A 42,350-nucleotide genomic window follows, 5' to 3' on the forward strand; every position below is an offset into this window, starting at 1 on the left:
TCGTGGTGGCCGTCCTCGCCTCCTTCGTCGCCTTCCTCGACGGCACCGTCGTCAACGTCGCCCTGCCCGCCATCACCCGCGAGCTCGGCGGCGGGCTCGCGGTGCAGCAGTGGGTGGTCGACGGGTACCTGATCACGCTCGGCGCGCTGATCCTCGTGGCCGGCTCGCTCGCCGACCGCATCGGCCGGGCCCGCAGCATGACCATCGGCCTGATCGGCTTCGGCGTCACCTCGCTGCTGTGCGCGCTGGCCCCCACCGCCGAGGTCCTCATCGTGGCGCGGATGCTCCAGGGTGCCGCCGGCGCGATCCTCGTGCCCAGCTCGCTCGCCCTCATCATCGCGACCGTCCACGGCGCCGCGCAGGCTCGGACCATCGGTGCGTGGACGGCCTGGACCGGCACGGCGACGATCGCCGGGCCCGTGCTCGGCGGCCTGCTGGTGGACGCGGGCTCGTGGCGGTACGTCTTCGCGCTCAACCTGCTGCCGATCGCGGTGACGCTGGTCCTGCTGCGCAGGCTCGGCGCGGTCGACTCGGGGACCCGGGTGCCGATCGACGGCGTCGGCGCGGTGCTCGGGGTGATCGGCCTGGGAGGGCCGGTGTTCGCGCTGATCGAGCAGGAGCGACTCGGGATCCAGCATCCGCTCGTGCTGACCGCCCTGATCGGGGGAGTCGCCGCCCTCGTCGCGTTCGTCGTGTGGGAGCGGCGAGCGGCGCATCCGATGCTGCCGCTGTCGCTCTTCGCGTCGCGGAACTTCACCGTCGGCAACGTCTCGACGGCGTTCGTCTACGGAGCGCTCTCCTTCGGCTTCTTCGCGCTGGGCCTGTTCCTGCAGCAGACCCTGGGCTTCTCGGCGACCCTGGCCGGGCTCGCGACGCTCCCGCCGACGATCCTGCTGCTCCTGCTCTCGCAGGTCTCCGGGTCGCTGTCGGCGCGGTTCGGTCCGCGGCTCTTCATGGGCGTCGGACCGCTGATCGCCGCGGCCGGGTTCCTCCTGCTCTCCTTCGTCGACGAGGGCGCCGACTACGCCACGCAGCTGCTGCCGGGCATCCTCCTGTTCGGCTTCGGCCTCGCGGTGACGGTCGCTCCGCTGACCTCGACGATCCTCGGCGCGGTGGAGGACGGGCACAGCGGAGTCGGCTCCGCTGTGAACAACGCCGTCTCGCGCATCGCGGGGCTGGTCGCCATCGCCGCGACCTCGCTCGTGGTCGGCGACTCGCTCGACGTCGAGGGCTTCTCCCGTGCCGCCGTCGCGACCTCCGCCCTCCTGGTGGCCGGGGGCGTCGTCTCCCTCCTCGGCATCCGCAACCCGGCTCCCGCCGACCGCTGACGACTGCTCGGGGAGCGTCTCCGACCCCCGTCCGGGGTGCGGCGCTCCGTGTTCACGCGGTGTCCGCCGATCCTTCGACGGAACGTGGATGAAATAGTTGTCGCTACATGGAATACTGATCGACGTCGATGCGCTTGCATACATCGGACGGGGACGCTCTCCCCGCGACGACCGTCACACTCGAGGAGAAACCATGACCGACACCGTCACCATCCCCGGCTACAAGGCCGGCACCTGGGTCATCGACCCCACCCACAGCGAGGTCGCGTTCAGCGTCCGCCACCTGATGATCAGCAAGGTCAAGGGCAAGTTCGAGCGCTTCACCGCCACGTTCACCACCGGCGAGAACCCGCTCGACTCCAAGGTCGAGGCCACCGCCGAGGTCGCCTCCGTCAACACCAACGAGCCCAACCGCGACGGCCACCTCCGCACCGGCGACTTCTTCGAGGCCGAGAAGTACCCGGAGATCCACTTCGTCTCGACCGCCGTCCGCCCGAACGGCGACGACTTCCTCGTCGACGGCGAGCTCACCATCAAGGGCACCACCAAGCCCGTCACCTTCGAGGTGGAGTTCGGCGGCTTCGGCACCGACCCCTACGGCAACTACAAGGCCGGCCTCACCGCCAAGGCCACCATCGACCGCACCGACTTCGGTCTGACCTACAACGCGGCCCTCGAGACCGGTGGCGTGCTCATCGGCGAGAAGGTCACCATCACCCTCGACCTGCAGGCCGCCCACCAGGCGTAGTCCGAGCCGATCGACCGGAGCCGTCCCTCCCCCCGGGGAGCGGACGGCTCCGTCGTTCCCGGAGCCGGTCCGGGATCAGAGGATGCCGAGCTCCGTCAGCTGCTCGGAGATGCCCGCGCCGTCGGGCGCGAAGACCCAGGTCGTGCCGCTGGTCAGGGAGCGGTCCTCGGCCTTGGAGCGGCCTCCCGCGAGCACCGCCTCGCCGGTGGAGAGCTGGCGGATCGCGATCGCCGCGACCTTGTCGGGGTGCTCGTCCGCGAAGTCGGAGTAGATCTCCTCGTCGTGCTGCCCGTCGTCGCCGACCAGCAGCCAGCGCACGTCCGGGAACTCGGCCGCGAGTCGGCGGAGGTTCATCTCCTTGTGCTGCTTGCCGCTGCGGAACCAGCGGTCGTGCGTCGGGCCCCAGTCGGTAAGGAGGAGCGCTCCGGCCGGGTACAGGTGCCGCGACAGGAAGCGGGTGAGCGCCGGGGCGACGTTCCACGCGCCGGTGGAGAGGTAGATGACCGGGGAGCCCTCGTACTGCCGGGCGAAGCGGTCGAGGAAGACCGCCATGCCGGGCGTGGGCATCCGGGCGTGCTCGTCGAGCACGAAGGTGTTCCAGGCGGCGACAAAGGGGCGGGGGAGCGCGGTGACCATCACCGTGTCGTCCACGTCCGACACGACTCCGAGCCGCGACTCCGGACGCACGATGAAGACGGGCGCCTCGACGGGCTTCGAGCCCGCGGTCGAGAAGGTGATGGTGTGCCAGCCGGGCTCGAGCGTGATCGGGAGGTCCGCGTCGACGACTCCGCCGCGGTCGGCCGTCACTTGGTGGGTCTGCCCGTCTGCTTCGACGGTCACGACGGCCCCGCTCACGAAGACGCTGGTGAAGCTCCGCCAGCCGCGCACGCCCTCGACGGGGCGGACCTCCTCGACCCCGGGAGGGGTCGGCCGCGTGTAGAGGACGCGGGCCAGGACGCGCAGCTGCGTCGTCGAGCCGTAGCCGGTGTAGGGGATGACCCTCGGGACGTAGCCCTTGCGCTTCACGCGCCTCATCCGGAAGGAGTGGAGTCGGTCCTCGAGGCGGGCGGCGCGGTGCATGACCTCCGCCTTGCCTGCGCTCAGGGGCTTGCTCTCGGGCGTCAGCGGCATCCGCCCAGTCTGTCAGACCGGATGCCGGACCGCGGATCGCGCTCTCACGCGATCGTCAGGCTCCGGTGGGCTCGATCAGCTCGGGGCCGTTCGCCGAGACGGAGCCCACGGCTGCACCGACGCCGTGCACCTCGAGCTCCTCGGACAGCTCGGCCGCGCCCTCGGCGGCCGCGCGCAGCAGCTCGCCGTCCCCGGGGGACGCCGGGTCCAGCCAGTCCTCGATCAGCTCCGGCTGCAGCAGCACGGGCATCCGCTCGTGCACCTCGGCGAGCGGCCCGGCGGAGGGGCGGGTGAGGACCGTCGCCGAGAGCAGCCACGGAGAGCCCGGCTGGGCCGAGCGCCACCACTCGTAGAGACCGGCGAACAGGAGGAGCGAGCCCTCGCCCGGCGAGACGTAGACGGGTGCCTTCGCCCCGTCCGCGCCGACCCGCCACTCGTACCAGCCCGAGGCGGGCACGATCGCGCGCCGGGAGGCGTAGGACTCGCGGAACGACGGCTTCTCGGCGACGGACTCGATCCGCGCGTTGAACAGCGGCGGCCCCGCGGACGGGTCGGCGGCGGAGCGGGGCACCAGGCCCCAGCGGGCTCCGGCGAGCCGACGCCGCGGCGGGCTGCCCTCCTCGACCCCCTTCATCGACTCCGCGACGACGGCGATCCGCTGGGTCGGCGCGATGTTCCAGGACGGCTCCGGCAGGTCGGCGCCCGGCTCGTCGATGTCGAAGAGCGCCACCAGGTCGGCGGTGGTCTGCGAGAGGACGAAGCGTCCGCACATGGTTTCTCCCGGGTGGATCGGACCCGCGGAGCCGTCGCCCTTCCGGGGGCGCGAAACACGAGGGACTTTCGATGAGACGACCCCGACCGGCGGTCGCCGTGCGTACGATTGTAGGAACCACGACCGAAGGAGCCCGCCGTGCCTCTTGGAAACCTCGTCGATCGACCGTTCGGTGAATCGTCCCAGGTCCGCAACGAGCCGGTGCAGGTGCGCAGCGCCGCCCGTCTCGCCTCGCTGCTCGACGCGGCGGCCGCCGTCGTCGACGAGGTCGGCTTCGACCGCCTGACCACGGCGATGGTCGCCGAGCGCGCGGGAGCCGCGATCGGCACGGTCTACCGCTACTTCCCGGACCGCATCGCCGTCCTCCAGGCGCTGCGCGAGCGAGCCCTCGAGCGCTTCCGCCGCCGCGTCATCACCGAGATCCGCGACACCCACCCGGGCAACTGGTGGGGCGCGGTCGACTGCGCCATCGACGCCTTCTGCGAGATGCACCGCAACGAGCCGGGCTTCCGCTCCATCCGCTTCGTCGACACGATCCACGCCCCCGAGGTCGCGGGCGAGGCGTTCGAGGCCGGCTTCTTCGCCCGCCGCTTCGCCGAGATCCTCGCGTCCGAGTACGGCCTCCCGGGCGGCGCGCAGCTGTCCTTCCGCCTCGAGGTGACCATCGAGGTCGCGGACGCGCTGCTCACGCGCGCGTTCCTCATCGACCCCAACGGCGACCAGCGCTTCATCGACGAGAGCCGCTCGCTGCTGCGCCACTACATGACCTCGCACTACGGAGCCGTCGAGGAGTCCTGACCGGCTAGGACTGTCAAGGCCCTAGTCGCTCCCGGAACATCCCGCAACACTTCGCGGTCCGGGTTTGCAGGCGGCTGCTAATGGTGTTTTCCTTGCCGCCTGGCCCCGTTCGGGGCCGCGGGCCGTGCAACGGCCGGACGCGCGGAGCGAGAGCGGGCACAGTCGTGGACCAGGGACAGATCGGCGCGCACACCGCCGGACGGCGGGCGGCCTCGTGATCGAGTTCCGCAACGTCAGCAAGCAGTACCCGGACGGCACGCGGGCGGTCGACGACTTCTCGCTCGTGCTGCCCTCCCGGCAGACGACCGTCTTCGTCGGCTCCTCGGGCTGCGGGAAGACCACGATCCTCCGCATGATCAACCGGATGATCGAGCCGACCTCCGGCACCATCGAGATCGACGGCGAGGACATCTCGTCCCTGCCCGCCGTTGCGCTCCGCCGCCGCATCGGCTACGTGATGCAGAACTCCGGCCTCCTGCCGCACCGCAAGGTCATCGACAACATCGCGACCGTGCCGCGGCTGAACGGGGTCGCCAAGAAGCAGGCGCACGCCCGCGCGCTCGAGCTGATGGACACGGTCGGACTGGACCGTGCGCTCGCCGCCCGGTACCCCAGCCAGCTCTCCGGCGGCCAGCAGCAGCGCGTCGGCGTGGCGCGCGGCCTCGCGGTCGACCCGAACATCCTGCTGATGGACGAGCCGTTCGGCGCGGTCGACCCTCTCGTGCGCGCCGACCTGCAGCGCGAGACCCTGCGACTCCAGGACGAGCTCGACAAGACCGTGGTCTTCGTCACCCACGACATCGACGAGGCGTTCCTGCTCGGCGACCAGGTCGTCATCCTCGAGAAGGGCGGCCGGATCGCGCAGAAGGGCTCGCCCGCCGAGATCCTGGCGAACCCCGCGAGCGAGTTCGTCGCCGGCTTCGTCGGTGCGGACCGCGGCAAGCGCTCGCTCCGGATCGAGGAGCGCGACGGCGCCCGCATCGTGGTCGACGGCGACGGGCGTCCGACCGGAGTGCTGCGCGCGCAGGACGGCCCCGCCGCGTGAACTGGGTCGTCAACAACACGGACGCGATCGTCGCGAACCTGCTGGCGCACCTGGCCCTGTCGGTCCCGCCGATCCTGCTCAGCTTCCTCGTCTCGCTGCCGTTCGGCTGGTTCGCGAACCGCTACCGCTGGAGCCGCGGCACCCTGCTGACAGGGCTCGGCGTGCTCTACGCCATCCCCTCGCTGGCCATGTTCATCCTGCTGCCGGTCCTGCTGGGCATCCCGCTCCGCTCGACCGCCAACGTGATCACGGGCCTCACCCTCTACGGCGTCGCGCTGATGGTCCGCACCACCTCGGACGCACTGGGCGCGGTGTCGGACGACGTCCGCCAGTCGGCGACCGCGATGGGCTACTCCGGCTGGGCGCGCTTCTGGCGGGTCGAGTTCCCGCTGGCCGGCCCGGTCCTGCTCTCGGGCCTGCGCGTGGTCACGGTCAGCACGGTCAGCCTGGTGACGGTCGGCGCGGTGCTCGGGATCCAGAGCCTCGGCCTGCTCTTCACCGACGGCTTCCAGCGCGGCATCACCGGTGAGATCGTCACGGGCATCGTCCTCACGATCGTCCTCGCGCTGGTGCTCGACGGACTGCTGGTGCTGATCGGCCGTCTCCTCATGCCCTGGACGGCTCTGGACCGCACGCGCCGCTCGCGCAGACCGGTCGCGGTCGAGAGGGCGGTGACGTCGTGAACCTCATCGCCGAGGCCTTCGCCTGGATCGCCGACCCCGCGCATTGGACCGGGGTCTACGCGATCCCGACCCGTGTCGCCCAGCACGTCGGCATCAGCCTGCTGGTGCTCGTGATCGCGGCCGCGATCGCGATCCCGATCGGCTACCTGATCGGGCACACCGGGCGCGGCAAGGGCATCGCCGTGCCGGTCGCAGGCGGACTGCGCGCCCTGCCGACGCTGGGCGTGCTCGTCCTCGCGGCGATGAGCCTGGGGCTCGGCCTCGGCGCTCCGGTGATCGCCCTCGTCGTGCTCGCGATCCCGTCGGTGCTCGCCGGCGCGTACTCCGGGCTCGAGGCGGTCGACCGCCGCACGGTCGACGCGGCGCGCTCGATGGGCATGACCGAGTGGCAGATCCTGACGAAGGTCGAGATCCCGCTGGGGCTGCCGCTGCTGATCGGCGGGCTCCGCTCGGCGGCGCTGCAGATCATCGCGACCGCCACGCTCGCCGACTACATCGGCGCCGGCGGCCTCGGGCAGTACATCTTCCGCGGAGTGAAGTCGGGGGACTACCCGCAGATGCTCGCCGGCTCGATCCTGGTGATCGTGCTGACGCTCCTCAGCGAGGTCCTGTTCGCCCTCCTCCAGCGGCTCGCCGTGCCGCGCGGAGTCGTGCTCGGCCTGGCCGGCACCGCCGGCCGCACAGGTTCCCGCGCCTCGTCGCCCCGACGACGCGCGGTGATGGGAATCCCCATCGAAGAAGGGAAATAGCAATGTTCACAGCACATTTCACGAAGGGCCGTGTCGCGCTCAGCGCACTCGCGGTCGGTGCCGTCGTGGCACTGGCAGGGTGTTCCTCGAGCGATCCGCTCGATGAGGGATCGGGTGCGACTGCGGGCAGCGAGACCATCGTGGTCGGCTCGCAGGACTACTACTCGAACGAGATCCTCGCCGAGATCTACGCGCAGGCGCTGGAGAACGACGGCTTCACCGTCGACCGCCAGCTGCGCATCGGCCAGCGCGAGATCTACCTGCCCGAGATCGAGAGCGGATCCATCGACGTCTTCCCGGAGTACGACGGCAGCCTCCTGCAGGCGCTCGAGCCCGACGCGACGGCCACCACCGCCGACGACGTGTACTCCGCGCTCGGCGACGCGCTGCCCGACGGCCTCCGCGCCCTCGACGCCGCCGAGGCCAGCGACCAGAACTCGTACACCGTCACCCAGGCCTTCGCCGACAAGTGGGACCTGACCGACATCGCGTCGCTCAAGAACGTCACCGACCCGATCGTGGTCGGCGGCAACTCCGAGCTGCAGACGCGCCCCTACGGGCCCGACACCCTGCAGTCGAAGTACGGCATCACGACCACCTTCCAGGCGATCGAGGACAGCGGCGGATCGACCACCGTCGACGCGCTCACCAGCGACCAGATCCAGCTGGCGAACGTCTACACGGCCGACCCGAACATCCAGAAGAACGACCTCGTCGCTCTCGAGGACCCGGACGGACTGTTCGTGGCCGACAACGTCGTGCCGATCGTCTCGAGCAAGATCACGGACGACGCGGCCGAGGTGCTGAACGCGGTCAGCGCGAAGCTCACGGCGGACGACCTCGTCGCCCTCAACTCCGAGAGCGTCAACGAGCAGAAGTCCGCGTCCGCGATCGCGGGCGAGTGGCTGAAGTCGGCGGGTCTCGTCGACTGATCCTCCCCGGATCCACGCCCGGAGGCGCGTCACTCGTCGAGGTGACGCGCCTCCGCTCTGTTCAGGAGCTTCTTCCCGAGGAGCACGAGCAGGGCGAAGACGACGATGACGCCCACGAAGACGTAGCCGGCGCCGTGCAGGCTCTCCGAGAGCTCCCGGTAGCTGCCGGCCGCGGCCGCGCCGACGCCGACGTAGGCGGACGACCAGAGCACGCACGCCGGGATCGTCCAGGCCATGAAGGTCCGGTAGCGCATCCCGCTCATCCCCACCGTCAGCGGGATCAGCGAGTGCAGCACCGGCAGGAATCGCGAGAGGAACACGGCGAACCCGCCGCGCCGCGCGAGGTAGCGCTCGGCCTTCAGCCAGTTCTTCTCGCCGAGCCGGCGTCCCAGGCGCGACGCGCGGATCCGCGGCCCGAACCAGCGGCCGAGGTAGAAGCCGACGGACTCGCCGCAGAGGGCGCCGATGACGACCGTGACGGCCAGCGCCGCGAACTGCAGCGGGCTGGTCACGCCGGTCGCGCTGACGATCACGATCGTGTCGCCGGGGACGACGAGGCCCGCCAGGATCGTGGTCTCGAAGAAGATCGCGAGTCCGGCGAGGAGCGTCCGCCAGACCGGGGGGACGCTGACGACGAAGTCCAGGATCCCGGTGAGGGTGTCGTTCACCGGGCGCCCCCGCCCGCCGGGGACTCGATCAAGGGCTGGGGCCGACGGCGGCTCCGGATGCTCGGCATGGCTCGATCGTAGGGGCGCACGGCTGGGCGGCGGCAGGGCTGCGCCCGGGAGGCCGGTGGACGCCGAGCGGTCAGGGGACGGCGACGAGCGCGGAGGCCGCCGGGCCGGTGCCGTTCGCCGTGACCGCCTGAACCGAGAGGGTGTAGCTGCGGCCCGGGACCAGCTTCGTGAAGGTCTGCGAGCGCTTGGTCGCGGCGACCACGGCGCTCCAGGCTCCGGCTCCGCTCGTGTCGGACCCGTCGCGCGACACCCGGTAGCCGGTGACCGCTGAGCCACCGGTCCCCGCGGGGGGCGACCACGCGAGCGTCGCCGTGCCGTCCGAACCCGCCGTGGCGGTGACGGCGGTCGGAGCGCCGGGGAGCCCGGCGGCGACGAGGGTCGCCGTCAGCGTGGTGCTGCTCCCGGGAGTGACGACGCTGTGCGAGGCGGCGCCGCCGTCCGACCAGGACGAGAACCGGTAGGCCGTGCCCGACGCGTCGGTCTGGTCCGGGACCTCCAGCTGGAGGGCCGAGCCCGCCCACGAGACTACGGTCGTGCCTCCGGCGACCTCGGTGCCGTTGACGACGACCGTCCGGCCGGCGGGAGCGGTGGCCAGGGTGACGGACACCTTCTGCGGGGAGAACGTCCGAGTCGCCGTCGTCGACACTCCGCTCGAGTCCGTCGCGGTGACGCTGATCAGGAGGTCGCTGTCCGCGGCGGCGGCGAGGTCCTCCGGGCCGGGGGCGACGAAGGAGAGGTCGTTCCCCGTCAGCGGCCCGAGGAAGGGATGCGTGTGCTGAGCGTGGCGGCGCTGGACGGTCCAGGTGAGCGCCGAGGCGGGCAGGACGCCGTCCTCGGCGTCGGTCGCCGTGGCGCGGAGGCCGTAGCTCCGGCCCGTGACGAACATCCCTCCGTCGGCGGGTGCGGTGATGCTCACCGTCGGGGCACTGTCGCCCGAGGTGATCCTCGTCGTCGCGGGGGCGGAGACGGCTCCCTTCGGATCGCGGACGCGGAGGGACGCGGTCCAGCTGCCGGCGGCGTAGCTGTGGGTGAAGGTCGGGCCGGTCGTGATGCGGTCGGGGGTGCCGTCGCCGAACGACCACAGGTAGGTCAGGGCACCGCCCTCCGGGTCGCTGCTGCCCGAGCCGTTCAGCCGCGCGGCGAGAGGAGCCGCGCCGGAGGAGGGGGCGGCGGTGAGGGCCGCGGTCGGAGCGCGGTTCGCCGCGGCGGTGTAGGCGAGGCGCCGGACCTCGCCGCCGTTCGCGTAGCTGGTGTAGAAGAGGTCCTGGGTCCCGCGCGAGGGACCGAAGGCCATGGCGACGGCGCTGCTGCCGCCGAGGCCGGTCACGAGGTCGCCGGCCGCGCCGGTGCGCCCGAGGGTCCGGATCTTCCCGCACACGTAGTCGCCGAAGAGGTACGCGCCGTCGTAGGCGGCCGGCCAGACGCCGCGGGGGACGTAGGCGCCGCCCGTGATCGAGGCGCAGCCGCTGCTGTGCGCGTAGTCGTGGACCGGGTCGGTGAGCCCGGCGGGCGCCGCGGCTCCGCAGTTCGAGGCCGAGCCGGTCTTCGCGCAGTGGCCCTCACGGGTGTTCCAGCCGTAGTCGGCGCCGGCGACGCCCTGGTCGATCTCCTCCCAGGCGTCCTGGCCCACGTCGTTGATGCGGAAGACGGTGCCGGTCGCGTTCGGGTCGAAGGCCATCCGGAACGGATTGCGCAGGCCGCTCGCGAAGGTCTCGCGGCAGCGCAGGCCCTCGGCGGCCGGGGCGAGCCGGCAGGAGGCGGTCCCGGTGCCCAGGTAGGGGTTGCCGGCCGGGACGCCGCCGGTGAGGGTGATCCGGAGGATCTTGCCGTTCAGGATGTTCGGGTCGCGGGCGGCGTCGTTCCGGCCGCCGCAGCCGCTGCCGCCCGGCGAGCCGACTCCGCCGCGGTAGTCGCAGCCGCCGTCGCCGACGCTGACGTAGAGCAGGCCGTCCTTCCCGATGGCGAGGTCGCCGCCGTTGTGGTTGCTCGCGGGGGAGTAGATGCCGTCGAGGAGGACGCGCTCGGAGGCCGGGTCGATGCGGTCGTCGGTGCCGAGCTGGAACGAGGAGACGCGGTTGCGCGGGGCTCCCGCGGGGTTCACCGTGCCGCCGGCGTTGGTCGGGCAGGAGGAGTCGGAGCCCTTCGCGGTGTAGTAGACGACGACGGTGCGCGAGCCCGGTGCCGGGTCGACCGCGAGGCCGAGCACGCCGCGCTCGCCGTTGGCGCAGACCTTCGAGCGCAGGTCGAGGGCCGGGGTGGCGATAAGGCTGCCTCCGCGGATCACCCGGATCGCTCCGGTCTGCGAGGAGACGAGGGTGCGCCCGTCGGTCGTGAAGGCGAGGGCGGTCGGCGCGGGGACGGCCGCCACCCGGGAGTCGGTGAAGCCGGCGGGCACGACGGGAGCGGCGGACGCCGGACCCGCGGGCCCGGCGACGAGCGCGGCGGCCGTGATCGCCAGGACGGTGAGCAGGGCGAGACCGCGGGGGCGGATCCTCGAGCGGGGCATCGGTGACTCCGAGACGGTCGGCGCTGCTGAGCGAGCGGCGGTCTGCGGCGGTGCAGAGGGCGCTGTCGGCGATGACGCGGGGCCAGGATAGGCGCGCGCGGCGGAGGGGCCGTGTCCCCCTTCAGGGTCAACACTGGGGGCTCCGGGCGCGGTGTCCCCGGGCCGCTCACGTCGAGCGGGGCTGCAGTGCGGCGGCCCGCCGGTTCACTCCAGAGCGGGCAGGACCACCGCGCGGACCGCCTCCGAGAACCGGGCGTAGCCGGCCTCGTCGAAGTGCAGGCCGTCGTCGACGAAGAGGGAGGGGTCGACAGAGCCGTCGGGGGTGACGAGCGCGTCGGCGGTGGGGACGAAGGTGACGCGGTCGTCCGTCTCGGCGTAGGCGCTGACCGCGGTGTTGGCGGCGCGGACCTCGGCGCCGACGGAGGCGCGGGCGGGCGTCTCCGCGATCTCGACGTAGAACAGCTCGGCGTCGGGGGCGACCTCCTCCACGCGCTGGAGGTACTCGACGACGGCGCCGGCGGTCTGGGCGCCGGTGCGCGAGCCCTCCTCGCCGCTGATGTCGTTCGCTCCCACGTACACGATCACGGCGCGGGGATCGAAGGGGACGACCATGCGGTCCAGCCACGCGAGGTGATCGGCGACGGTCGTGCCGCCGATCCCGATGTTGTAGGTCTCGAGCGGACGCAGGTCCTCCTTGGAGGTCGTCCAGCGGCCGATCGTGGAGCTGCCCGTGAGGACGATGCTGTGCTGCGGGAACCCGGCGGCGAAGCGCTTCTCGAGACCGGCGACGCGCTCGGCCATGTCGACGGAGGAGGTCGGGCCGGGGTCGGGGGAGCTCGCGGCCGGAGCGCCCGCGCCTCCGCTCCGCGAGGCGAGCGAGAGGGCGATGCCCGCGCCGGCGAGGACCAGCGCGAGCACCAGCAGCGCGACCAGGAGGCGGAGGCGGATGCGGCGGGGGCCGGGGGCGGAGCCGGAGGGCGTCGCTCGAGTCATGGCTCGATCCTCGGGCATCGGCGGGGGCGCGTCGTCCACGAGGAGGCCGTCCGAGGACCCGCGCACCCGGTGGCCGTCTCTCCGTCACCGGATCGCCGTGATCGAATACGCGCAGAACATCACAGAGGATGCACAGCCGTGCGACACTTGCACATCGCCATCGCCATCGTCGCCGCCGGCCGACTTCCGATGGACGATCACGACGAGGACTCATGGCACGCGCACGCATCACCTGGGTGGACACGGCGAAGGGCATCGCGATCATCCTGGTCGCCCTGGCCCACTCCGTGCAGTGGACCACGACGGCCGGGATCGCCCCCGACTCGTGGAACGAGATCAACCTCCTCCTCATCACCTTCCGGATGCCGCTGTTCTTCCTCGCCTCGGGGCTGTTCGCCGGCTCCGTGCTCACCCGGTCGTGGCCGGAGCTCTGGCGTTCGCGGCTGAGCCTGCTGGTCTGGGCCTTCCTGCTCTGGTCCGTGGTGCGGTTCCTCTTCTTCCTGGTGGTGCCCAACCCGGGCGGCACCGACGAGTCCGACCCGCTCGCGCTGCTCCTCCAGCCGGTGATGCCGCACAACGGGCTCTGGTTCCTCTACGCGCTCACGATCTTCTTCGTGGCCGCCAAGCTCGCGCAGGGCCGGATCGACTGGCGGGTGCAGATCGGCATCGCGACCGCGATCGCCGTGGTCTGGTACGCCGTCCGCTCCAGCACCTCCGAGGGCACCGGGAACATCGCCTGGGACGGCATGGCCCGCTACCTGATGTTCTTCCTGCTCGGCCTCTACCTGCGGAACGCGGTGATCGCGTTCGTGGAGCGCCGCGGGATCCTCAGCGGAGTCGGCTTCGGCGTGCTGTTCCTCGTGCTCGCCGGCGTGATCCTCGCCGTCCGCGCCCGCTTCCCGCTGCTGACGATCGGGCTGGTCCTGGTGAGCGTGCTGGCGGTCCTCGCCGGGCTCGTGGTCGCCCGCTTCCTCTCGAACCGGCGCGGCGCGGGCTGGATCACCTTCATCGGCCGCAACACGCTCCCGGTGTACGTGGTGCACGTCCTCTTCGTCTCGCTCGCCACGAGCGCCCTGCTGCTCTTCGACGGAGAGCGCTGGCTCGACGTCATCGGGCCGGTCGTGCCGCTCCTGGTCTGCGGGATCGGCGTCGCGGCGGCGCTGGGCTACTGGCGCCTCACCCGCGACCTGCCCGTGCTGAAGTACGGCTTCCAGGCGCCCGCCTGGTTCTCCGGCTCCCGCTCACGCGTCGACGCCGGCTGACCGCGGGGCGCCCGCCGACGGCACATCGGCATCGGCTCCGGGAGTCTCTTCACCGGGCGAGTCCGTCGATGGCGTCGCGCAGTGAACGGATTCCCAGAGCCGATCTCGCGGATGTGCGCCTGGGAATCCGCTGAAGGCCCGTGAGAGGAAGTCTCAGCGCTCCGTCGCCCGCCTGATCGCTCGGCGTCGAGAGGCCGGCGGCGGCGCGTCCGACGGAGGCGAGCCCCGCTCGGCAGTCGCCGCGCGGGGGACTCCCTCGACGTCGAGAGGGACTGTCTCGACGTCGAGCGACCGGTCGGCGGGAGCGCTCGGAGGGGCGTCCGGGGCCACCCCGGAAAGGGTGCCGCCAGGAGCTCGCGGAAGGCCGCACATCCGCCCCAGTACTGGGATCGAAGGCCGTCGGACCCCTTCCGCCGACCTACTCTCGGAGCTGTGAACGAACTCCTGGACCCGCTCCTGCTGTCGAGATGGCAGTTCGGTCTGACGACGATCTACCACTTCCTGTTCGTGCCGCTCACGATCGGCATGGCGCTCACCGTCGCGATCTTCCAGACCTGCTGGGTGCGCACCGGGAAGGTGCACTACCTGCAGATGACGAAGTTCTTCGGGAAGCTCTTCCTGATCAACTTCGCGATGGGCGTCGTGACCGGGATCGTCCAGGAGTTCCAGTTCGGGATGAACTGGAGCGACTACTCCCGCTTCGTCGGCGACGTCTTCGGGGCCCCGCTGGCGTTCGAGGGCCTGCTCGCCTTCTTCCTCGAGGCGACCTTCATCGGCCTCTGGATCTTCGGCTGGGACAAGCTGCCCGAGAAGCTGCACCTGGCCACCATCTGGCTGACCACGCTCGGCACCACGCTCTCGGCCTACTTCATCATCGCCGCGAACGCGTTCATGCAGAACCCGGTCGGCTTCCGCATCAACGAGACCAAGGGCCGCGCGGAGCTCACCGACATCTGGGCGCTCCTCACCAACAAGGTCGCTCTCGCCGCGTTCCCGCACACGATCTTCGCCTGCTTCATGGTCTCGGCCGCCGTCATCATCAGCGTCGCGGCCTACCACCTCTCGCGGAACCAGCACCTCGAGACCATGCGCCCCGCGCTGAGGTTCGGCGCCTGGATGATGCTCGTCAGCGGCGGCCTGACCCTGTTCACCGGCGACTCGCTCGGCCTCGCGATGGTCGACACGCAGCCGATGAAGATGGCGGCCGCGGAGGCGCTCTACAGGACCTCCACGGGCGTCGACGCCTCCTTCTCCGTCTTCACCTGGGGCACGCCGGACGGCTCGAGCGAGCTGTTCTCGATCCGCATCCCCTACCTGCTCTCCTTCCTCTCGACGCACACCTTCACCGGCACGGTCGAAGGCATCAACGACCTCCAGGCGCAGTACACCCAGGTCTACGGACCCGGCGACTACACGCCGATCATCTGGGTCACCTACTGGTCGTTCCGCTGGATGATGGCCCTCGGCGTCCTGGCCATCGGCATCGCCGCGGCCGGCCTCTGGTTCACCCGGAAGGGCCGCGAGCCGAAGCAGTGGATGTGGAAGGTCGCGATCTGGGCCGCCCCGCTGCCGTTGATGGCGATGATCGTGGGCTGGGTCTTCACCGAGATGGGCCGCCAGCCGTGGCTCGTGTTCGGACTGCTGAAGACCGCCGACGGAGTCTCGCCCGGAGTGAGCGGCCTCGAGGTCCTGACCTCGCTGCTCGCCTTCACCGCGATCTACGGCACGCTCGCCGTGGTCGAGTTCCGCCTGATCAAGCGGGCCGCGCAGGCCGGTCCCGACGACGCTCCCGAGGTCGACGAGGAGAGCGGTCGCCCGCAGCTCGTCGGCACCGTCTACTAGGAGGCACCCCTCATGGATCTCGCCGTTCTCTGGTTCTGGATCGTCGCGTTCTTCTTCATCGGCTACTTCGTCCTCGACGGGTTCGACTTCGGCGTCGGCATGTCGCTCCCTTTCCTCGGGCGCGACGACACCGACCGCCGCGTGCTGATCAACACGATCGGCCCGGTGTGGGACCTGAACGAGACGTGGGTGATCGTCGCCGGCGCCGCCCTGTTCGCCGCGTTCCCGGAGTGGTACGCCACGCTCTTCAGCGGGTTCTACCTGCCGCTTCTGCTCATCCTGCTCGCGCTGATCGCCCGCGGCGTCTCGTTCGAGTACCGGCACCAGCGTCCGGAGGCGCAGTGGAAGCGGCGCTTCGACACGATGATCGTCGTCGGCTCCGCGGTGCCCGCCTTCCTCTGGGGCGTGGCCTTCGCGAACATCGTGCAGGGCGTCCCGATGGACGCCGACCACAACTTCACCGGCACCGTCCTGGACCTGCTGAACCCCTACGCGCTCCTGGGCGGAGCGACGACCCTCCTGCTCTTCTTCACGCACGGAGTCGTCTTCGTCGCCCTGAAGACGGAGGGGGAGATCCGCGAGCGTGCGCGCCGCCTGGCGACCCGCGCGGGGCTGCTCACCGTGGTCGTCGCCGCGGTCTTCCTGGCCTGGACCAACCTCGGCCAGGGGAGCACCGCCTCCTGGGCGCTCTCGGCGGGCGCGGCCGCGACCCTCGTCGGCGGCTGGCTCGCCGTCACACGGGGCCGGGAGGGACGCGCCTTCGCGCTGCTGGCCGGCACCATCGCGCTCGCCGTGCTCGCCCTCTTCGCGACGCTGTTCCCCGCGGTGATGCCGGCCTCGAACGTCCCCGCCTACGGGCTGACGATCGAGAACGCCTCCAGCACGCCCTATACGCTGGCGGTCATGAGTTGGACCGCCCTGGTGTTCGTGCCGCTCATCGTCGGCTACCAGGCCTGGACCTACTGGATCTTCCGCAAGCGCATCAGCCGCGCGCACATCCCGGTCGACGCCCACTGACGTGAAGCCCCTCGATCCGCGCCTGCTCCGCTACGCCCGGGCGGCCCGCGTGTTCCTCCTGCTCGGCGGGGTGCTCGCGCTGGCGAGGACCCTGGCGATCGTCGCCTTCGCGTGGCTCGTGGCGCAGCTGGTGGCCGGTGCGGTCGACGGGAGGAGCGCCGACGATCTCGCGCCGCTGCTGGCCGCCCTGCTCGCGGTCGTCGCGGCGCGGGCGGCTCTCGCCTGGGCGACCGAGGTGAACGCGGTGCGCGGAGGAGCAGGAGCGAAGGCGCAGCTGCGGCAGGCGGTCCTCGCCGCACTGGTCGAGCTCGGCCCGGCGGGCCGCTCCGAAGGGGGCTCGGGCGGGGTCGTCGCGCTGCTGGGTGGCGGACTGGACTCCCTCGACGGCTACTTCGCCCGCTACCTCCCGCAGCTGATCGCCACCGCGGTGGCGACGCCGCTCCTGACGCTCGTGGTCTTCCTCGCCGATCCGCTCAGCGCGGTGTTCCTGGTGGTGACCCTGCCGCTCATCCCGGTGTTCATGGTGCTGATCGGCTGGGCGACCCAGGCCGTGCAGGCGCGGCAGTGGGAGCGGCTGCAGGCCCTCGCGTCCGGCTTCGTCGACACCGTCGGCGGCCTCGCGACGCTCAAGATCTTCGGGCGGGCCGAGCGGCAGGCGACGCGGATCCGCGCGCTGACCGAGGACTACCGCGTGCACACGATGAAGGTGCTGCGAGTGACCTTCGTCAGCGGCTTCGTGCTGGAGCTCGCCGGCTCGCTCTCGGTCGCACTGGTCGCCGTCTCGATCGGGCTGCGGCTCGTCGACGGCTCGCTGGGGCTGGCCGTCGGGCTGTTCGTCCTGGTGCTGGCGCCGGACGTGTTCCTGCCGGTGCGCCAGGTCGGTGCCGAGTTCCATGCGGCGGCCGACGGGGTGCAGGCGGCGGACCGCGCCTTCGCCGTCCTCGAGTGCGCGGCGGCCCTGCCCCCTCGCGGGAAGGCTCCGGCGGCGACGGGGGCGCTCGAGCTGCGGGGTCTCGCGGTCGACGACGGACGCGGGCGGACGCTCGCTCCTGTCGACGCGGTGCTCCCCGTCGGGTCGATCACCGCGGTGACCGGGCCCAGCGGGTCCGGGAAGTCGACGCTGCTCGCCGCGCTCGCGGGCTTCGTGCCCTTCTCGGGCACGCTGCTGCTCGGCGGGTCGCCGGTCGCGGATCTGCGGTCGACGCTCGCCTGGGCGGGCCAGCGGCCCGACCTGCTCCCGGGGAGCGTCGCCTCCGCCGTCGGGCTCGGAGCACTCTCGCCGGACCCCGAGCGCGTGCGGCGGGCCCTGGCGATCGCCGCGGTCGACGTGGACCCCGAGCGTCGGCTCGACGCCGAGGGGACGGGCCTCTCGGGCGGGCAGAGCGCCCGTGTCGCCGTCGCCCGCGCTGTGCACCGCCTGCTCGAGCGCGGGTGCGCGGTGCTGGCCCTGGACGAGCCGACCGCCGCCCTCGACGAGGAGTCCGAGCGGGCGCTGCTCGCCGGACTCCGGACGCTGGCGGAGAGCGGGACGATCGTCGTCGTCGCCAGCCACCGGCCGGCGACCGTCGCGGCGGCCGACGCCGTGATCGCCCTGGCGCCGGCGGGGGCGGTCGCGAGGTGAACCGCTCCGACGTCCTCCGCGCCGCGATGCCCGGGCCGCGCCGCTTCCTGCCGGGTCTGTCCTTCGGGCTGCTCTCCTCCTCGGCCGTCGTGGCGCTGCTGGCCTGCTCGGCCTGGCTGATCGTCCGCGCGGCCGAGCAGCCGCCGATCCTGTTCCTCTCCATGGCCGTCGTGGGCGTGCGGGCGTTCGCGCTGGCGCGGGCCTTCTTCCGCTACCTCGAGCGGCTGACCGGCCACGACGCCGCCTTCCGCGCGCTCGCGGAGCTCCGGGCGGGCGTCTACGAGCGCCTGGTGCCGGTCGCGCCGGACGGGCTGGGCCGCGTGCGCCGCGGCGACCTGGTCTCCCGGGTGGTGGCGGACGTCGACGCCCAGCAGGACGTGCCGCTGCGCGTCGTGCAGCCGCTGGTCGTCGCGGCGCTGGTCGCTGCGGTCTCCGTGGTCGGCGTCTGGCTGCTGCTGCCGGCGATGGGCGCCGTGCTGCTGGCGCTGCTCGTCCTCGCCTTCGCCGGCGGGGCTCTGGGCGCCGGCCGGCTCTCCGCGCAGGCGGACCGCGAGCTGGCGCCGCTGCGCGGGGAGCTCGCCGAGCGCCTCAACCTGCTGGTCACCCGCCTCGACGTGCTCATCGCCTTCGATGCGGCGAGCGACGCTCTGGCGGACGTGGCACGCGCGGAGGAGTCGCTCGCCCGGGCGGCGCGTCGACGGGCGGCCTCCACCGGACTGGCCGCGGCCGTCCTCGCCCTCTGCTCGGGCGGTGCGGTCTGGGCGGGCCTCGTGCTCGGGATCCCGGTGATCGGCGACCTCGGCGGTCCGGCGCTGGGAGTCGTCGCGCTCGTGCCGCTCGCGGTGTTCGAGGTCGCCGCCGCCGCGCCGCTCGCTGTGCAGGCGGCGCGAACCGCGCTCTCGAGCGCTCAGCGCCTGGCCGATCTGGACGCCGAGGCGGCGTCGCCGGCGCTCGCGACCGACGCGGACGTGGACCCGGACGCCCCGGCTCCCCGGGGCGCCGGCATCGTCCTGCGCGACCTGTCGGTGAGCTGGCCCGGCGCGCACACGCCCGCGCTGCGGGGCGTCTCGCTCGACCTGCCGGAGGGTGCGCGCGTCCTCGTCACCGGCGGCAGCGGCTCCGGGAAGACGACGCTCGCGCACGCTCTGGTGCGCTTCCTCGACCACTCCGGCAGCTACCTCCTGGGCGGGGTCGAGGCGCGGACGCTGCCGCAGGCGGAGGTGCGGAAGCGGGTCGGACTCGTGGAGCAGCAGCCGTACCTCTTCGACGACACGATCCGGCAGAACCTCCTCTTCGCGCGGCCCGAGGCCGATGGCGCCGTGCTCGAGGCGGTGCTCGAGCGGGTCGGGCTCGGGCCCTGGGTCGCTGCACGCGGCGGGCTCGACGCGCGGGTGGGGGAGCGGGGCTCGCTCGTCTCGGGCGGCCAGGCTCAGCGGATCGCCCTCGCACGCGCACTCCTGGCCGATTTCCGCGTCCTGGTGCTGGACGAGCCGACGGCGTCGGTGGACGCTCCCGTGGCCGACGCCCTGCTCGGGGATCTGCTCCGCGCCGCCGAGGGGCGGACGGTGGTCCTGATCGCGCACCGGGTCGATCCGGGCCTGGAGTTCGACACGCGGATCCGGGTGGCGGACGGCACGGTTGCTCAGGAGTACCGGGCCGCCTGAGCAGGCGTCCGGCTCCGCGGGGCGGTCGGTCTGAGCGGCCGTTCAGCCGTGCTCCGTCCGGACCGAGGCCCGCGCCAGGGAGGCCGCGCGCGCCAGGCGCCCGCCCTCCGCCTCCCAGCGGTCGAGGACCGCGTCCGCCCGGGTCCGCGCCGCACCGCGCAGCCCGGCCAGGAGCGGAGCGACGACGTCGCGGGCCAGCGGGTCGCTCAGCTCGTCCACGCGGGAGTCGCGGACGAAGCCCTCGAGCCGGGTGAGGTCGGAGCCGCGCAGCCACTCGGCTCGGGACTGCAGCAGCACGACGGCCGCCAGCCGCGGCTCGAACACCGCCTGCTCCCACAGCTCGGAGGAGAGGGCGGTCACGTCGTCGTGCTCGAGCGAGCGGAACTTCCTCAGCGCGTCGCGGACGGTGCCGCGGACCGCCCCGACCGAGGCGCCCGTCGAGTCGAGCCCTGATCCCAGGCGCTCGCGCACGTCCTGCGCGCGCCAGACGTCGCCCTCGTACTCCAGGGCCGAGCGGATGAAGTCGCCGGGGTCGCTCACCCCTCCATCATGCGTCGCGCGTCAGCCCCTGCTGGCCCAGACGGCCCGTCCGATGCCGTCGTACTCGACGAGGCGGCCGTCGTCCTGCAGCACGAGGCGGTAGGGCGCGACGACGCCGCTCTGGCCGATGCCGAAGGAGATCCTCGGGAACCGCAGCCAGAGGATCCGGGAGTCGGCCACGTCGAGCCGGCCCTCGGAGCTCATCGAGAAGGCGGCGCCGGAGGCGGAGGAGGTGTTCGTCGCCCAGTCCGCGCCGTTCGGCCCGTAGACGACGAAGTTGCCGTCGCGCTGCATCTCGGCCCGCCACTGCCCGCTCGCCGAGGTCAGCCGCGTGCCCGCGACGACGAGGCCGCTCGGGGAGAGCGAGTCGCGCACGACGAGCGCAGCACTGCTCCAGAGGACGCCGGAGTCGTCCGCGATCCGGAGATCGCCCTCGCGGAGGACCATCGTGGCGCCCGGCTCGCCGGACGTGTCCGAGGCCCAGACGGGCGCGCCGTCCGCGGTGTAGACCACGGCGTTCCCGTCGTCCTGCATCCGGAGGACGTTGCCCCGGCCGCGGGTGCCGCTCGCCCAGAGAGCCCCGCCCTGCCCGTAGACGACGAGGTTGCCGTCCGCCTGCATCACCGCCGTGGTGCCTCCCGGGGTGGCGAGCCGGTTCCCCGCGTAGAGGGTGCTGCCGCGGCGGAGGGTGTCGGTGCGCGGCTCGTCGATCCGGCCGCCGATGCTGCTGGCCCACGCGGCCGAGCCGCTGCGGCGGTAGATGACGAGATTGCCGTCGTCCTGCATCCGCAGCTCGCCGCCGGGGTCGGCCACCGTGCCGCTCGCCCAGACCGGGCGCCCGTCCGCGGCGTACACGACGAGGTTGCCGTCGTCCTGCATCCGCAGGCTGTCGCCGCGCCCCTGCGTGCCCGAGGCCCAGGTGGGACGGCCGCCGGCGGCGTAGACCACGGCGTTGCCGTCGGTCTGCATCACGAGGGAGGAGGCGCCGTCGGGGGACACCAGGCGCTCGCCGCGCGCGAGCTGCTCGCCGGCACGGAGGACCGCGGCGGAGGCGACGGCGGAGGACGCCGAGGGCGGGGCCTCGACCGCGGCGGCGGGCAGCGAGCCCAGCAGGAGCGCGCCCGTGGCGGCGAGCGCCGAGAGGGAGGCGGTCAGGGAGCGGCCGGAGGGGAGGTGCGTCATCGCAGGGGTCCTGTCGGGGAGGGCGGCGGGGTCGGGGGAATCGTCCCACGGCGGGGGAGACGACGACGCCCCCCGGTCCGGGGACCAGGGGGCGTCGTGGCGGAGGGGCGTCAGCCGCGGCTGGCCCAGACCGCGCGGCGGCTGTCGTACTCGACGAGGTTGCCGTCGTCCTGCATGACGAGCTTGTAGGGGCCGACCGACGCGGCGGGCGGGACGACCGACCATCCGCTCGTCGTCTCGGTGCCCACGGCGATCTGCCCGCTGGTGTCGAGGGCGAAGAAGCCGCCTGCGCGGGTGGTCTTCGACGCCCAGATCGGGCCGTTCTTGCCGTAGACGACGAAGTTGCCGTCCGCCTGCATCACCGCTCGGTAGACGCCGTTCGCGGAGCGGAGGAAGCTGCCCGCCTCGAGCGAGTTCGCCGCGTAGAGGGTGGTCGAGGGGAAGGCGGCCTGGCTGGTCCAGATCACGTCGTCGGACGGGTTCACGATGATCAGCGAGCCGGCGTTGTTGATGCCCAGGCGGAGGTCCTTGCCGCGCGTGCCCGAGAACCACTTGACGGAGCCGTCGGAGCCGTAGACGACGGCGTTGCCGTCCTTCTGCATGGTGATGCGGTTGCCGGAGCCGCCGGTGCCGGTGCCCCAGACGGCGCCCTGGGGGCCGTAGCCGACGAAGTTGCCGTCGTTCTGCATGACGGCGCTGAAGCGGCCGTCGGCGGAGGTGAGCTGGTGGACGGGGCGGAGGGTCTGCTCCGTGAACAGCGTGTCGGTCACCGGCTCGGCGATGACGCGGCGGACGCTGCTCGCCCAGGCGGGCGAGCTGTTCTCGCGGTAGACGACGAGGTTGCCGTCGGGCTGCATGATCACCGAGGCGCCCGCTTCGTTGATCGTGTTCGTGCTCCACACGGGGCCGCCCTTGGCGGAGTAGACGACCATGTTGCCGTCGGTCTGCATGACCAGGTGGTCGCCGCGGCCCTGGGTGTTCGTCGCGAAGGTGGGGCGGCCCTGCGGGTCGTAGACCACCGCGTTGCCGTCGGTCTGCATCCGGAACGAGTAGCCGTTCGTGCCCGAGACGATCCGCTGTCCGGCGGCCAGCTCCTCGCCGCCGACGAGGGCGTTGTAGTAGCTGACGGCCGCGCGGGCGGTCTGCTGGGCGGCCTCGGGCGACTCGCTCGCGGGAGCGAGGCCGGTCGGCGCCTCCTCGGAGGAGGACAGGGGCTTCTGCGGGTTCTCCGCGGCGAGCGCCGGTCCGTCCGCCCAGGCGGTCGCCAGCCGCAGACCGTGCAGGGCGTTGGCCGTCCAGACCTCACGGCCCTCGAGCGACTCCGGCTCGGCCGGGGCCTCGATCACGTCCACGCCGAGCGCGCCGGCGAGCACCGAGACGGTGCGAGCCGTCACGCTGCGCACGCGGGTGCTCGTCGCCGGAGGGACGACCAGCGCGTCGCCCAGCCACCACAGGATCGCGCTGCTCGCTCCGTCGATGACGGCGCCCTCGGCGTCGAGCAGCACGGCCTCGTCCGCTCCCGCGGCGTGCGCGCGCGTCCGCAGGAGGGCGAGACGTGCGATGTCCGGCCCCTTCCAGGACGGTGTCCGGCGCGGATCCACGGGGCTCGTCCACAGCACCACCGAGCGGGTCGTCGGCGGGGCGGGTCGCAGCCGGAGCCGCAGGGCGCCTCCCGAGAGCTCGACGCGCGGGAAGGACCGGCCCTCGCGGGGCAGGGCGGCGATCGCGGCGTGGAGGAAAGGCTCGACGTCCGGGTGCCCGCCCGCCGAAGCGACGGAGGCGGCGAACCGCTCGCGGTGCAGGTCGAGCCCGCGGACGCGTCCCTCGTCCACCAGCCAGGAGTCGGCCGCGTCCAGGGAGGTGCCGGGCGGCTCGGGAACACTCGTCAGGGCCCGCCCGTCCCACTCCCGAACCTGCTCGCCGTCCACGACCGCCTACGCTAGCCCAGTGGTCTCGGAGGATCGGCACGTCCGCTCGATCGAGCTGCCCTGGGTCGATCCGGAGCTCGCGCACCACGCCCTGTTCGCCACGGCCGAGGCGTCGTTCTGGCTGGACTCGGGCCTCGGAGCGACGAGCGGCCGCTCCTACCTCGGCGCGTGCGCCCGCGGGGACGTGCTCCTCGTCGAGGCCGGCGGCGACGTGGCGGCGGCGCTCGCCGCGGTCGACGACGAGGCCCCGGCGGGCGACCGCGCGCTCGGCCGCTACGGCTGGATCTCCTACGAGGCGGGAGCAGCCTCCGTCTCCCTGCCCTCGGCGCCGACCGGCCCCGCGGATCCGCCGGCCCTCGCCCTGCTCCGGGGCGACCCCGTGCTCGAGTTCGACCACGGGGCCCGGACCGTCCGCCTGGTCGCCACGGGAGACGTGCAGGAGCTCACCGCGCGCCTGCTCGAGCTCGTCGGGGCGCCCGCACCCGCGGACCCCGCGGATCCCGAGCCCGCCGGCGTCCCGGTCCGCCGCCACTCCGCCGCCGAGTACACGGCGCTGATCGGCCGCTGCCAGGAGGCCATCCGCGCGGGGGACGCCTACCAGCTCTGCCTCACCGACGAGATCGTCGTCGAGGGCCGGTTCGATCCGGTCGAGGCGTACCGTCGCCTCCGCCGCTCCAGCCCGAGCCATCACGGCGGGCTGATCCGCCTCGGCCCGCTCGCGCTCGTCAGCGCCTCGCCCGAGCGGTTCCTCACCGGCGGGGCCGATGGACGCGTCGCCACGCATCCCATCAAGGGCACGCGCCCCCGGGGCTGGGACGCCGACGAGGACCGCGCGCTCCGGGACGAGCTCGTGTCGAGCGTGAAGGAGCGGGCCGAGAACGTGATGATCGTGGACCTCGTCCGCAACGACCTCGCCCGGATCGCCGCCCCCGGCTCCGTCGTCGTCGACCGCCTGCTCGAGGTGGAGAGCTACCCGCACGTCCACCAGCTGGTCAGCGAGGTCTCGGCCCGCCGCGCGCCGGGCGTCGGGATCGCCGAGCTGATCGCGGCCCTCTTCCCGGCCGGCTCGATGACGGGAGCGCCCAAGCGCCGGGCGGTGGAGCTGCTGCGGGAGTGGGAGGGCGGTCCCCGCGGCGTCTACTCCGGCGCCTTCGGCCGCCTGGGCTCGGACGGCTCGCTGGACCTCGCGATGACCATCCGCACCCTCGTGCTCGACGGCGAGCGCGCCCGCCTGGGGACCGGCGGCGGCATCACCGCCCTCTCGGTGCCGGAGGAGGAGGTCGAGGAGACGCGGCTGAAGGCGCGGGCGCTCCTCGCGGTGCTGGGCGCCGCCGAGGAGTGAGCGGGCGCCGCGTTCGTCTGCCGTGCGCGCAGGGCCAGTAGGGTTGATGGTCGAACGCAGCCGCCCACGCGTGCGCGTTCTCCCCCTCCTTCAGAAGTGAGAAGCACCTGTGGCAGAAGACACCTCCCGGCAGACCGGCGCGAGCGACGAGGAGCGCTACGACTTCCGAGCGCTCCAGGAGAAGTGGCTCCCGATCTGGGAGGAGACGCGCCCGTTCGCGACGGACGACCCCGACGACAAGCGCCCCCGCAAGTACGTGCTCGACATGTTCCCGTACCCCTCGGGCGACCTGCACATGGGCCACGCCGAGGCGTACGCGCTCGGAGACGTGATCGCGCGCTACTGGCGCCAGCAGGGCTTCAACGTCCTCCACCCGATCGGCTGGGACAGCTTCGGCCTGCCCGCCGAGAACGCCGCGATCAAGCGCGGGCTGAACCCGGTCACCTGGACCTACGACAACATCGAGCAGCAGAAGCGCTCGATGAAGCGCTACGCCGCGTCCTTCGACTGGGACCGCGTGCTGCACACCTCCGACCCCGAGTACTACAAGTGGAACCAGTGGCTGTTCCTCAAGATGTACGAGAAGGGCCTCGCCTACCGCAAGGACAGCTGGGTCAACTGGGACCCGGTGGACCAGACGGTCCTGGCGAACGAGCAGGTCCTGGCGGACGGCACCTCCGAGCGCTCCGGCGCGGTCGTGGTCAAGAAGAAGCTCACGCAGTGGTACTTCAAGATCACCGACTACGCCGACCGGCTGCTCGACGACCTGAACCAGCTCGAGGGCTCCTGGCCGTCGAAGGTCATCGCCATGCAGCGCAACTGGATCGGCCGCTCCATCGGCGCCGACGTCGAGTTCGAGATCGAGGGCCGCGACGAGCGCGTCACCGTCTTCACCACGCGCCCCGACACGCTCTACGGGGCGACCTTCATGGTCGTCGCGCCCGACTCCGACCTCGCCTCCGAGCTGGTCGAGGGCTCCGAGCCCGCGATCCGCGACGCGTTCCGCAGCTACCTCGAGACGGTGCAGAAGTCGAGCGAGATCGAGCGCCTGACCGCCGACCGCCCCAAGACCGGCGTGTTCCTCGGCCGCTACGCGGTGAACCCCGTGAACGGCGAGCGGCTGCCGATCTGGGCCGCCGACTACGTCCTCTCGGACTACGGCCACGGAGCCGTCATGGCCGTGCCCGCGCACGACCAGCGCGACCTCGACTTCGCCCGCGCCTTCGACCTGCCCGTGCGCGTGGTCGTCGACACCAACGCGTCCGTCACCGGGGCGATCCCGGTCATCCCGGAGGACCCGGAGGAGCTGGCCGCGCTCGAGAAGGAGTACTCGCTCGACCCCGCCACGACCGGCGAGGCGCTGACCGGCGACGGCCGCCTGATCAACTCCGGGCCGCTCGACGGGCTCTCCAAGCGCACCGCCATCGAGCGCGTCATCAGGATGCTCGAGGAGCGCGGCCGCGGCCGCTCGGCCAAGAACTACCGCCTGCGCGACTGGCTGATCTCGCGTCAGCGCTACTGGGGCACCCCCATCCCGATCATCCACGGAGCCGACGGCGAGCTCGTGCCGGTTCCCGAGGACCAGCTGCCCGTCGTCCTGCCCTCCACCGACGGTCTCGACCTGCAGCCGAAGGGCTCGTCGCCGCTCGGAGCGGCGGAGGACTGGGTGAACGTGCCGCACCCGGTGGACGGCTCGCCCGCCCGCCGCGACCCGGACACGATGGACACCTTCGTCGACTCCTCGTGGTACTTCCTCCGCTTCCTCTCGCCGAAGGACGACACGCAGGCCTTCGATCCGAAGCTCGCCGAGAAGTGGGCGCCCGTCGACCAGTACGTCGGGGGCGTGACGCACGCGATCCTGCACCTGCTGTACGCGCGCTTCATCACCAAGGTGCTGTTCGACCTGGGCTACGTGTCGTTCACGGAGCCGTTCACGGCGCTGCTGAACCAGGGCATGGTGCAGATGGACGGCGCGGCGATGTCCAAGTCGAAGGGCAACATCGTCCGCCTCTCGGACCAGCTGGACGAGTTCGGCGTCGACGCCGTGCGCCTGACGATGGCGTTCGCCGGCCCGCCCGAGGACGACATCGACTGGGCCGACGTCTCGCCCGGCGGCAGCGCGAAGTTCCTCGCCCGCGCCTGGCGCCTGGCGAAGGACGTCACCTCGAGGCCCGACGTCGAGTGGAAGTCGGGCGACGCGGCTCTGCGCCGCCAGACCCACCGCTTCCTCGCGGAGTCCCCGTCGCTGATCGAGGCGTTCAAGTTCAACGTCGTGGTCGCGCGGCTGATGGAGCTCGTCAACGCGACCCGCAAGGTCGTCGACTCGGGCGCCGGGGCCGGGGACCCCGCGGTCCGCGAGGCGGTCGAGGTGGTCGCGATGGCCCTCAACCTGTTCGCGCCGTACACGGCGGAGGACATGTGGCACCGCCTGGGCTACGAGGGCACCGTCGCGCACGCGCTGTGGCGCAAGGCCGACCCGTCGCTGCTGGTCGAGGAGAAGGTCACGGCGATCCTGCAGGTCGACGGCAAGGTCCGCGACCGGCTCGAGGTCTCGCCGAAGATCTCCTCCGACGAGCTCGAGGAGAAGGCGCGGGCCACGGCCGGCGTCGCCCGGGCTCTCGTCGGCCGCGAGGTCGTGAAGGCGATCGTGCGGGCGCCGCGCCTGGTGAACCTGGTGACGAAGGCGGTCTAGCCGCCGATCCGTCCCGACGGGGCTCCTCCTCTCGCGGGAGGGGCCCCGTCGTGCGTTCTGCGCCGGTGCTGCCCTCTCCTCCACAGGGAGGCGATCCGGCGGGCTCTCCCCGGATCGGCGTCGGCGGCCGCTCCGGGCGGGGACACGGGTCCTACCGTCGGCGGATGCCAGAGACCAGCGGGACGGACGACGAGCAGCTGACGGCGCTGCTGCGGCCTCGGCGCTCCCGCCCGCGCTGGCGCGTGGGAGTGGGAGCGGCGGTCGTGCTCGTCATCGGCGCCGCGGTGGTCGCGGTGCTGCTCGCGGGAGCACGGTCGAGCGGTCATGAGCGGGTCCTGGAGCCCGCCGTATCGACGAGCGCGCCCGCTGCTGCGGTGGTCGAGTCGCTGTACGTGCACGTGGCCGGGGAGGTCGCCTCTCCCGGGCTGTACGTCCTGTCGCCGGAGGCGCGGGTGGCGGACGCGGTCGCCGCCGCCGGAGGGTTCCAGGAGTCGGCGGAGCGCGCGGCGGTCAACCTGGCCCGGAGGCTCGTGGACGGCGAGCAGATCGTCGTGCCGGCCGTGGGAGCGGCGCCGGCCGCGGCGGGAGCGGCTCCGGGCGGGGCCGCTCCAGGAGGGGCCTCCGCCGCCGGATCCGTGCTGAGCCTGAGCACGGCGACGGCGGCCCAGCTGGAGGAGCTGCCCGAGATCGGCCCGGCGACCGCGAAGAAGATCGTCGCCCACCGGGAGGCGAACGGCCCGTTCTCCTCTGTCGACCAGCTGCTCGAGGTCCCCGGGATCGGCGAGAAGACGCTCGCCGCGTTCCGCGACCAGGTCGCGCCGTGAGGAGCGTGCGGGCGGCGGACCTGCGGCTCCTGCCGGCAGCGGTGGCCGCCTGGACCACCGCGTGGGCGGCCGGGATGCTGCCGGTCGCGGCAGTGCTCGACGGGGGCCTCTCGTGGTGCGCCGCGGGCTGGGTGCTGCTCGGGGCGGCGTGCGTCCTGCTCCGGCGCGGCCTCGGCGGGCGGCTGGTCGGAGCGGTGCTCGTCGGGGGCGCGGGTGCCGCCCTCGCCCTCACCTCCGTCGTCGCCGCGGCGCCCGGTGACCACCCGGCGTCGCTGCGGCAGGCACAGGAGGATCGCGCCCTCACCCCGGTCACCGTGCGCGTCGACACGGGTGCCCGACCGCTCGCGACCGGGGGAGTGTGGTTCGACGCGACGGCGCTGCGGGTGGGAGACGCGTCGACCGCGGCCCCCGTCCGCGTGCTGCTCGCCGATCCCGGCGGTCGGCTGCCGGTGGGCGCCGAGCTCGACCTGGAGGCGCGTGCTGCGGCGCAGGAGGCGCCCGTCGGCGAGGCGACGATGCTGAGGGCGGCGTCCGTTCAGGACCGGCACGGTCCCGGGGGAGCGGCGGCCGTCGCGGAGGTGCTGCGCTCGCGCTTCCTCGAACGCGCGGCGCTGGTCGGCGGCGATGTGGCGGGGCTGCTGCCGGGCCTCGCGACCGGCGACACGTCCGCGCTCGACGCGGGGCTCGAGGAGGCGATGCGCACCGCGTCGCTCACCCACCTGACCGCCGTCTCGGGCGCCAACTGCGCCGTGGTGGTGGTCGCCGGCTGGACGATCGCGGCGCTCCTCGGCGCCGGGCGCCGCCTCCGGACCGTCGCCGCCCTCGCCCTGCTCGCCGGCTTCGTCGTGCTGGTGACCCCCGAGCCGAGCGTGGTGCGGGCCGCCGTGATGGCGACGGTGGTCCTCCTCGCGCGGCTCGGGCGTCGCTCCGGAGCGGCCGTGCCCGCTCTGCTCGCGACCGTCGTCCTCCTCGTGGCCGCCGACCCCTCGATCGCGGGGAGGCTCGGCTTCGTGCTGTCCGTCCTCGCCACCGCCGGACTCCTGCTGCTCGCCGAGCCGATCGCGGGCGCTCTCGGGCGGGTGCTGCCCCGGCCTCTCGCCCTGCTGCTCGCGGTGCCGACCGCGGCGCAGCTCGCCTGCCAGCCCGTGCTGCTGCTCGTGGACCCGTCGGTGCCGGTGTACGGGGTGCTCGCCAACCTGCTCGCCGAGCCCGCGGCACCCGCCGCGACCGGGCTCGGGCTCGTCGGCTGCCTGCTCGCTCCCTGGTGGCCCGGAGCCGCCGACGCGGCGATCCGTCTCGCCGCCGTTCCCGCCTGGTGGATCGCCTCGATCGCCCGCGCCGTCGACTCGTGGCCCGCTCCGAGGATCGCCTGGTGGCCCGGCGTGGGAGGAGCGCTCGCGCTCACCGTGCTGACCCTGCTCGCCCTCGTGCTCGTCACGCAGTCGCCGCGGCTCGCGCGGGTGCGCCGGATCGCCGCCGTCGGGCTGGCGTGCGCGATCGCGGCCGCCGGCGGCACCACCGTCGCCACGCCGCTCCTCCGCGCCGCCTCGGTTCCCGAGGACTGGCGTGTCGCGATGTGCGACGTCGGGCAGGGCGACGCGGTCCTCCTCCGCGGAGACGCGGGCGTGCTGCTCGTCGACACGGGGCCCGAGCCCGCACCGCTCGAGGCCTGCCTCCGCCTGATGGGAGTGGACCGGATCCCGCTGCTGGTGCTCACTCACTACGACCTCGACCACGTCGGCGGGCTCCACGCCGTCCTCGGACGGACCGATGCCGCGCTCGTCGGGCCCGCCGCGGGCCGCGACGACGAGCGCGACCGGGCGGCGCTCACCGGCGCCGGGGTCGCCGTGCAGGAGGCGGTCCGCGGCGACAGCGGCGCGCTCGGCTCGCTGCGCTGGCGGGTCGAGTGGCCGGAGCGGCGGAGCGCGCTGCGGGGCAACGAGGCGAGCGTGACCCTCCGGGTCGACATCGGCGCGGACGCCCGCGGCGGCCCGCTCTCCGTCGCACTCCTGGGCGACCTCGGCGAGCAGGAGCAGGGGCGCGTCTCCCGACTGCCGGTCGGCCGGGTCGACGTCGTCAAGGTCGCGCATCACGGCTCCGCCGACCAGTCGCCCGCCCTCTACGACGCGCTCGGCGCGAGCGTCGGGCTGATCTCCGTCGGGGCGGAGAACGACTACGGGCATCCGAATCCGTCGCTCCTCGCTCTGCTGGCCGAGCGCGGGGTCGAGGCGCTGAGGTCGGATGTCGAGGGTACGGTCGTGCTCGCGTCCCGCAGCGACGGGATCGCGGTCTGGGTGAGCGGCGCGACGGCTCCCGCGGCGGCCTCGGGGCGCCGTGAGCGGGCCGTAGGGTGGAGGGCGCTCGGACGGGCGCGGCACGGAAGGACACGGCATGGCAGGCAGGGCCCCGGCGCGCGCGAAGGCAGCGCCCTCGAAGGCGGCGATCCCGCAGCTCGCCTGGAACCAGACCCGGCCGGCGCCGATCGTGCTGATCACCGGCCCGGAGCAGTTCCTCGCCGACCGCGCGCTGCGCTTCCTCCGCGAGTTCCTCCGGGCCGAGGACCCGAGCCTCGAGGTCAGCGACATCGACGCCGGCGGCTACGCGCCGGGGGAGCTGCTGACGCTCGCGAGCCCGTCCCTCTTCGACGAGCCCCGCCTCATCCGCGTCTCGAACGTCGAGAAGTGCACGGACGCGTTCCTCCTCGAGACCCTCGACTACCTCTCGGCGCCCGCGGACGGGGCGACCCTGGTGCTCCGCCACGGCGGCGGCAACCGGGGCAAGAAGCTCCTCGACGCCATCCGCTCGGGCACGGGCGGCGGCATCGAGATCGTCTGCGCCGAGCTCAAGCGCGAGAGCGACAAGGTCGACTTCGCGATCGCCGAGTTCCGCACCGCCGGCCGCACGGCGACCACCGGTGCCGTCCGAGCCCTGGTGTCTGCCTTCTCCGACGACCTCGACGAGCTCGCGTCGGCGTGCCAGCAGCTGCTGTCCGACGTCACCGGCGAGATCACCGAGGCGACCGTCGCGAAGTACTACGGCGGCCGCGTCGAGACCACGGCCTTCACCGTCGCCGACTCGGCGATCGCGGGCCGTCACGGCGAGGCGCTGCTCGGGCTCCGCCACGCCCTCGCCTCCGGTGCCGACCCGGTACCGATCGTCGCCGCGTTCGCGAGCAAGCTGCGGACCATGGCGAAGGTCGCCGGCTCGCGCGAGGGCTCGGGCCAGGTCGCCTCGCGTCTGGGCCTCGCTCCGTGGCAGGTGGACCGGGCCCGGCGCGACCTGCAGGGCTGGACCGGCGAGGGCCTCGGCACCGCGATCCTGACGGTCGCCGACGCCGACGCGAACGTGAAGGGCGCCACCCGCGACCCCGTGTACGCCCTCGAGCGCATGGTCTCCGTCGTCTCCGCCCGGGGCCTCTGACCCGCCCGAAAGGCCCTGCTCCCGCGATCAGCACCGACCTCGTCCCCGGCGGGTCTCGACCCGCCGCTCCGCGGCTACTCGACCAGCAGTGAGGGGATCACCTCCCCTCGCAGGGTCGCACCGCGGCCGACGAAGAGTCGGACGACGACCCCGCAGGGTCACCGGCGACCCGCGTGTCAGCGGATCGTCGTACCCGGAACGGAACCCGCTCCTCCCACCGTGACCATGCGCGGAAGCCGACTGCGCGACGGGCGACGAGGCACGAGGAGCCCGTCGAGATCGGTGCGGGTCACCGGCGATCCGCGTGCGAGCGGATCGTCGTACCTTGAACGCTCCCCGCTCCTCCCACCGCGACCGTCATGAGACCCGACCGCGCCACGTCCGATGGACGACGAAGCGTCGCCCGTCGACCTCGCAGGGTCACCGGCGACCCGCGTGCGAGCGGATCGTCGTACCCGGAACGAAACCCGCTCCTCCCACCGCGACCACCCCTGTAAGCCGACCGCGCAACGGCCGACGAGGCACGAGGAGCCCGTCGACCGCGAAGCGGAAACGACGAAGGGCCCGGCCAGAGGCCGGACCCTTCGTCGTTGCAGCTTCGCGCAGTACTACAGCGCGGCGACCTGCTTCGCGATGGCCGACTTGCGGTTCGCGGCCTGGTTCTTGTGGATGACGCCCTTGCTGGCGGCCTTGTCGAGCTTCTTGGCGGCGAAGGCGAGGGCGGTGCCGGCCTTCTCGGTGTCGCCGGCGGCGATGGCGGTGTGGACCGAGCGGATGGCGGTCTTCAGCTCGCTCTTGACGGCCTTGTTGCGCTCGTTCGCCTTCTTGTTGGTGAGGTTGCGCTTGATCTGCGACTTGATGTTTGCCACGTGGATTACCTTCTTCTCGGATGTGCGTGTGTGCAGCCGGCTACTCGACGGAGTGCCCCTTCCGCGGGCGTCTGAACGCCCTGCGGTGCGACTGGAGGTCGCCGGCTTCTGATCACTCCACGCCTGCCGGGTGTCCGGAGGGGGAGCGCAAGCCAACAAGGAACTTTAGCGCACCCGTCGTCACCCTTCAACCGCGCCGCGCCCGCGGGTGCGGCGCCGTCCGGGTCGGGGCCGCCGGGGCGACACGCCGGGGGAGGCGGACCGCCGTGGCGTCTCGCGGTCCGGGCCCGCCGGTAACGTGACGCCGGTGCCCCGTCTCGCCGATCACCTCTCCGCGGTGCCGCCCTCGGGCATCCGCCACCTGTTCGAGATCGCGCTGCGGCTCGACGGAGTCACCCTCCTCGCGGTGGGCGAGCCCGACGTGCCGACCGCGCCGCACATCATCGAGGCGGCACGGGCGGCGTGGGCGGCCGACGACACCCGCTACGGGCCCAACGGCGGAGTCCCCGAGCTCCGGCGCGCCATCGTCGAGAAGCTGGCACGAGACAACGGCATCGAGGCGGACGTAGAGCAGGTCTGGGTGACCGTCGGCGCCACGCAGGCGCTGCACCAGGCGATGACGCTCCTGCTCGGGCCCGGCGACGAGGTGCTCATCCCCGACCCGGGCTACACCGTCTTCACGACCAACGCGCGGACCATCGGCGCCGTCCCCGTGCCGTACACGCTGCGCGCTGAGGACGCCTTCCTCCCCGATCCCGAGGAGGTCGAGCGCCTGATCACCGACCGGACCCGCGTCCTGATCGTCAACAGCCCGTCCAACCCGCTCGGCGTGGTGTTCCCGAGGGAGGTCCTCGAGCGCCTGCTCGACATCGCCCGGCGCCACGACCTGTGGGTGCTCAGCGACGAGGTCTACGAGTACTTCACCTACGGGCGCCCGCACGTGAGCCTCGCGGCGATCGCGCAGGAGCGCGGGGACGACGCCGACCGCGTCCTCAGCGTCTTCTCCTTCTCGAAGACCTACGCGATGACCGGCGTCCGCGTCGGCTACCTCGTGACGCCTCCCGGCTTCACGTCGATCATGGTCACGGTGCAGGAGGCGGCGATCAGCTGCGTCGCCACTCCGGACCAGCGCGCCGCCCTCGCCGCTCTGACCGGGCCGCAGGACGCGGTGGCCGCCGCCTCCGACCACTACCTCGCCAACCTGCGGCTCGCGACGGGCGTGCTCGACGAGCGGGGCATCGCCTACCGCGAGCCCGAGGGCGCGTTCTACCTGTGGATCGACATGGCGCACGCGACCGGAGGGGACGTCGCCTCCTGGGTCGAGTCGTTCCTCCTCGAGACCCTCGTCGCCGTCGCTCCCGGCAGCGCCTTCGGCCGCACCGGCGAGGGCTGGATCCGCGTCTGCCTCGCCGCTGACCCCGCGGCGCTGGAGCACGGGCTGCGCGCTCTCCCGGCCCCGGTGCGCGGATGAGCGCCGCCGAGGTGCTGGTCCGGCGCGTCCGGGCCCAGGAGTACGACGAGGTCTCGCGCCTGCGGCTCGCCGCCTACGCCCACGACTACGAGCTGGGGGAGGAGTACGCCGCCGACGTCGCCGCGGTCGCCCGGCACGACGTCGAGGGCGAGGTCTGGGTCGCCGTCGAGGGCGACGGGCGGATCCTCGCCACGGTCACCACCGCGCGCCCGGGCGCGAACCTGTACGAGCTCGGGCGTCCCGGCGAGCTGGACTGGCGGCTGCTCGCCGTCGCCCCGGAGGCACGTGGGCGGGGTCTCGGGCGGCTGCTCACCGAGTTCGTCGTGATGCTCGCCGCCGAGCGGGGCCTCCAGCGGGTCGTGATGAACAGCGGCACGCTGATGACCACCGCGCACGCCCTCTACGAGAGCATGGGCTTCGTCCGCCTCGGCGAGCGGGAGAACCCGCCCGGCGTCGAGCCCACCCGCACCTACGGATTCGATCTGTAGCCGCCGGTCCCGGCCTCCGCCGCCGGGCATGGGACACTGGTCCCACGATGTCTCCACGTGCACACTCCGGGCTCGAGCCCGCCGCGACCGATCCGGCGTCCATCCGCAACTTCTGCATCATCGCCCACATCGACCACGGCAAGTCCACCCTCGCCGACCGGATGCTCGGCATCACGGGTGTCGTCGAGGACCGGGCGATGCGCGCGCAGTACCTCGACCGCATGGACATCGAGCGCGAGCGCGGCATCACGATCAAGTCGCAGGCCGTGCGGATGCCGTGGGAGCGCGACGGGCGCACGTTCGCCCTGAACATGATCGACACTCCGGGCCACGTCGACTTCTCCTACGAGGTCAGCCGCTCGCTGGCGGCCTGCGAGGGCGCGATCCTCCTGGTCGACGCGGCGCAGGGCATCGAGGCCCAGACGCTCGCGAACCTCTACCTCGCGCTCGAGAACGACCTCACGATCATCCCGGTCCTCAACAAGATCGACCTGCCGGCCGCGGACCCCGAGAAGTACGCGAAGGAGCTCGCGAGCCTCATCGGCGGCGACCCGGACGACGTCCTCCGCGTCTCCGGCAAGACCGGCATGGGCGTCGAGGCGCTGCTCGACCGCGTCACCGAGCTCATCCCGCCGCCGGTCGGCGACCCATCCGCCCCTGCGCGCGCCATGATCTTCGACTCCGTGTACGACGCCTACCGCGGGGTCGTCACCTACGTCCGGATGATCGACGGCAAGCTCTCGCCGCGCGAGAAGATCCAGATGATGTCGACCCGCGCCACGCACGAGATCCTCGAGATCGGCGTGTCGAGCCCGGAGCCCGTCGCGACGCAGGGTCTCGCGGTCGGCGAGGTGGGATACCTGATCACCGGTGTGAAGGACGTGCGCCAGTCGAAGGTCGGCGACACCGTCACCACGGCGTCCAAGCCCGCGACGCAGGCGCTGCCCGGCTACACCGAGCCGCTCCCGATGGTCTTCTCGGGCCTGTACCCGATCGACGGCAGCGACTACCCGGACCTGCGCGAGGCCCTCGACAAGCTCAAGCTCTCGGACGCGGCGCTCGTCTACGAGCCCGAGACGTCGGTGGCGCTCGGCTTCGGCTTCCGCTGCGGCTTCCTCGGCCTCCTGCACCTCGAGATCATCACCGAGCGCCTGCAGCGCGAGTTCGGTCTCGACCTCATCACCACGGCGCCCTCGGTCATCTACGAGGTCTCGACGGAGGACAAGAAGACCGTCACCGTCACGAACCCGAGCGAGTTCCCCGTCGGGAAGATCGCCGCTGTCACGGAGCCGATCGTCAAGGCCGCGATCCTCGCGCCGAAGGACTACGTCGGCACGATCATGGAGCTCTGCCAGAGCCGCCGCGGGACCCTGATCGGCATGGAGTACCTGGGCGAGGACCGGGTCGAGATCCGCTACCACATGCCCCTCGGCGAGATCGTCTTCGACTTCTTCGACAACCTCAAGTCCAAGACCGCCGGCTACGCCTCGCTCGACTACGAGCCCGCCGGCTCGCAGGAGGCCGACCTCGTGAAGGTCGACATCCTGCTGCAGGGCGAGCAGGTCGACGCGTTCAGCGCGATCGTGCACCGGGAGAAGGCCTACGCCTACGGCGTGCTGATGACGGGGCGCCTGCGCAAGCTGATCCCGCGTCAGCAGTTCGAGGTGCCGATCCAGGCCGCCATCGGCGCCCGGATCATCGCCCGCGAGTCGATCAGCGCGATGCGCAAGGACGTCCTGGCCAAGTGCTACGGCGGCGACATCACCCGCAAGCGCAAGCTCCTCGAGAAGCAGAAGGAGGGCAAGAAGCGGATGAAGATGGTCGGCCGCGTCGAGGTCCCCCAGGAGGCGTTCATCGCCGCGCTCTCGGGCGACGTCGAGACCAAGGACAAGAAGTAGGACTCCTCCAGCGGAGGCGCACCCCCCGAGAGGGGACCTGCGGTGAGGGGCCATTGCGGCGCCGATCACTTCCCAGGTAGCTTTCGAGCGCTGGACGCGGCTGCGGATCGAGGACGATCCGCTCGGGGGCTGGAGCGTCGACGGTCGGCCCTCTCATCACGATCAAGGGGGAAGCCCGTGGACTCTGCACGCACGAGGAAGCACTGGATCAGATCGGGGGCGGCGCTGCTGGGCGTCGCAGCGGTGACGGCGGGATCGCTCGTCGCCGCCGCACCCGCATCAGCCGCGAGCCGTGAGGTGCAGGCGTCGCCCGCGCCCTTCGTCTGGGAGGACATCGACCAGTTCGGCGTCGCGAAGGGCCTGTCCGTCTCCTCCGACGCGGAGACCATCACCGTCGAGCTCCCGGCCGCGAGCGCGTCCGCCGGGTTCACGGAGTGGTCGCACCCGGGGTACGAGACCGTGGACTGGCGCCTCAGCACCAGCGATGCCGACTTCGTGTCGGGCTCCTCGGCTGTAGACGCCGCCGCCAACACCATCGAGATCCCGCTCGAGCGCACGGTGGGCTCGTTCGAGCAGCCCGCGGTGAGGCTCGACCTCACCGCGGAGGCGCCGCAGGCGGACGACGCCTACGTCCCCCCGGCGCTCGAGTCCACGACGGGCTTCGACCTCAGCGTCACCGCCGGCCTGACCGTCGCTCCGGCGAGCGGCGAGGACGCGGCCGTGGTCGACCTGTCCGCGACCACTCCGAGCTCGACCCGCCACGACGGCGTCTTCTGGGCCGGCGGCGGCAGCCTGACCGACGCGGGCGCCGGCGACGTCGTCGTCGTCGAGACGGGCGTGCCCGGCTTCTTCGGCACCTCCGTCCGGGCCACCGTCGGAACGGACGGCACCCAGGCGCTCACCGCCCCCGCTAAGGTCCTCGACGACGGCTCGTCGGTCGCGGTGAAGCCGAACCAGGACTTCTACGACCGGTACCAGAACTTCGGCGACACTTCGCTCACGGGCGCTCCCTCCATCCGCGTCACGGGAGCCGGCCGCGGTGTCGAGCAGCCGGCGGGCTCCGCCTTCGTCGTCCGGGTGCCCCTCAGGGTCGTCGCGTCGACGACTCCGCCGACCACCGGGCCGACCCCTGGCAACGGTCCGACGGTGACCCGCCTCGCGGGCACCGACCGCCAGGGCACCGCGGTCGAGATCTCGAAGGCGACCTTCGACACCCCCGGCGTCCCCGTCGTCTACATCGCCACCGGCGCGAACTTCCCCGACGCGCTCAGCGCCGGTCCCGCCGCCGCGAAGCAGGGCGGCCCGCTCCTCCTGGTCGACCGCGACTCGGTGAGCCAGGTCGTGCGCGACGAGCTCACCCGTCTCAAGCCCCAGCGGATCGTCGTCGTCGGCTCCGACCTCAGCGTCAGCGACGCCCTCGCGACCGACCTCGGCCAGTACGCGAACGGGAGGGTCTTCCGCCTCGGAGGCGCCGACCGCTACGACACGTCGCGGAAGATCATCGAGAGCGCCTTCGGCACCTCGCCGAAGGGGGCCTGGCTCGCGACCGGCGAGAAGTTCCCCGACGCGCTCAGCGCCACCGCCGCCGCGGGCAAGAACTCCGCCCCCGTCGTCCTCGTGAACGGCGGCCTCCCGGCGGCCGACCCGACCACTGTCGGGATCCTGACGCGGCTCCGGCCGCCGGTGCTCACCATCGCGGGATCCGAGCTGTCGGTCAGCGCCGGCATCCAGAACTCCCTCACGGTGCCGGCCGGACCGGTCGTCAACCGCATCGGCGGGGTCGACCGCTACGACACCTCGGAGCAGCTCAACCTGGCGGCCTTCCCCCGCGGGTCGAAGACCGTGTTCCTGGCCACCGGAGAGAACTTCCCCGATGCCCTGGCGGGAGCCGCGGCCGCCGGGCGCACGGGGAGCCCCCTCTTCGCCGTGCCCCCGACCTGCGTGCCGGTCAAGGTGCTGCAGGACATCAAGGCCGGCGGAGCGACGAGCGTCGTCCTCCTCGGCGGCACCGGCACCCTGTCCGACGCCGTCGCGAAGCTGACTCCCTGCAGCTGACCCGACCCGCACCACGACGAGGGCCCTCCTCCCGCTCCGGCGGGGGAGGGCCCTCGGTCGTTCCCGGCTCGGGACGCCGACGGTCGGATACGCTGGGTCGGATGGACAGCACCACCCGGCACGCGGACTCGACGCGCGCCGCGCTCGAGGAGTCCGGGAAGAAGGTCGGGACGTGAGCATCCGCCGCTCCAACTTCGAGGGCCAGCCGCAGGTCACCTACGCGGCGGTCGGCGGCACTCTGGCACCCGACCTGCTCGAGTACCCGCCGGACGGCTTCACGGCCGAGCGCTTCGAGGCCCGTCTCGGCTCGGGCGACGAGCGCTTCGCCATCACCACCGCCTCCCTGATGACCTGGGGCGTGCAGCGCGGCAGCGGCATCGAGGTGACCGACATCACCAGCGGGAGCGGCGTGCAGTACACCGGCGTCAACTTCGACGCGGCGGGCACCCCGATCGACCTCGTCAGCCGGCCGACGGAGGAGCACTTCGCTCCCGACGGCACCCCCTACATCACCGCCGGCGTGACCGCCGTGCTCCGCGTGACCCTGCTCGGCCGCGTCGTCGACGCCCCGGTCCGCGTGGTCTACGTCGTCGACGAGCCCGACCAGGTCGGCTTCGCCTACGGCACCCTCGAGGGCCACCCCGAGAGCGGCGAGGAGTCCTTCGTCGTCGAGAAGCGCGCGGACGACTCGGTCTGGCTCGTCATCCGGGTCTTCTCGCGACCCTCGACCCGTCTCTACCGCCTGGGCGCGCCGGTGCTGCGCGCCGTGCAGAAGCACCAGGTCGCCAAGTACCTGCGCGCGCTGCTGCCGGCGCGCGTCAGCTGACGTGGGGAGCGCCCTCCCGATCGCCGATCCTGCTCCGCTCGACGGCGGACTGCCCGCATCCGTCGTCGACGGCGTGGAGCAGCGCGACCTCGGCCTCTACGTGCACGTGCCGTTCTGCCGGGTCCGCTGCGGGTACTGCGACTTCAACACCTACACGGCGACCGAGCTCCGCGGGGCGAAGCAGCAGGACTACGCCGACGAGGCGATCACCGAGATGGCTCTCGGTGCCGAGGTGCTCGAGCGCGCGGGCCTGCCCCGGCGCCCCGCCCGCACGGTCTTCTTCGGCGGCGGGACGCCCACCCTCCTGCCCGCCGGCGACCTGGTGCGGATGCTGGACGGCCTCCGCACTCACTTCGGGGTCGCGCCCGACGCCGAGATCACCACCGAGGCGAACCCGGACTCCGTCGACGCCTCCTACCTCCGCGCGCTGGCCGAGGCGGGCTTCACCCGCGTCAGCTTCGGGATGCAGTCGGCCGTGCCGCACGTCCTCGCCACGCTCGAGCGCACCCACGACCCGGAGCGGGTCCCGCTCGTGGTCGAGTGGGCGAGGGAGGCCGGCCTGCAGGTCAGCCTCGACCTCATCTACGGCGCGCCGGGGGAGTCCCTGGCCGACTGGGAGCGGTCGCTCGACTCCGCGCTCGCCAACCGGCCGGACCACCTCTCGGCCTACGCCCTGATCGTGGAGGACGGCACGAAGCTCGCCCGGCAGATCCGCCGCGGCGAAGTCGCGACCCCCGACGACGACCTCACGGCCGACATGTACGAGCTCGCCGACGCGCGCCTGGCCGCTGCCGGGTACTCCTGGTACGAGGTCAGCAACTGGGCCCGCGACGACGCCCACCGCTCCCGGCACAACCTCTCGTACTGGCTCGGCCACGACTGGTGGGGCGTCGGTCCCGGCGCGCACAGCCACGTCGGAGGCGTGCGCTGGTGGAACGTGAAGCACCCGGCGGCCTACGCCGACCGGCTGAGCACCGGTGCCTCGCCCGCTGCCGGGCGGGAGACGCTCGACGCGGGCACGCGGCGTGTGGAGGACGTGCTGCTGCGCTCGCGCCTGGCGGACGGGCTGCCCATCGACGCGATCGACGCCGATCGGCGCAGCGAGGTGGCGGGGCTCATCGCCGACGGCCTCGTCGACGGCCGGGCGGCGCTCGGCGGCCGGATCGTGCTGACCCTGCGCGGCCGTCTGCTGGCCGACGCGGTCGTGCGCCGACTCACCGACGGCTGAGGCCGGATCCCGGGGCGGGCGACGCACGGCCGCCCCGGTTCCGCGGCTACTTGAAGAACGGGATGCTGAGCGGGTACGTGTAGTACTCGCCCGCGCTGGCGCGCACCGAGGCGATGATCGCGAAGACGATCACCAGGATCGGCACGACCAGGAACACGATGAAGCCGACGAGCACGAAGGACAGGATCGTCCCGGCGACGTAGGCGATCAGCGTCGTCAGGTGGAAGTTGAGGGCCGTCTTGGCGTGCGCCTCGAGGAACGGTCCGCGCCCCTTGAAGACCAGGAAGACGATCAGCGAGGGCAGGAAGCTGAAGAAGATCCCGGTCACGTGCGTGACGATCGCCCAGGTCTTCTCGTCCGCCGGGTTCAGCGGCGGAGCCGGGGTCCCGTAGACGGGGGGCGGGGGAGGGGTGGCCGACATGATGGTCTCCGTTCCGGCGGCGGCGACGGGCGTCCCCCGTGCGCTCGGCGTCCATCGTGGCATGCGGCGACTCCCTGCGCACCGGGCCGCGCGGGACCTCCTCCTCGGGGATGACGGGGCTCCTCCCCGCGGCCCTGCAGGAGTGCACCCCGGCCGATCCCCGCGCAACCCCGCCGGGCGGTCCGCCTCCCGGTTATGATTGGCACTCAGAGTTGCGGAGTGCCAGGCTCCGCGCGGCGTCAGCGCCGCAGACGGTCGTGCCCGCGGGCACTCGGAGTCCGGCGGGAGGTCGGTCGTATGGTCACGGAGCGCGGTCTCCAGGTCCTGCGCGTGATCGTGCAGGACTACGTGGCGAACCGGGAGCCGGTGGGCTCGAAGTCGATCGTGGAGCGCCACGCGTTCGGCGTGTCGGCCGCCACCATCCGCAACGAGATGGCCCAGCTGGAGGAGGAGGAGCTGATCGCGGCTCCGCACACGTCCTCCGGACGCGTGCCGACCGACAAGGGCTACCGCCTCTTCGTCGACCAGCTGGCCGACCTGCGCCCGCTGACCTCCGCGCAGCGCCAGGCGATCGAGACGTTCCTCGGGCAGAGCCCGGACCTCGACGAGGTGCTGGTCAAGACCGTCCGCCTGCTGTCGCAGCTCACCAACAGCGTCGCGCTCGTGCAGTACCCGTCGTTCGGAGCCGCACGGCTGCGCCACGTGGAGCTCGTCGCCCTCGCTCCCCGCCGCCTCCTGTCGGTGCTGATCACCGACACCGGCCGGGTCGATCAGCGCGTGCTCGAGACCCCGGAGGACGTGGACGACGCGCTCCTCGGCGAGATCCGCGCGAAGCTCAACACGGCCGTGCTGGGCCTCGGGCTCCAGCAGGCGGCCGAGACGCTCGGCTCCGTCGCGGAGCGCTTCAGCCCCGAGCGGCGCCACGTGCTGACGCCGATCGTGCAGACCCTGCTCGAGCAGGTCGGCGCCAACCGGCAGGACCGCCTGGTCATGGCCGGCGCCGCGAACCTCGTCCGCACCGAGGAGGACTTCTCGGGCAGCATCTACCCCGTGCTCGAGGCGATCGAGGAGCAGGTGGAGCTGCTGCGCCTCTTCGCCGAGATGACCCCGGACCCCCGGGGCATCTCGGTGCGCATCGGCCGCGAGAACGCGCCGTTCGGGCTGCAGGAGACCTCGGTGCTCACGAGCGGGTACAACACCGCGGGCGGCCAGGTCTCGCGCCTGGGCGTGCTCGGCCCGATCCGGATGGACTACTCCGGCAACATCACCGCGGTGCGCGCCGTCGCCCGCTACCTCTCCCGCCTCCTCGGCGAGGAGTAGGCCCGACCTCCCGGCCCC

General features: G+C 72.7%; 33 protein-coding genes and 1 pseudogene (1 of these 34 only partly in view). 24 read left to right on the plus strand and 10 right to left on the minus strand.

Annotation, left to right across the window (positions count from 1 at the left end; genetic code table 11):
* Both C5C46_RS03315 and C5C46_RS03320 read left to right on the plus strand, forming a co-directional pair.
* A protein-coding gene (locus tag C5C46_RS03315) for a DHA2 family efflux MFS transporter permease subunit (RefSeq protein ID WP_104225629.1) crosses the window boundary here: on the plus strand, positions 1-1,328 show its 3' portion. The gene continues 46 nt to the left of window position 1, outside the view; only the last 1,328 of its 1,374 coding nucleotides appear in the window; its start codon lies beyond the left edge, outside the window; it ends in the stop codon at positions 1,326-1,328.
* A 193-nt stretch (positions 1,329-1,521) separates the two neighbouring features.
* Positions 1,522-2,076, plus strand: coding sequence for a YceI family protein (locus tag C5C46_RS03320; RefSeq protein WP_104223105.1), 555 nt, complete (start codon positions 1,522-1,524; stop codon positions 2,074-2,076).
* Positions 2,077-2,151: 75 nt separating this feature from the next.
* Here C5C46_RS03320 and C5C46_RS03325 read toward each other — a convergent pair whose 3' ends face one another.
* Both C5C46_RS03325 and C5C46_RS03330 read right to left on the minus strand, forming a co-directional pair.
* Complete coding sequence (locus tag C5C46_RS03325) at positions 2,152-3,207, minus strand: App1 family protein (RefSeq protein WP_258059297.1); 1,056 nt, start codon at positions 3,205-3,207, stop codon at positions 2,152-2,154.
* 55 nt (positions 3,208-3,262) lie between these two features.
* A complete protein-coding gene (locus C5C46_RS03330; protein WP_104225630.1) occupies positions 3,263-3,979 on the minus strand; it encodes an SOS response-associated peptidase in 717 nt (238 codons plus the stop codon).
* 138 nt (positions 3,980-4,117) lie between these two features.
* On the opposite strand from C5C46_RS03330, the gene C5C46_RS03335 reads away from it, so the two are divergent.
* The 5 genes from C5C46_RS03335 (at position 4,118) to C5C46_RS03355 (ending at position 8,186) form a co-directional block, all read left to right on the plus strand.
* Positions 4,118-4,777 carry a TetR/AcrR family transcriptional regulator gene (locus C5C46_RS03335; protein ID WP_104223107.1) on the plus strand — a complete coding sequence of 220 codons (660 nt, stop codon included), beginning with the start codon at positions 4,118-4,120 and terminating at the stop codon, positions 4,775-4,777.
* A 214-nt stretch (positions 4,778-4,991) separates the two neighbouring features.
* A complete protein-coding gene (locus tag C5C46_RS03340; protein WP_104225631.1) occupies positions 4,992-5,822 on the plus strand; it encodes an ABC transporter ATP-binding protein in 831 nt (276 codons plus the stop codon).
* Entirely contained in the window at positions 5,819-6,505 is a 687-nt protein-coding gene (locus tag C5C46_RS03345) for an ABC transporter permease (protein ID WP_104223109.1), read from the plus strand. The genes C5C46_RS03340 and C5C46_RS03345 overlap by 4 nt, the downstream gene beginning before the upstream one ends.
* Entirely contained in the window at positions 6,502-7,254 is a 753-nt protein-coding gene (locus tag C5C46_RS03350; RefSeq protein WP_104225632.1) for an ABC transporter permease, read from the plus strand. The genes C5C46_RS03345 and C5C46_RS03350 overlap by 4 nt, the downstream gene beginning before the upstream one ends.
* 2 nt (positions 7,255-7,256) lie before the next feature.
* Positions 7,257-8,186: an ABC transporter substrate-binding protein gene (locus C5C46_RS03355; RefSeq protein WP_104223111.1), complete on the plus strand. Its 930-nt coding sequence runs from the start codon at positions 7,257-7,259 to the stop codon at positions 8,184-8,186.
* A gap of 29 nt (positions 8,187-8,215) precedes the next feature.
* On the opposite strand, the gene C5C46_RS03360 is transcribed toward C5C46_RS03355, so the two are convergent.
* From C5C46_RS03360 to C5C46_RS03370, 3 genes are all read right to left on the minus strand, one after another.
* Positions 8,216-8,854: a DedA family protein gene (locus C5C46_RS03360; RefSeq protein WP_104223112.1), complete on the minus strand. Its 639-nt coding sequence runs from the start codon at positions 8,852-8,854 to the stop codon at positions 8,216-8,218.
* Positions 8,855-8,993: 139 nt separating this feature from the next.
* On the minus strand, positions 8,994-11,429 hold the full coding sequence (locus C5C46_RS03365; protein ID WP_104225633.1) for a PQQ-dependent sugar dehydrogenase: 2,436 nt from the start codon (positions 11,427-11,429) through the stop codon (positions 8,994-8,996).
* A 204-nt stretch (positions 11,430-11,633) separates the two neighbouring features.
* Positions 11,634-12,422: a GDSL-type esterase/lipase family protein gene (locus tag C5C46_RS03370; protein WP_181136482.1), complete on the minus strand. Its 789-nt coding sequence runs from the start codon at positions 12,420-12,422 to the stop codon at positions 11,634-11,636.
* Positions 12,423-12,634: 212 nt separating this feature from the next.
* On the opposite strand from C5C46_RS03370, the gene C5C46_RS03375 reads away from it, so the two are divergent.
* From C5C46_RS03375 to cydC, 5 genes are all read left to right on the plus strand, one after another.
* Positions 12,635-13,684, plus strand: coding sequence for an acyltransferase family protein (locus C5C46_RS03375; protein WP_104348320.1), 1,050 nt, complete (start codon positions 12,635-12,637; stop codon positions 13,682-13,684).
* A 432-nt stretch (positions 13,685-14,116) separates the two neighbouring features.
* Positions 14,117-15,526, plus strand: a complete 1,410-nt coding sequence (locus tag C5C46_RS03380; RefSeq protein ID WP_104225635.1) for a cytochrome ubiquinol oxidase subunit I — start codon at positions 14,117-14,119, stop codon at positions 15,524-15,526.
* A gap of 12 nt (positions 15,527-15,538) precedes the next feature.
* Entirely contained in the window at positions 15,539-16,543 is a 1,005-nt protein-coding gene (gene cydB, locus C5C46_RS03385) for a cytochrome d ubiquinol oxidase subunit II (RefSeq protein WP_104225636.1), read from the plus strand.
* 1 nt (position 16,544) lies between these two features.
* Positions 16,545-18,164, plus strand: coding sequence for a thiol reductant ABC exporter subunit CydD (gene cydD / locus C5C46_RS03390; RefSeq protein WP_104225637.1), 1,620 nt, complete (start codon positions 16,545-16,547; stop codon positions 18,162-18,164).
* Entirely contained in the window at positions 18,161-19,828 is a 1,668-nt protein-coding gene (gene cydC, locus C5C46_RS03395; protein WP_104225638.1) for a thiol reductant ABC exporter subunit CydC, read from the plus strand. Before cydD ends, cydC begins: the two co-directional genes overlap by 4 nt.
* A gap of 42 nt (positions 19,829-19,870) precedes the next feature.
* Here cydC and C5C46_RS03400 read toward each other — a convergent pair whose 3' ends face one another.
* The 3 genes from C5C46_RS03400 to C5C46_RS03410 all read right to left on the minus strand — a co-directional run bounded on the left by C5C46_RS03400 (position 19,871) and on the right by C5C46_RS03410 (position 23,478).
* Positions 19,871-20,368, minus strand: coding sequence for a DNA alkylation repair protein (locus C5C46_RS03400; protein WP_104225639.1), 498 nt, complete (start codon positions 20,366-20,368; stop codon positions 19,871-19,873).
* A gap of 21 nt (positions 20,369-20,389) precedes the next feature.
* Entirely contained in the window at positions 20,390-21,550 is a 1,161-nt protein-coding gene (locus C5C46_RS16535; RefSeq protein ID WP_181136483.1) for a hypothetical protein, read from the minus strand.
* 110 nt (positions 21,551-21,660) lie between these two features.
* Positions 21,661-23,478, minus strand: a complete 1,818-nt coding sequence (locus C5C46_RS03410) for an aminotransferase class IV (protein WP_104225640.1) — start codon at positions 23,476-23,478, stop codon at positions 21,661-21,663.
* 19 nt (positions 23,479-23,497) lie between these two features.
* Between C5C46_RS03410 and C5C46_RS03415 the strand changes: the two genes are divergently transcribed.
* The 5 genes and pseudogenes from C5C46_RS03415 to holA all read left to right on the plus strand — a co-directional run bounded on the left by C5C46_RS03415 (position 23,498) and on the right by holA (position 31,756).
* Entirely contained in the window at positions 23,498-24,820 is a 1,323-nt protein-coding gene (locus C5C46_RS03415) for an anthranilate synthase component I family protein (RefSeq protein ID WP_104225641.1), read from the plus strand.
* Positions 24,821-24,929: 109 nt separating this feature from the next.
* A complete protein-coding gene (gene leuS, locus C5C46_RS03420; RefSeq protein WP_104225642.1) occupies positions 24,930-27,512 on the plus strand; it encodes a leucine--tRNA ligase in 2,583 nt (860 codons plus the stop codon).
* A 164-nt stretch (positions 27,513-27,676) separates the two neighbouring features.
* Positions 27,677-28,336: a ComEA family DNA-binding protein gene (locus C5C46_RS03425; protein ID WP_104225643.1), complete on the plus strand. Its 660-nt coding sequence runs from the start codon at positions 27,677-27,679 to the stop codon at positions 28,334-28,336.
* 695 nt (positions 28,337-29,031) lie between these two features.
* Positions 29,032-30,159: pseudogene (locus C5C46_RS17410) on the plus strand (ComEC/Rec2 family competence protein); the annotation flags it as partial.
* A 568-nt stretch (positions 30,160-30,727) separates the two neighbouring features.
* Entirely contained in the window at positions 30,728-31,756 is a 1,029-nt protein-coding gene (gene holA / locus C5C46_RS03445; protein ID WP_104225645.1) for a DNA polymerase III subunit delta, read from the plus strand.
* A 608-nt stretch (positions 31,757-32,364) separates the two neighbouring features.
* Here the strand turns inward: holA and rpsT are convergent.
* Positions 32,365-32,625 (minus strand): 30S ribosomal protein S20, encoded by a 261-nt coding sequence (gene rpsT / locus C5C46_RS03450; RefSeq protein ID WP_097165711.1) that lies wholly within the window; start codon positions 32,623-32,625, stop codon positions 32,365-32,367.
* 307 nt (positions 32,626-32,932) lie between these two features.
* On the opposite strand from rpsT, the gene C5C46_RS03455 reads away from it, so the two are divergent.
* The 6 genes from C5C46_RS03455 (at position 32,933) to hemW (ending at position 40,591) form a co-directional block, all read left to right on the plus strand.
* The gene (locus tag C5C46_RS03455) at positions 32,933-34,096 is read left to right on the plus strand and encodes a pyridoxal phosphate-dependent aminotransferase (protein ID WP_104225646.1); all 1,164 of its coding nucleotides are present in this window, start codon (positions 32,933-32,935) and stop codon (positions 34,094-34,096) included.
* Positions 34,093-34,584, plus strand: a complete 492-nt coding sequence (locus tag C5C46_RS03460; protein WP_104225647.1) for a GNAT family N-acetyltransferase — start codon at positions 34,093-34,095, stop codon at positions 34,582-34,584. The genes C5C46_RS03455 and C5C46_RS03460 overlap by 4 nt, the downstream gene beginning before the upstream one ends.
* 47 nt (positions 34,585-34,631) lie before the next feature.
* On the plus strand, positions 34,632-36,482 hold the full coding sequence (gene lepA, locus C5C46_RS03465; RefSeq protein ID WP_104223127.1) for a translation elongation factor 4: 1,851 nt from the start codon (positions 34,632-34,634) through the stop codon (positions 36,480-36,482).
* A gap of 177 nt (positions 36,483-36,659) precedes the next feature.
* On the plus strand, positions 36,660-38,537 hold the full coding sequence (locus C5C46_RS03470; protein WP_146078927.1) for a cell wall-binding repeat-containing protein: 1,878 nt from the start codon (positions 36,660-36,662) through the stop codon (positions 38,535-38,537).
* A 172-nt stretch (positions 38,538-38,709) separates the two neighbouring features.
* Positions 38,710-39,363 carry a DUF1990 family protein gene (locus C5C46_RS03475; protein ID WP_258059300.1) on the plus strand — a complete coding sequence of 218 codons (654 nt, stop codon included), beginning with the start codon at positions 38,710-38,712 and terminating at the stop codon, positions 39,361-39,363.
* A 1-nt stretch (position 39,364) separates the two neighbouring features.
* On the plus strand, positions 39,365-40,591 hold the full coding sequence (gene hemW / locus C5C46_RS03480; RefSeq protein WP_104225649.1) for a radical SAM family heme chaperone HemW: 1,227 nt from the start codon (positions 39,365-39,367) through the stop codon (positions 40,589-40,591).
* Between the two features lie 46 nt (positions 40,592-40,637).
* Here hemW and C5C46_RS03485 read toward each other — a convergent pair whose 3' ends face one another.
* Complete coding sequence (locus tag C5C46_RS03485; RefSeq protein ID WP_244229439.1) at positions 40,638-41,075, minus strand: DUF4870 domain-containing protein; 438 nt, start codon at positions 41,073-41,075, stop codon at positions 40,638-40,640.
* A gap of 234 nt (positions 41,076-41,309) precedes the next feature.
* On the opposite strand from C5C46_RS03485, the gene hrcA reads away from it, so the two are divergent.
* Positions 41,310-42,332, plus strand: coding sequence for a heat-inducible transcriptional repressor HrcA (gene hrcA, locus C5C46_RS03490; RefSeq protein WP_104223131.1), 1,023 nt, complete (start codon positions 41,310-41,312; stop codon positions 42,330-42,332).
* The last annotated feature ends 18 nt before the right edge of the window (positions 42,333-42,350 follow it).

It is taken from the genome of Rathayibacter sp. AY1E6, from assembly GCF_002931115.1.
Taxonomy (GTDB): domain Bacteria; phylum Actinomycetota; class Actinomycetes; order Actinomycetales; family Microbacteriaceae; genus Rathayibacter.

Excerpts from the sequence above, each read along its gene's own strand:
- C5C46_RS03320 (WP_104223105.1), top strand. The coding sequence starts at position 1,522 with ATGACCGACACCGTCACCATCCCCGGCTACAAGGCCGGCACCTGGGTC.
- C5C46_RS03325 (WP_258059297.1), bottom strand. The coding sequence starts at position 3,207 with ATGCCGCTGACGCCCGAGAGCAAGCCCCTGAGCGCAGGCAAGGCGGAG.
- C5C46_RS03330 (WP_104225630.1), bottom strand. The coding sequence starts at position 3,979 with ATGTGCGGACGCTTCGTCCTCTCGCAGACCACCGCCGACCTGGTGGCG.
- C5C46_RS03355 (WP_104223111.1), top strand. The coding sequence starts at position 7,257 with ATGTTCACAGCACATTTCACGAAGGGCCGTGTCGCGCTCAGCGCACTC.
- C5C46_RS03365 (WP_104225633.1), bottom strand. The coding sequence starts at position 11,429 with ATGCCCCGCTCGAGGATCCGCCCCCGCGGTCTCGCCCTGCTCACCGTC.
- C5C46_RS03370 (WP_181136482.1), bottom strand. The coding sequence starts at position 12,422 with ATGACTCGAGCGACGCCCTCCGGCTCCGCCCCCGGCCCCCGCCGCATC.
- C5C46_RS03375 (WP_104348320.1), top strand. The coding sequence starts at position 12,635 with ATGGCACGCGCACGCATCACCTGGGTGGACACGGCGAAGGGCATCGCG.
- cydB (WP_104225636.1), top strand. The coding sequence starts at position 15,539 with ATGGATCTCGCCGTTCTCTGGTTCTGGATCGTCGCGTTCTTCTTCATC.
- C5C46_RS16535 (WP_181136483.1), bottom strand. The coding sequence starts at position 21,550 with ATGACGCACCTCCCCTCCGGCCGCTCCCTGACCGCCTCCCTCTCGGCG.
- C5C46_RS03425 (WP_104225643.1), top strand. The coding sequence starts at position 27,677 with ATGCCAGAGACCAGCGGGACGGACGACGAGCAGCTGACGGCGCTGCTG.
- holA (WP_104225645.1), top strand. The coding sequence starts at position 30,728 with ATGGCAGGCAGGGCCCCGGCGCGCGCGAAGGCAGCGCCCTCGAAGGCG.
- C5C46_RS03460 (WP_104225647.1), top strand. The coding sequence starts at position 34,093 with ATGAGCGCCGCCGAGGTGCTGGTCCGGCGCGTCCGGGCCCAGGAGTAC.
- lepA (WP_104223127.1), top strand. The coding sequence starts at position 34,632 with ATGTCTCCACGTGCACACTCCGGGCTCGAGCCCGCCGCGACCGATCCG.
- C5C46_RS03485 (WP_244229439.1), bottom strand. The coding sequence starts at position 41,075 with ATGCCACGATGGACGCCGAGCGCACGGGGGACGCCCGTCGCCGCCGCC.
- hrcA (WP_104223131.1), top strand. The coding sequence starts at position 41,310 with ATGGTCACGGAGCGCGGTCTCCAGGTCCTGCGCGTGATCGTGCAGGAC.